The organism is Xanthobacter sp. DMC47, from assembly GCF_056313845.1.
The window spans coordinates 218,151-275,821 of record NZ_JBQUZM010000005.1; the positions used below are offsets into that span (position 1 = coordinate 218,151).

A 57,671-nucleotide genomic window follows, 5' to 3' on the forward strand; every position below is an offset into this window, starting at 1 on the left:
GCCCGTGGGCAGCCGGTCCGAGCGGAAATTGTACTTCCGGTCCTGATTGATGGACTGGAAATAGGCGCGGAACACGAAGGAGGAGCCATCCACCAGGAACACATGGTCGCCGGGCTTGAGGGGGCGGGGAGAGGGGGACATGGCGCGTCCTTCAAAGGTCCGGCGGCAGCGGCGATCAGGGGTCGGGATCGGGGGTCGCAAGATCGGGGGTCGATCGAGGCGCGCACGATGCCCGAGGGGGCGGCGGGGGACAAGTGCCGCGGCACCCCGCCGAACAGGCGCGCCGACGGGGCGGGAAAGCCCGCGAGCCCAATGGCCAAGCCGTGCCGCAGCGCACACTTCGCAGGCATCTGCATCACCAGATGAACAACGGAAGTGCAGACCCTAGGCACGCCCAATTTTTCATCAGTCGAAATTCAATTTCAGAATCAAAGGCGTAAGCATCCGGGCGCAGTTGGCCCATCACTTGCTTTTATCATCGCGGCGCAGTCGATGATGACCGCGCCCCATATTCGTCCCAACGATGGGACCCGCAGCAGAGCCGCTGACAGCCATGACCGGAAGGTCGTGAGCATGTCCGCGGCTTTTTTCGTTTCGGGTCTCCGCGTCCGCCTTTGCCGATCCAGGGGAAAAGAACATGAGCGACGCTTCCAAGACCGAGTCCGCCGCCGCCGAATCCGCCGCCGCATCGAACACCACGCCGGCCGCTGCTGCCCCCGGCGTCTCGCGCCGCTCGCTCCTGAAGGGCACGGCCGCCGCGCTCGGCACCGCCGCGCTGTTCGAGAGCATCCGCATGGCGTTCCCCGGCGGCGTGCCGGCGGCCTATGCGGCGGCGCCGGAGACCACCAAGGCGACGCTCGGCTACATCGCGCTCATGGATGCCTCGCCCCTCGTCATCGCCAAGGAGAAGGGCTTCTTCGCCAAGCACGGCGTGCCCGACGTGGAGGTGGTGAAGCAGGCCTCCTGGGGCGCCACCCGCGACAACCTCGTGCTCGGCGGCGAGAAGAACGGCATCGACGGCGCGCACATCCTCACGCCCATGCCCTACCTCATCTCCACGGGCAAGGTGACGCAGAACAACGTGCCGACCCCCATGTACATCCTCGCGCGCCTCAACCTCGACGCGCAGGCCATCTCCGTCTCCAACGAATACAAGGACCTCAAGGTCACGGCCGACGCCAGCGCCTTGAAAGAGGCTTTCGCCAAGAAGAAGGCCGAGGGCAAAGAAGTAAAGATCGCCATGACCTTTCCGGGCGGCACCCACGACCTGTGGATCCGCTACTGGCTGGCCTCCGCCGGCATCGACCCGGACAAGGACGTCTCCACCATCGTGGTGCCCCCGCCGCAGATGGTCGCCAACATGAAGGTCGGCAACATGGACGCCTTCTGCGTGGGCGAGCCGTGGAACGAGCAGCTGGTGAACCAGGGCATCGGATTCACCGCCTGCACCACCGGCGAGATCTGGAAGCAGCACCCCGAGAAGGCGCTCGGCATGCGTGCCGACTATGTGGACAAGAACCCCAACGCCACCCGCGCCATCCTGAAAGCCGTCATGGAAGCCCAGCAATGGTGCGACAAGATGGAGAACAAGAAGGAGATGTCCGAGATTGTCGGCAAAAGGCAGTGGTTCAACGTGCCCGTCTCCGACATCTACGGCCGTGCCATCGGCGACATCAATTACGGCAACGGCCGCGTGGTGAAGAATTCCGACCAGTACATGAAGTTCTGGATGGACCACGCCTCCTATCCCTTCCGCAGCCATGATGCCTGGTTCATCACCGAGGACATCCGCTGGGGCAAGTTCGAGCCCACGACGGACATCAACGCCCTCGTCGCCAAGGTGAACCGCGAGGAGATCTGGCGCGAGGCGGCCAAGGAGCTGGGCGTCGCCGCCAGCGACATTCCCGCCACCACCTCGCGCGGCAAGGAAACCTTCTTCGACGGCAAGGTCTTCGATCCCGCCGATCCGCAGGCCTACCTCAAGAGCCTCGGCATCAAGCGCGTCGACGCCTGAGCCCCTGCGCCCCCTCCCGTGCGGAGGGGGCCTCTTCCCGATATCCAGACCCGGAGCTTGTGCCCATGTCCGTCACCGCCTTGAAGGAGCCGCCCCGCGAGGTCCGACGCTCCGGGACAGCAGAAGTCGTCAAGATGAAACCCGTCGCCGCCCGCCGCCCCTCCCGCTGGCCGGGCTATGCCAAGTCCGTCGCCGCCACCGTCATTCCGCCGCTGGTGATGGTGGTGCTGCTCGGCCTCCTGTGGGAGATCCTGTGCTCCGGCGCGGGCGCCACGCTGCCGCCGCCCAGCCGCATCTGGACGGACTCAAAGGACCTCATCCTCGATCCCTTTTTCGTCGCCGGCCCGCAGGACATCGGCCTCGGCTGGCGCGTCATGGTCTCGCTCCAGCGCGTGGCGGTGGGCTTCGGCCTCGCGGCGGTGGCGGGCATCGCGCTCGGCGCCATCGTCGGCCAGTCGGTGTGGGCCATGCGGGGGCTCGATCCCATCTTCCAGGTGCTGCGCACGGTGCCGCCGCTGGCGTGGCTGCCCATCGCGCTCGCCGCGTTCCGGGACTCGAACCCCTCCGCCATCTTCGTGATCTTCATCACCGCCATCTGGCCGATCATCATCAATACGGCGGTCGGCATCCGGAACATCCCGCAGGATTACCGGAACGTCGCGCAGGTTCTGCGGCTGAACCCGCTCGAATTCTTCTGGAAGATCATGCTGCCGTCCGCGGCACCCTACATCTTCACCGGCCTTCGCATCGGCATCGGCCTCTCCTGGCTCGCCATCGTGGCGGCGGAGATGCTCACCGGCGGTGTCGGCATCGGCTTCTTCATCTGGGATGCGTGGAACTCCTCCCGCCTGCCCGACATCATCGTGGCCCTCGTCTACATCGGCGTCGTCGGCTTCGTGCTCGACCGCCTGGTGGCCGGCATCGGCGCCTTCGTCACCCGCGGCACGCAGGCTTCCTGAGCCCGCCCGACCCCATCTTCAAGGAGGCTTCGATGCCCGCCTATCTCGAGCTCAGCCAGATCGGCAAGACCTTCTCCCGCGGCGCCGCCACCACCGAGGTGCTGCGCGATGTCTCCCTCGACATCGCAAAGGGGGAATACATCTCCATCATCGGCCATTCCGGCTGCGGCAAGTCCACCTTGCTCAACATCGTCGCCGGCCTCACCCGGGCGACCACCGGCGGGGTCATCCTCGACGGGCGGGAGGTGAACGCCCCCGGCCCGGACCGCGCGGTCGTGTTCCAGAACCACTCGCTGCTGCCCTGGCTCACCGTCTACGACAACGTGCGCCTCGCGGTGGACAAGGTGTTCTCCGGCACCCGCTCGCGTGCCGAGCGGCATGACTGGACCCTGCACAATCTCGACCTCGTGCAGATGGGCCACGCCAAGGACAAGCGCCCGTCCGAAATCTCCGGCGGCATGAAGCAGCGCGTCGGCATCGCCCGGGCGCTGGCCATGGAGCCGAAGGTGCTGCTGCTGGACGAGCCGTTCGGGGCGCTGGACGCGCTCACCCGCGCCCACCTGCAGGACAGCGTGATGCAGATCCACGCCACGCTCGGCAACACCATCCTGATGATCACCCACGATGTGGACGAGGCGGTGCTGCTGTCCGACCGCATCGTGATGATGACCAACGGCCCCTCCGCCTATGTGGGCGAGGTGCTGGAGGTGAAGCTGCCCCGCCCGCGCAAGCGCCTCGAGCTGGTGACCAACCCCACCTACCTCAAGGCCCGCGAGGCGGTGCTGAAATTCCTCCACGAGCGCCACCGCTTCGTCGAGGCCGCCTAGCAGACGGCAGAAGCGCGGGCCTGCCCGCGCCGGCCGCAGACCGCCGACACCACGCGCCGAACCGGCGCGCGGGTCCGTGCGCCCTTCATCCAGGAATTTCGCCATGAGCCTGACCCCGCACCAGATCGAATTGATCCAGGATTCATTCCGCAAGGTGGTGCCCATCGCCGACACCGCTGCCACCGTCTTCTACGGCCGGCTGTTCGAGATCGCGCCCGAGGTGAAGCCCCTGTTCAAGGGCGACATGAGCCTCCAGGGCGCGAAGCTCATGGCGACGCTCGGCCTCGTCGTCGCCGGCCTCAGCGACCTGTCGAAGATCGTCCCGGCCGCCGAGAGCCTTGCCCGCAAGCATGTGGGCTATGGCGTGAAGGATGAGCATTACGCCCCCGTCGGCGCCGCGCTGATCTGGACGCTGGAGCGCGGCCTTGGCCCCGACTTCACCCCGGAGACGGAGGAAGCCTGGGCAAAGGCCTATGCGATCCTTTCTTCCGTGATGATCGCCGCCGCCGCCGAAGCGCCGGTTCCGGCCGAGTGAGGAGGCAGGCGTGAGCGAGCCCCTTCTCGTCATCGGCAACGGCATGGCCGCCGCGAAGCTCTGCGAGGAGCTGACCTCCCGCGCGCTCGGCCGCCACGCCGTGGCGGTGATCGGGGCGGAGCCCTGCCTCGCCTACAATCGCGTGCTGCTCTCCGAGGTGCTCGCCGGCCACATGGCCGCCGCCGAGGCGGAGATGAAGCCCGCCCAATGGTGGCGCGCGCGGGGCGTGACCCTGCAATATGGCACCCCCGCCGCCGCGCTCGACCGCGCCGCCCACGAAGTGGTGCTGGCCGACGGCCGCCGCCTGCCCTTCGGCAAGCTGGTGCTCGCCACCGGCTCCCACCCCATCCGCCTGCCCCTGCCGGGCATGGCGCTGCCCGGCGTCCACACCTTCCGCGACCTGAAGGACGTGGAGGCCCTGCTCTCCGCCGCCGCCGTTCCGGGCACCCGCGCCGTGGTCATCGGCGGCGGGCTCCTCGGCATCGAGGCCGCGGCGGGGCTCGCCGGCGCGGGCGTCGAGACCCGCCTCGTCCACCTCATGGACCGGCTGATGGAACGCCAGCTCGACGCCGCCGCCGGCGCCTTCCTGAAGCGCGCGGTGGAGGCGAAGGGCATCGAGGTGCTGCTTGGCGCCGCCAGCGAGGCCATCGAGGGCGAAAGCCATGTCACCGGCCTGCGCCTGAAGGATGGCCGCGTCCTCCCCGCCGACATTCTCGTGGTGGCGTGCGGTGTCACCCCCAATGCGGACCTCGCCCGTGGGGCGGGGCTGGAGGTGAAGCGCGGCATCGTGGTGGACGACACCCTCGCCTCGTCCGATCCCGACATCTTCGCCATCGGCGAATGCGCCGAGCATCGCGGCATGACCTACGGCCTTGTCGCCCCCGCCTATGAGCAGGCCGGCGTGCTCGCCCGGCGCCTCGCGGGTGAGGATGCGCACTATCAGGGCTCGGTGGTCTCCACCAATCTCAAGGTGTCGGGCGTGCCCGTCTTCTCGGCCGGCGACGTCACCGGAGGCGCGGGCACGGAGGACATCGTGCTCACCGATCGCGGCCTCGGCGTCTACCGCCGGCTCATCGTGAAGGACGGCCTGCTCGCCGGGGCCGTGCTGTTCGGCGACACGGCGGACGGCCTCTTCTACCTCGACCTCATCACCCGCCGCACCCCCATCGCCGCCATGCGCCCCGAGCTTGCGTTCGGCCGCGATGCGGTGGCCGCCGCAGCCTGACAAGAAGAAGAAAGGAAACCCCATGGGCGCCGATTTCACCCTCGACCAGAAGCGCTATCTGGAAGGCTTCGTCTCCGGCGCCAAGGCGGTGCAGATCGCCCGGAGCGCGCCCGCGCCCGCAGCCGCCTCCGTCGCGGAAATGACCGGCCCGGATGCCGCGAGCCATCGCGCCATGGCCCGCACGGAAGCGGCGGGAAAGAAGCTCACGCCCGAAGAGAAGGCCAAGCGCGAGGAACTGGGCCTCGACGCCTATGACCGCATGCGCGCCGCCGCCCGTGAGGGCACTTTTCCGAAGGGCCCGGACGTCCTGCGCTGGAAGTATCACGGCCTGTTCTATGTCGCCCCCGCGCAGGACAGCTTCATGTGCCGCATGCGCATTCCCGGCGGCATCCTCACCCACTGGCAGTTCCGCGGCGTCGCCGACATCGCCGAGCGCCATGGCGGCGGCTACACCGACATCACCACCCGCGCCAATCTCCAGATCCGCGAGATCCCCCCCACCGACGGCATCGCCGTGCTGGAGGGGCTGGTCTCCCTCGGCCTCACGGCCAAGGGCTCGGGCGCCGACAACATCCGCAATGTCACCGGCACCCCCACCGCCGGCATCGACACGCAGGAGCTCCTCGACACCCGCCCGCTGGCGAGCGCGTGGCACCATTACATCCTGAACAGCCGCGACATGTACGGCCTGCCGCGCAAGTTCAACGTGGCCTTCGACGGCGCCGGCACCATCGGCGCGCTGGAGGACACCAACGACATCGGCTTCCAGGCGGTGGAGGTGATCGACGGCTTCGGCATCACTCCCGGCGTGTGGCTGCGCCTCGTCTTGGGCGGCATCACCGGCCACAAGGATTTCGCCCGCGACACCGGCATCGTGGTGACCCCCGACGAGGCAGTGGACGTGACGGCGGCCATCGTGCGCGCCTTCATCGACACCGGCGACCGCACCGACCGCAAGAAGGCGCGGCTGAAATATGTGCTCGATTCCCTCGGCTTCGACAGCTTCCTGAAGCTGGTGGAGGAAAAGCTCGGCCGCCCCTTCACCCGCCTTGCCGCCGCGGCGGTGAAGCCGCGCGCGGAGCCGGACCGGCTGGCCCATCTGGGCGTGCATCCGCAGAAGCAGGCGGGGCGGAACTATGTGGGCGTCGCCACCCCCGTCGGCCGCATGAGCGCGGCGCAGATGCGCGGCCTCGCCGACATCTCGGCGCGCTTCGGCGATGGCGATATCCGCCTCACCGTCTGGCAGAACCTCCTCATCTCCGGCGTCGCCGATGCCGATATCGCCGCAGTCACGGACGCGGTGGAAGCCCTCGGCCTCACCACCAAAGCAACGCCGCTCCAGGCGGGCATCGTCGCCTGCACCGGGGCGAAGGGCTGCCGCTTCGCGGCGGCCGACACCAAGGGCACCGCGCGGGCCATTCTGGCTCATTGCGAAGAGCGGGTCGCCCTCGACGGGCCGGTGAACATCCATGTCACCGGCTGCCACAATTCCTGTGCCCAGCACTATATCGGCGATATCGGGCTGATCGGGGCGCGGGTGCCCGTCAATGACGACGGGGACACGGTGGACGGCTATCACATCCTCGTCGGCGGAGGCTTCGGCAGCGCGGCCGCCATCGCCCGCGAGCTTTACCAGTTCGTGCCGGCGGACGACGCCCCGGCCGTGGTGGAACGCCTGCTGAAAAGCTGGGTCGCCCACCGCGCCGCGGGCGAGACCTTCGCCGACTTCACCCGCCGCCTCGACCCCGACGCGCTGAAGGCGCTGGCGGCGGCGGCATGAACCGCCCGGCCTCTTCCATTCGGCCGCTGCGCGACGCTGTGCGCTGGGCCCCGGCTCGCATTCCGCTGACGCTCCATGCGTCCGGGGCGCGAGAGCGGGCTCGTGTCCCGGCCAACTGCAACGTAGCGCAGCGCAGTGGAAGGAGAGCCGGGACCCAGCGCAACATGCGCGCGCCTCTGGCGCGCACCGTTTCCGGACCACGCCCATGAGCCTCCAGTCCCGTCCCCCCATCGTCCCGGTCCTGCCCGACAGCGCGCCCTTCTCGGCGGAGCAGCGGGCGTGGCTGAACGGCTTCTTCGCCGCCATCCTCTCCACCGATGCCGGGCATGCGCCCATGGCCCTCTCGGCCGGCGATGCGGCGGCGCTGCTGCCGGACATCTCCGCTCCTGCCGCGGCCGAAGAGGACGACGGCGCGCCCTGGCACGACCCGTCCATGCCGCTCGCCGAGCGCATGGCGCTGGCCGAGGGCAAGGCCCTGCCCCGGCGCATGATGGCGGCCATGGCGCAGCAGGATTGCGGCCAGTGCGGCTATGTCTGCGAGACCTATGCCAAGGCGCTGGCGAGCGGCGCGGAATCGAAGCTCAACCTCTGCGCCCCCGGCGGCAAGGAGACGCTGCGGATGCTGAAGCAGCTGGCGGCGGAAACCTCCGCGCCGGCGGAGGCCACGCCGGTTGCCGAAGCCCCCGCCCCGGCCGTCGCGCACGCCGCGCCCGCCACCGGCACCCGCGAGAATCCCGGCGAAGTCACCTTCCTCTCCCGCACCCGCCTCAACAAGGCGGGCTCGGAGAAGGAGACGTGGCATGTGGAGTTCGACCTCGCCGGCTCCGGCATCGATTATGCCGCCGGCGACAGCTTCGGCGTGTTCCCGGTGAACGATCCCGGCCTCGTTGCGCAGGTGCTGGAGGCGCTGCACGCCCCCGCGGATTTCCCCATCGCGGGCCATACGCTCAGCGAGGTGCTGGCCCGCGAGGTGTGCCTGAAATCGGCGCCGGATGCGCTCTTCACCCTCATCTCCTATCTCGTCGGCGGGGAGCGCAAGGCCAAGGCCCGCGCGCTCGCCAACGGCGAGGACCCGGACGGCGACGCCGCCACCCTCGACGTGCTGGCGGCGCTCACGAAATTCCCCGGCATCAGGCCAGATCCGGAAGCCCTCATCGAGTGCCTGGAGCCGCTGCAGCCGCGCCTCTATTCCATTTCCTCCAGCCCCGTCGCCACGCCCGGACGGCTCACGCTGACCGTGGATGCGGTGCGCTACGATCTTGAAGGCCGCACGCGGCTCGGCGTCGCCTCCACCTTCCTCGGCGACCGCCTCGCGCCGGGCACGCGCATGAAGGCCTATATCCAGAAGGCGCACGGCTTCGCTCTGCCGCAGGATCTGGCGAAGGACGTCATCATGGTCGGCCCGGGCACCGGCATCGCCCCCTTCCGCTCCTTCCTGCAGGAGCGGCTGGCGACCAAGGCGCCGGGGCGCAACTGGCTGTTCTTCGGCCACCAGCGGCGCGAAACGGATTTCTTCTACGAGGACGAGCTTTCCGGCCTCCAGGCCGCTGGCTGCCTCACCCGCCTCGACACCGCCTGGTCCCGCGACGGGGACCGCAAGGTCTATGTGCAGGATCGCATCCGCGAGGCCGGCGCCGAGCTGTGGGGATGGCTGAAGGGGGGCGCGCATTTCTACGTCTGCGGCGATGCCAAGCGCATGGCCAGGGACGTGGAGAAGGCGGTCGCCGATGTCGCTGCCACCCATGGTGGCCTCACGGCGGAGGCGGCGGCGAAATTCGTCGCCGATCTCAGGACCGCCGGACGCTATCAGGCCGACGTGTACTGAGCTAGAAATGATGGCCAAGCCTCAGGCAGGACCGGCATGAACGCCCCCCTCACCTCGCCCCCTTCGGTGAAGACCACCTGCCCCTATTGCGGCGTCGGCTGCGGCGTGAAGGCGACGCCGGATGGTCTGGGCGGCGCGCTCATCGAGGGCGATGCCGACCACCCCGCCAATCTCGGCCGCCTCTGCTCCAAGGGCGCGGCGCTGGGGGAGACGCTGGGGCTCGGCACCCGCCTCCTCCATCCCATGGTCCGCGGGGCGGACGGCGTGCTGGCGCGAGCGAGCTGGGACGACGCGCTGGACCGCATCGCCGGAGACATGCGGGACATCATCGACCGGCACGGGCCGCAGGCGGTGGCCTTCTATCTCTCGGGCCAACTGCTGACCGAGGATTATTACGCCGCCAACAAGCTGGCCAAGGGCTTCCTCGGCACGGCGAACGTGGACACCAATTCCCGCCTGTGCATGTCCTCCTCCGTCGCCGGCCACAAGCGCGGCTTCGGCTCGGATACCGTGCCCGGCAGCTATGAGGATCTGGACGGGGCGGACCTCATCATCCTCACCGGCTCCAACACGGCTTGGTGCCATCCCGTCCTGTTCCGCCGCATGGAGGCGGCGCGCAAGGCGCGCGGCACGAAGCTCGTCGTCATCGATCCGCGCCGCACGGACACGGGCGCGGAGGCGGACCTGTTCCTGCCCCTCGCCCACGGCACCGACGCGCTGCTCTTCTCCGGCCTGCTGGTGCATCTGGCGGCAAGCACGGCTTTCGATGCCCCTTACGTTGAGGCGCACACCACGGGCTTTTCGGAGGCACTCGCCGCCGCCCGCGCCGTCGCCCCCGATGCGGCGGCCACCGCGCACGGCTGCGGGCTGGCGGTGGCGGACGTGGAGCGCTTCTTCGCGCTGTTCACGCAGACGGCGCGCACCGTCACCTGCTATTCGCAGGGGGTGAACCAGTCGGCCGTGGGCACCGACAAGGTGAATGCCGTCCTCAACTGCCATCTCGCCACTGGCCGCATCGGCCGGGAGGGGACGGGGCCGTTCTCCCTCACCGGCCAGCCCAATGCCATGGGCGGGCGCGAAGTGGGCGGGCTCGCCAACCAGCTTGCTGCCCACATGGGCTTCTCCCCCGCCGAGGTGGATCGCGTGCGCCGCTTCTGGGGCGCCCCCCACATGGCCGAGCACGAGGGGCTGAAGGCTGTGGACATGTTCGCCGCCATCGGCCGGGGCGAGATCAAGGCCCTGTGGGTGATGGGCACCAACCCCGCCGTAAGCCTGCCCGAGGCCGATGCCGTGCGTACGGCGCTGGAAGGGTTGGAGCTGTTCGTCCTCTCCGAGAATGTGGGGGCGAACGACACAGCCCACTCAAATCCGCACGTGATGCTGCCCGCCGCCGCCTGGGGCGAGAAGGACGGCACCGTCACCAATTCCGAACGCCGCATCTCCCGCCAGCGCCCCTTCCTGCCCCGCCCCGGCGAGGTGATGCCCGACTGGTGGGCGCTCAAGGGCGTGGCCGAGCGCCTCGGCTTCGGCGCCGCCTTCCAGTGGCGCGGGCCGGCGGACATCTTCCGCGAGCATGCGGCGCTCTCCGGCTTCGAGAATGGCGGCACCCGGGATTTCGACATCTCCGCCTTCGCTGGGCTCTCCGATGCGGCCTATGAGGACATCGCGCCGGTGCAATGGCCCGTCCCCGCAAGCCGGCCGGAGGGCACCCGTCGCCTGTTCGCGAAGGGCGGCTATTTCACCCCCGACCGGCGCGCAAGATTCGTGGCGCCGCGTCCCGTCGCGGCGGTTGAGGGCCAGGCCCCCTATCCCTTCCTGCTCAACACCGGCCGCATCCGCGACCAGTGGCACACCATGACCCGCACCGGGCTCGCGCCCCGCCTCGGCGCGCACATCCCGGCACCGTTCGTGGCGGTGCATCCGGACGATGCCGCGCCGCTGGGGCTCAAGACGGGGATGCTGGCCGAGGTGGCTAGCGCCCACGGCCGCGCCGTGCTGGAAGTGGTGGTGGATGCCGGCCAGCGGCAGGGCACGCTGTTCGCGCCCATCCACTGGAGCCACGCCAATTCCTCCGATGGTCGCGTCGGTGCGCTGGTCCATGCGGTGACCGATCCCATCTCCGGCCAGCCGGACGCCAAGGCGACGCCGGTCACGCTCGCGCCCTATGCCGCGCCGTTCGAGGGCTTCGTGCTGGCGCGTCGCCACATGGCGCTGCCGGAGGGCGTGTGGTGGGCGCGCGCGGCGCTGGAGGGCGGCTTCGGCTGGCGCATCGCCGGCCGCATGGCCCCTGAGGACTGGGCGCAATGGGTGAAGGCGGAAGGCCCCGCCGACGTCGCCGAGCTGAGCGACACGCCCTCGGGCCTCTACCGCGCCGCCGCCTTCGATGCGGACGGGCGGCTGGACTTCGCGCTGTTCATCGGTGCCGCCGGGAAACGCGTCGCCTGGGATGCGCTGAAGGGGCTGCTGGCGTCCGAGGTCTCGGCCGCCGACCGGCGCCTCGTGCTTTCCGGCCGCCGCGCCGGGGCGGGGGCGGAGTGCGGGCCTCTGGTGTGCGCCTGCTTCGGTGTGCCGAAGGACACCATCCTCGCCGCCATCCGGGACGGCGCCGCCGATGCGGCGGCGGTGGGCGCACGGCTCAAGGCGGGCACCAATTGCGGCTCCTGCCTGCCGGAAATCCGCAAACTGATTCTGGAGGCGAAGGCGCCGGCGTGAGGCGCCTCGCGCCCCGGACGCATGCAGCGAAAGCGGAATGCGAGCCGGCGCCCAGGCAAGGGACCGCCTAAGGCGCTTCCGACCCCGCCCCTCTCAGGATTTGACCCGCTGCGCGGGACCTCTTGCGCTGGACCCCGGATCAGCGCTCCGGCTTTCGCCGTCGCTTGTCCGGGGAGCCGCGCCCCTCACCGCCGTCGTCCTCCGGCTTGACCGGAGGACCCATGGCGCCGTTCGCCCCTGCGTGCAGATACCGCCTTAAACGGAGGGATGGGCCCTCCGGTCAAGCCGGAGGGCGACGGGTGAACAGCCGGCGGCGACGGGGGATCGCCTCGGGGCGAGGGAAAAAACCCTCAGCCTTCCTTGCCTTCGGCCTTGGCGCGCTCGATGCCTTCGAGGATCAGCTTCTGCGCCTCGGCGGCGTCGCGCCAGCCGACGATCTTCACCCACTTGTTGGGCTCCAGATCCTTGTAGTGCTCGAAGAAGTGCTCGATCTGCTTGAGGGTGATCTCGGGCAGGTCGCTGTAGTTCTGCACCTTGTCGTAGCGCTTGGTGAGCTTGGAGGAGGGCACGGCGATGATCTTCTCATCCATGCCGGCCTCGTCTTCCATCAGCAGCACGCCGACGGGGCGCACCGAGATGATTGCGCCGGCCACGATGGCGCGGGTGTTGGCCACCAGCACGTCGCAGGGGTCGCCGTCGCCGGAGAGGGTGTGCGGGATGAAGCCGTAGTTTCCGGGATACCGCATGGCGGTATAAAGGAAGCGATCCACGAAGAGGGTGCCCGCGGCCTTGTCCATCTCGTACTTGATCGGCTCCCCGCCGATCGGGACTTCGATCAGCACGTTCACGTCGTGGGGCGGGTTCTTGCCGATCGGGATCGCGTCGATGCGCATGGGATGCTCGCTCTTGCCACTGGCTGCGGGACTGAAGATCCGCTCCGACCAAAGTCGAACCCGCACGGCACAAGGCTTTGCGGGCATTGCGGACCGGACGGGCTTTTGCCTGTCCGGGCGCTACCGCTGCCAAGCGAAGGCGGTCTTGTCCAGCGTTTTCGAGCCGAACTGCTCGGTCGAGGATGCGACCGGTTGCCCCCCCAACGCCTGATAGAAGCCCACGGCGCCTTCGTTTTCCGCCAGCGCCCACACCACGAGACCACCGAGCCGGGCGATGGCGAGATCGCGACGCGCCGCCGCGAACAGCCGCTGGCCGAAGCCGAGGCCCTGGTATTGCGGATGGAGGTATATTTCGTAGATCTCGCCGCCATAGGGCAGCGCCTTGGCGCGGTTGCCGCCGTAATTGACGTAGCCGGCGATGTCCTCGCCCACCAGCAGCACGGAGAGGCGGCTGCCACGGCGGATGGCGGCATCCCACCAGCGCGGGCCGCGCCGCTCCACCATGCGCTCCAGCTCGATGCCGGGGATGATGCCGCGATAGGCGGTACGCCAGGCGTCGTCATGGACCGCCGCGATCGCCTTGGCGTCGGCGGGCTTGGCCCTGCGGATCTCGATCAGGCCGGTGGTCATGCCCTGATGGAAGCAAACCCTGCGGCTTCCATCAAGGGGCATGACGCAGGAGGTCCCCAACCGGCGAGGGATGACGCCGCGCGCCGTGCCGCGCGCGGGCCGAAACCGCGCGCGATCAAAGGCGGTTAGGCCGGCTCAGGCGGTAATCTCGGGGACGCGCGTGACATTCATCACAAAGCGGCGCTGCTCTCCCGCGGGGATGTGGAGAAGGCCGGGCTTCTCCACGAACGGGCGGGTATCGCCTTCCGGCGTCGCATAGCCGGACCACGGTTCGATGCAGAGATAGGGCGCGCCGGGCTTGGTCCAGATGCCGAGGTCCGGCATGCCGGGAAAGGTGATGTCCAGCCCCGGCCGGCCCGGCACGCCATACTGCAGCCGGTGCGAGTTGAGGCCGAGGAAGATCAGCGCATCGCGCTCGAACATGGCATCGTCCGGCGTGAGCACGCCGTCGGCGGCAGGGCTCGGCTCGCTGGCGCGGGACAGGAGGCCGTTGACCGGGCGATGGATGGGCGCAGGCTCGGGATGCTCGAAGATCACCCGGTGCTCGGCGCGGGTGCCGCCATAGGGCAGCGGCCAGAGAAAGGCCGGGTGGTAGCCGAAGCTTGCCGGCAGCGCGCGGGGGCCGGGATTGGTCACCACCGCCTCCATGGCGAGCGTCGCGCCTTCCAGCGCGAAGGTGACCTCCAGCGCGAAATCGAACGGGTATTCGGCGCGCGTGGCATCGCTCGGCAGAAGGCGGAAGGTGGCCCGGTCCGGCGCCTCTGCCACCACCTCGAACTCCGAAAACCGCGCGAAGCCGTGCCGGCGCATGGGGTGGCCTTTGCCCTCATGCACGAGGGTGAGGTCCGGCAGCTCGCCGACGATGGGGAACAGGAGCGGCGCGCGGCCGGCCCAGAAGGCCGGATCGCCGTGCCACAGCAAGGCGCGGCCCTCGGCATCGGCGAGCGCCCGCAGCTCGGCGCCCAGCGACGAAATCTCCGCCGACAGCCCGTCCGAGCGCAGCGATACGGTCCTGCTCATGGTGTCCCCCGGTTACGTCCCCGCTTCACCTGTAGCACCGCAAGCGGCCGGAGGGCAGGGACCGGGGCGGACGCTCACACCCGCTCGATATACCGCGTCACCACATCCACCACATGCCGGCGCCGCGCGGCGCGCTCGTCGGCGGTGGCGAGGTCGCGGCCGAAGGCGGTGGAGAGGGTGGGGTTGTTGGAAAAGTAGAAATAGCTGATGGCCGAGATGGTGAGGTAGAGGTGCAGCGGATCGATGCCCTCCCGCAGCGTGCCGTCGGCCGCGCCCCGCGCGAGGATGGCCTCCAGCCGCGCGATGAGGGAAATCTGCATCTCGCGCAGGCGCAGGGAACGGCGCAGGTATTCGCCGCCGAGCAGGTTCTCGCTGTTCAAGAGCGGGATGAGGTGGGGGTGCTGGGCGGGATAGTCGAACTTGAATTCGGCAAGGCAGGTGATGGCCGCGAGCGGCGCCATGGCCTCTAGCGCCAGCTCCGCCTCGGCGACGCGCATATCGGTGTAGACGCGCTCGAGGACCGCCAGATAGAGGTCTTCCTTGCTGCCGAAATAATAATAGATCATGCGCTTGTTGGCGCCGGCCTCCTCGGCCACCACGTCCACCCGCGCCCCGGCGAGGCCCTTGGCGGCAAATTCCGCCTCGGCCGCTTCGAGGATGTTCAGCCGCGTCTTGTCCGCATCCCGCGTCGCCGCCTCGCGCTGCGGGGCGGCGGTGGAAGCGCGGGCCGCCTTGCGGGCGGGAGGGGATGCGGGCATCGAAAGATCCGGAACAGGCGGCGTGACAGGAGCGGTCCGCTCAAGCGCTGAGTCTTGCGCCGAGCCCGCGCGGCGAACGTTGCGACACGGCGAGCCGCTGTTCAAGTCCGATCGATTGCGGATGGAACAGGGCGGCATCCATGGGTTTGAGATCCGGCGCGATGTCCGGGCGGAAATCCATGTGCGCGAGCACGTCGCGCTCCATGTCGATGCCGGGGGCGATCTCGATCAGCTCCAGCCGGCCGGAGGCGCCGCGCCGGAATACTGCGCGCTCGGTGACGTAAAGCGCCTCCTGCCCGATGCCGGCCGCATAGGCGCCGCTGTAGGTGAGCTGCTGCAGGCGTTCCACGAACTTGCGGTCCCGGCCCTCCCTACGGATCACGGTCCTGCCGTCCGGCCAGGCCATGTCGAGCCCGCCCGAGGTGAAGGTGCCGGAGAACACCACCTTCTTCGCGTTCTGCGAGATGTTGATGAAGCCGCCGGGCCCGATGATGCGGTCGGAGAAGCGCGAGACGTTCACCGAGCCCTCCGCATCCACCTCCGCGAAGGAGAGGAAGGCGATGTCGAGCCCGCCGCCGTCGTAGAAATCGAACTGGTAGGGCTGGTCGATCATGGCGTGGAAGTTGCGGCTGGCGCCCACCTCGTTGCCGCTCGCCGGCGCGCCGCCGATGAGGCCCTGCTCGTTGGTGAGGGTGATGGCATCGAGGCACCCTTCTTCCGCCGCCACGGTGGCGATGCCGGTGGAGATGCCGGAGCCGAGATTGCACACCGCGCCTTCATACAGCTCCAGCGCCGCGCGCCGTGCGATGACCTTGCGCGGATCGAACGGCAAAGGCGCGATGGCCGAAAGCGGGATCTTCAGCTCGCCGGCATAGGCGGGGTTGTAGTCCGACACATAAGTCTGCATCTGGGCGGGATCGACCACCACCACATCCACCAGAATGCCGGGGATCTTCACCACCTTCGGGTTCAGCGTGCCGCGCCGGGCGAGGCGCTTGACCTGCACGATGACGGTGCCGCCGGCCCGCTTGGTGGCCTGCGCCATGGAGATCATCTCGCCGAAGATGGCCTCCTGCTCCATGGAGATGTTGCCGTCCTCGTCCGCCGTGGTGCCGCGCAGGAAGGCGATGTTGGGCACGAACGGCTTGTAGAAGAGCCATTCCCGCCCGGCGAGCTGCACCACCTCCACCAGGTCTTCCGTCGCCGACGGGCTCTGGCGCCCGCCGCCGAGGCGCGGGTCGATGAAGGTGTTAAGGCCCACATGCGTCACGAGGCCGGGCCGGCCGGAGGCCATCTCGCGGGTGAGCTGGGAGAGGGCGCCCTGCGGCAGGGTATAGGCCTCGACGCGGTCTTCCAGCGCCATCTTCTCCACCGGCGGGGAATCCACCAGCGTGCCGCAGACGACGCGCTTCAGGAGGCCGTCATGGGCGAGGTGGCCGACGCCCCGCGTCTTGCGGTCGCCAAGACCCACGGGATGCACGGTGGTGAGGTTGCGCGGTGCGCCTTCCTTCAGGAAGCGCTCGGCCACGGCGGCGATCAGCGTGTCCGGCACCGCATGGCCGCCGCCCGAGCCGCCGATGAGGATGGTGTCGCCACTCTCCACCAGCCGCGCGGCTTCCTCCGCGCTCAGAACGCGCATCGCCATGCCCAACCTCCCTGCCATTCCACCCGTGCCGCGGGACCGCCGGCCGTTCCGGCGCGGGGCTCCGTCTTGCTTAACTCACTAGTTAGTTATATGTCTGGACGCGTCCATCGTCAATTCGCCCCGTGCCGCGCGGGCGCGCCCTCGTGCGCGCCTCAAGGCGGACGCGCAGCCAAGCCATCGGATCGTCCATGAGCAATTTCGAGACGCAGGAAGTGCTCAGCGTCCATCACTGGACCGACACGCTCTTCAGCTTCCGCACCACCCGCAGCCCGGCGCTGCGCTTCATCAACGGCCAGTTCACCATGATCGGGCTGGAGGTGGAGGGCCGCCCGCTGGTGCGCGCCTATTCCATCGTCTCGCCGAACTATGACGAGGAGCTGGAATTCTTCTCCATCAAGGTCCAGAACGGCCCCCTCACCTCGCGCCTCCAGCATCTGAAGGTGGGTGACCGCATCCTGGTGGGGAAGAAGCCCACCGGCACCCTCATCCACGACAATCTGCTGCCCGGCCGCACGCTCTACCTGCTCGGCACCGGCACGGGGCTCGCGCCGTTCCTCAGCATCATCCGCGATCCCGACACCTATGCCCGCTTCGACAAGGTGGTGCTGGCCCACGGCTGCCGCACGGTGGCCGAGCTGGCCTATTCCGACTATCTGACGAAGGAGCTGCCCGAAGACCCCTTCCTCGGCGAGGAGGTGCGCGAACGGCTCATCTATTATCCCACCGTGACGCGCGAGCCCTTCCGCAACCAGGGCCGGCTCACGGATCTCATGACCTCCGGCAAGTTCTTCACCGACATCGGCCTGCCGCCCCTCGACAAGGCGCACGACCGGGTGATGCTCTGCGGCAGCCCCGCCATGATCGCCGACATCCGCGGCCTGCTCGACGCGCAAGGCTTCGCCGAGGGCAGCATGTCCGAGCCGGGGCATTACGTGATCGAGAAGGCGTTCGTGGAGAAGTAGGAGGGCTTCCTGTCTCGGCCTCCTCTTCACCAGCCGTCATGGCCGGGCTTGTCCCCGAAGTCGGCTGGTGAGTGGCCCGTCGGTCGAGAGAGGGCGGCGCTGGTCGTTCCTGCCGATCCTAGCCCTGTCACGCTTCTTGCTTGGCCACCCGCATGGCCATGAAATTCTACATGACGCCCGGGTCGTGCTCCACGGGCATCCACATCCTGCTCGAGACGCTGGAACTGCCGTTCGAGGCGTGGATCATCAACATCCCCGCCGGCGACCATTTGCGTCCCGACTATCTCAAGATCAACCCGCGCGGCACCATCCCGACACTGGTGCCGGACGGCGGCGAGCCCTTGTGCGACTTCAGGTCCATCGCCCTCTGGCTCGCCCACACCTATCCGCGCGGCAAGCTCCTGCCGGAGGATCCGGCGTTGGCTGCGCAGGCTGAGGAGCTGATGAATTTCGCCATCGGCCAGCTCCACGGCGAGGGCTTCACCCGCGTGTTCGTGGCCGAGCGCTATGTCGCGCCGGAGGATTCGGGACGTCTGAAAGACGACGTGACGTCCCACGGACGGGAGATCGTGACGCAGGGGTTCGACATCGTGGAGCGCCGCCTGCCGGAAGAGGGCTTCGCCGTGGGCGACCGCTTCTCCATCGCCGACGCGGCGCTGTTCTACAACGAGTTCTGGGCCGACCGCGTCGGCATCCCTCTGCCCCCGAAGGTGAAGGCCCACTACCAGCGCCTGCGCGCCCGCCCCGTGGTGCGGCAGGTGCTGGCCGAGGAGGGCTACCGGACTTGAACCGGAGCGCCGTCGTCCCACTGTCAGAAATCCGTCGTATCTGAGCCTCGCCGAAAGTCCCACACAGCCTTTCGACACCCGGCACCTGCCCTCGTGGCCGGCGCACGGGCGTGCTGTGCGTTGCGGGTGAGGAGGCGGAGGCATGGAGAAGACCCTGATCGTCGAGGCGCTCGGCGAGGGCGGGTTGCTGCTCCCCGCGCGGCTGGAGCGCGCGCTCGCCGCCAATGACCGCGCCAAGCTGCGCATGACCGCTTTGCAGGACGCCGCCGCCCAGGCCCGTTCCCCCGCAGCGCCCCTTCGCTCGCTGGAGGCGGAAGCACGCGCGGCAGGCCTCTCGGGCGACGGGCTCGATGCGGTGGTCGCCAGCGCCCGCCTGCTCGACGGCGGCGCGTATCAGGTCAGCGGTGCCGGCCGCCTCACCCAGGCCATCCTAGACGACATCGCCGCCATGGCCGATCCGCTGGCGGCCGCGGGCGATGCGGGGGCGGACACGTTCGCCGCGCGTCTCGCGGCCCTGCGCACGGCGTTCGCTGCGGGCACGGACGACATCCTCCCCGAGGCCGACCTCGTGCGCCTCACCAGCGCCCGGCGCGGCGGGGCGGACAGCGCGCATCTCCTCGTCATGGATTTGCACAAGGCGCTGAACCGGCTCTCCGCCGCCCTCTCGGCGGAGACGGTGGCCGGCGCGCGGACGCTGGGCATCGCGGAGGCGGACAAGCCGCGCATCGCCGCCTTCATGGCCGGGCTTGGCGAGACGCGCGGGCTGATCTTCGGCCATCCCGGCCTCGACACCACGGCGAGCCGCAGCGGGGCGCGCCTCGTGATCCAGAACGACATCGGCACCACGGATGCCCATGTCATCATCATCGCCGTGGAAGACCTCGCGGCCACCGTCACCTACACGGACGTCCACCGCTCCCGCGCGAAATTCTTCATCTCCTTGTTCTCGGATGCCGGAGCCGAGTGGACGCCGCTCGCCGAGCGCACGGCGGCGGGCATCGCGGGCGGCGCGGCCTTCCACCTCGTCACCGGGCGCTTCACGGCGAAGGACACCGAAGCGCTGGACCGCTTCCTCGCCGCCGTGGGCCGCAACATCGTCTTCCTCATCGACTGGAACAAGGTGCGCAAGGCGCTCCAGACTTTCGTGGACAAGCCCACCGCCATCGCTTTGCTGCGCGCCGCCGCGCGCGGCGCCATCGGCCATCGCGGCTTTCTGGAGATGGGCGGGCCGGAGCTGGTGTTCGATGCCGTGCGCCGCAGCGCCGAGGGACGGGTGCCCTATGGCGCGCGGCTCGACCGGGTGCTGGGGCGCGAGGGGGCGGCGCGCTTCCTTGCCGAGGTGCTGCGCCTCGCCAGCGAGGGATTGGCCGCCGGCCGCTCGGCCCGTCTCATCCGCGACGAGGTGCGGGCGGAACTCGCCCACAGCTTCGGCTCGGTGGAGGAGGAGATGCTGGCCGTGGTTCTGCGCCAGCTCGGCATCGCCCGCATGCTGGCCGGCGATGTGGCCGGCGTGCTGGACGGCCCGGCAGACCTTTCCGATGCCGCCCGCGATGCGCTTCGCAGCCGCGCCAAGCGCCTGGAGGAGAAGGCCGACCGGCAGATCGTCGGTGCCCGCGAGCGGGCAAGCGGCCCGTTCGGGCAGGGCGGCCGCTTCCTGCCCGTGGCGGATGCCGCCGAACAGGCGGTGGACGCCTTCGAGGAGGCCGCCTTCCTCGCCAGCGCCGCGCGGCTGAAGCCGGGCCTCGCCGCCCCGCCCCTGCGCGATCTCGCCGCCGGCGCGGTCATCTGCTGCTCCGATCTCGTGCGCGCGGTCGCCGCCGCCAGCGAGGGCTCGGCCGGCCGGCGGGAGGACGTGACCGACACGCTGGAAGCCATCGACGCCGTGACCGAGGGTGAGCGCCGGGCCGACGCCGCCCATCGCAGGGTGCAAGAGGCCGTGCTGGCGCCCAGCACGCCTGAGCATTCCGTCGACGCCGGAGCGCTGGTCGCCACCCTGGAACTCGCCCGCGCCATCGAGGGCGCCACCGACGAACTGGCCCGCGCCGCCCTCGCGCTGCGCGCCTCGGTGCTGGAGGAGATGGCCCCGTGACGCACGAAACCAGGCACGCCGACCCCATCGCCTTCATCGGCCCCGGCGGCACGTCCGCGCCCCTCACCGCCCGTGATTTCGGCTCCAAGGCCGCCCAGCTCTGGCGTATGAACGCGCTGGGGCTCGACGTGCCGCCGGCCTTCGTGCTCTCCACCTCGCTCTGCGGCGAACGCCGCGCGGGCGAGGTGCGGCGCCTGCTGGATGACGGCCTCGGCTTTCTTGAAGCGGCCACCGGCCGGCGCTTCGGCGACCGCCGCCGCCCGCTCCTCGTCTCGGTGCGCTCCGGCGCGGAAAAGTCCATGCCGGGCATGCTGGAAACCGTGCTGGACGTGGGCATGACCGCCGAGACCGCACGCGGTCTCATGCGCCTCCACGGCAACCCGCGCCTCGCCTTCGATTGCCATCGCCGCTTCATCGAGGGCTGGTGCGAGGTGGTGGCGGGCCTGCCCCGCGCGCCGTTCGAGCAGGTGCAGCGCGATCTCATCGCCGCCGAGCAGGCGGGCGGCGAGCAGGCGCTGGACCCAGAGGCGCTGGAGCGCCTCGCCGCGCGCTATCTCGACCTTGCCCGCGACGGCTACGGCGCGACCGTGCCTGCCGACCCGCGCGACCAGCTCGCCGAGGCGGTGGAGGCGGTGTTCCACTCCTGGGCCGCCCCGAAAGCCGCCGAATATCGCCGGCTGAACCATCTGGAGCATCTGGCCGGCACGGCGGTGACGGTGCAGGCCATGGTGTTCGGCAATGCCGGTGTGCGCTCGGGCTCGGGCGTTGCCTTCTCGCGCAATCCGGCGAGCGGGGCGCCGGGCCTTTATGCCGATTTGCTGTTCGATGCGCAGGGCGAGGACGTGGTCTCCGGCCGCCGCCAGCCGGTGGGGCTCGACCGCCTGGGCGCGGTGCTGCCCGATGTCGCCTCCGCGCTGGCCGAGGGCGTCGCGGCGCTGGAGCGGCACTATCGCGACGTGCAGGACGTGGAATTCACCTTCGAGGAAGGTCGCCTCTATTTCCTTCAGACCCGCGCCGCCAAGCGCACCCCGCGCGCCGCGCTGAGGATCGCGGTGGACATGGTGGCGGAAGGCGCCATCACCCCGGCCGAGGGGTTGGCGCTGCTGGAGGGGGTGGACCTCTCCGCCGTCGCCGCCACCCGCTTCTCCGGCGAGGCGGAGCCGGTGGCGCACGGCGTTCCCGCCTCGCCCGGCACGGTGAGCGGCCGGGTGGCGTTCGACGAAGAGGGCGTGCGCCGCCTCGCCGCGGCGGGCGACCCGGTGGTGCTGCTGCGGCCGGATGTGGCGACCGACGATATCGCCGCGCTGGCGCTGGCGGCGGGCATCCTCACCAGCGTCGGCGGCCGCACCGCCCATGCGGCCGTGGTGGCGCGCCAATTAGGCCGGGCCTGCGTGGTCGGCTGCGCCGCGCTGGTCATCGACGGTGCCGCCCGCCGTGCCCGTCTGGGGGTCGAGACGCTGGGTGAGGGGGACTGGCTGTCGCTGGATGGAGAAGCCGGCAGCGTCTTTCTGGGCCGGCGCACGGTGGTCTCGGAAGAGCCGGAGGCGGAGCTTGCCGCGGTGGCCGGCTGGCGGGTGGCTGCGCCGGCGTGAGGGTTCAGCGATCCATCAGCGGGCCTCATGGATCGCAGATCAAACTCTCATTAGGCCGCGTGGATTGTGCGGGGTAGCCTGTGCCCGATTCCGGACAGGCATGAGCACATCCGCGGCATGACGACCTACACCGCATGAGTACGCACACGGCTCCTTCCCAGACGACGGGCCCGCAGGCGGCGGGCGCGCCGATCTCCACCGCCCGCTACGTGGCGGGGGCGCTGTTCGGGCTGGCGAGCGTCACCATCTGGGCGGGGTGGATGTCCATCACCCGGCTGGGCGTCACCTCCTCCCTCGGCGTGTTCGATGTCACCATGCTGCGCTACGCCACCGCCGGCCTCGTGCTGCTGCCGGTGCTGCTGCGCCACGGGCTGGGGCTCGACAAGGCGAAGCCCTGGCAGCTTCTGGTGATGATCATCGGGGCCGGCGCGCCCTATGCGGTGGTGGCCGGCTTCGGACTGCGCACCACGCCGGCCGGGGAGGCGGGGGTGCTCATTCCCGGCGTCATGCCCCTGTTCGTGGCGCTGATCTCGGCCGTGGCCCTGCGCGAGCGGTTCAGCATCCAGCGGAAGGTGGGCTATGCGCTGATTCTGGCGAGCGTGGCGCTGATTGCCGGCGTGGGGGCGGTGGCCACCGGGCTCGGCTCGGGCATCGGCCACCTTCTATGCATGGCCGGCGCCTTCATGTGGGCCTGCTACGCGGTGGCGCTGCGCAAGAGCGGGCTCGGCGCGCTCCATGCAGTGGCGGTGGTGTCGGTGGGCTCGGCGGTGCTCTATCTGCCGCTCTACGGCGTGCTGCACGGGTTCACGGCGTTCGATGCGCCGCTGCGCGATGTGGTCTTCCAGGCCGTCTATCAGGGCGTCTTCGCCACCGTGATCTCGCTGTTCCTGTTCGCCCGCTCGGTGGCGCTGCTCGGCGCTTCGGCGGGCGCCGCCTTTGGCGCCTGCGTGCCGGTGATGGCGGCGCTCATGGCCATCCCCATCCTCGGCGAGGTTCCCTCCGGCACGGACTGGCTGGGCATCTTCGCCGCCACCATCGGGGTTTATCTGGCGAGCGGGGGGCCCCTCCCCCGCCGCGGCTGAGCGGCGGGGGCAAAAGCGTCCTCAGTTCGCCGCGTGCTGGTGCACCAGCGGGCAGCCGCCCTCGGCGAGGGGACGGAAGGCCTCGTCGCCGGGAATGGTGCGGATGAGCTTGAGATAGTCCCACGGATACTTCTGCTCGGCCGGCGTCTTCACCTGCAGCAGATAGAGATCATGGACCATGCGCCCATCCTCGCGGATGCGCCCGCCGTGGGAGAAGAAGTCGTCCACCGGCGTCGCCTTCATCTGCGCGGCGACGGTGGCGGTGTCCGTGGTGCCGGCGGCCTTCACCGCCTTCAGATAATGCAGGATCGCCGAATAGGTGCCGGCCTGCCCCATGGTGGGCATGGCCTTGTGCTTGTCGTAGAAGCGCTTGGACCAGGCGCGGGTCTCGTCATTCAGGTCCCAGTAGAAGCCCTGGGTGAGGATGAGCCCCTGCGCCGTCGGAAGGCCGATGGCGTGGATGTCGGTGATGTGCAGGTAGAGCCCGGCGAGCTTGATGCCCGACTGGGGAATGCCGAACTCGTTGGCCTGCTTGATGGCGTTCACCGTGTCGCTGCCGGCGTTGGCGAAGGCGATGAGCTTGGCGCCCGAGCCCTGCCCCTGCAGCAGGAAGGAAGAGAAGTCGGCGGTGCCCTGCGGGTGCTTCACGCTGCCCACCACCTTGCCGCCGCCCTTTTCCACCGCCTTGGCCGTGTCGCGCTCCAGCGCCGTGCCGAAGGCATAGTCGGCAGTGATGAAGAACCACGGCCCGTCCTTGGCGAGCGACGCGCCCGTGCCGGCGGCCAGCGCATAGGTGTCGTAGGTCCAGTGGATGCCGGTGGGCGCGCAGGCCTTGCCGGTGAAATCGGACGAACCGCCGGTGGAGGCGAGCACCAGCTTGTTCTTGCTGCGGCCGATCTCCTGCACCGCCAGCAGGACGGAGGAGGTGGGGATGTCGGCGATCACGTCCACCCCGTCCTCGTCGATCCAGCGGGTGACGATGGCGGAGCCCACGTCCGGCTTGTTCTGGTGGTCGCCGGCGATGATCTCGATGGGCCGGCCGAGCACGCTGCCGCCGAAATCCTCCACCGCCATCCTCGCCGCGATGACCGAGCCGGGGCCGGCCATGTCGGCATAGATGCCCGACTGGTCGTTGAGCACGCCGATACGCAGGGGCTTCGGGTCGGCCGCAACGGCGGGGGAGAGGGAGAACAGGGCCGCCGCGAGGGCGGCGAGGGAGAAGCTGAGGCGCATCAAAAGGGCTCCGCGCGGGATGGGGCAATTCGAGCGCGGAGTATCACCACAAAATCGAGTGGTTCAATCGATTATCGGAAGAGGACGGGGTATTCTTTAGTTGTACGTTCAAAATATGTTGTATCGTCATCGCCCGGTTCATCCGGGCGATCCACCCATCCGCACGGGCGCTGCCCGCGCACCCATCCCGGCCACACCGTGGATCGCCCGGATGAACCGGGCGATGACGGTGCTGGGCTAGGGGCGCCTACCCTCAGGGCTTGAACGCCGCGCAGGCGATGCGGGCGCCGGCGCCGCCGATGGGCTGGGTGATGAAGTCGTCGGGGCTGGCGTGGATCACCAGCGCGAAGCCGCCCGGCTGGCCGAGGCCATCCTTGTCGGTGAGGCCGGTGGTGCTCGACACCTCGGCATTCACCGAGCCATCGGCGTTGGCGTAGATGTTGGGCAGGTCGCCCTGATCAGGGCCATTGGGGTTGAGGAGGCCGTGGGCCTTGTCGTGATGGTTCACGTGGCCCTTGGAATCCAGGAACTTGGCGGTGTCGGAGCAGTTGGCCACCTGATGGAAGTGGATGCCATGCCAGCCGGCCGGCAGCGCGCCGGGCGACAACGCCAGCCGGACGATGGTGACGCGCTCGGTGCCCGTGGCGGTGGCGGAGCCGATGGTCTTACCTTCGTTGTTGATGATGTCGGCCTTCACCACCGTCGCGGCGGGCGCGGCCGCAGGGGCGGGAGTCTGGGCGAAGGCCGGAGCGGCGACGAGGGCGCCGGCGAGAATCGGAGCTGCGAGAAGGGGAAGCTGGGTCCAGGCGGGGCGGCGGGCGGCACTGGTGAACGGACGCATGATCGTTCCTCCTCGGGCCGGACGACGCGCCGGCCTGCGCGGGGAGCCTACATCAACGCGGCGGTGAACTCGACCGCGCCGCAGTCCGCCCGTCCTTGCCCATCGCTCCCGCGCCCGGAACGTTCCGAGTTTTGATTGGAATATTTCCAGCAAAGCTTCCGCCCCTGTCGTCGGGGCGGTGGCGGCCAAAGCTGGCGGTGGCCACCATTTGATGTAATGATGCCGGATGCACTGTTTTCGCGAACAGGCGCGGGCCGCGATGACTTTTCATCGCCTTCGCAGGGATTGCCGTAGCGTCTTGCGGGAAGCCTCGTGGCTGCTTAGATAGATCAAGAACGTATCTGTTCTGCCGGATCATTTGTTTTGATCGAGAATAGTTCAAATATTGAGGCCCCCATGACCACCACCGAACTTGATCGCCCCGCGGCCCGCCCCGAAACCCGCGCGCAAGCCCTGAAGGCCCTCACCGGCGCCGCCCACGGCCGGCTCGATGCGGCGATCATGGCGGGGCGACCGTTCGAGAGCCGGGAGCGCTACGGCCGGTTCCTCACGGTGCAGTATCTGTTCCATCGCGACATCGCCGCGCTCTACGACAGCCCGGCCCTCGGCACGCTGCTGCCCGACCTTCCCGGCCGCCGGCGCCTCGCCGATATCGCCGCCGACCTCGCCGACCTTGGCCTTTCCGCTCCGGCGCCCCTCGCGCCCCCCGCCCTGGCGATCGACGCGCCGCTGCCCGAAGCGCTCGGCTGGCTCTATGTGGCGGAAGGCTCGAACCTCGGCGCCGCCTTCCTGCTGAAGGCCGCCGCAGCGCTCGGCCTCGACGAGGGATTTGGCGCCCGGCATCTGGCCGCCGCGCCCGAGGGGCGGGGGCTGCACTGGAAGACCTTCGTCGCCGCGCTCGATGCCGTGCCCCTTTCGGCCGACGAGGAGGCGCGCGCCGCTCACGGTGCGGAAGCCGCCTTCACCCGCGTCGCCACCTATGTGAGCGACGTTTTCGCCTGAAAGCCTGGCGCCAGCCCGACTGCGCGCATCCGCCCTCCCCCCGCCCGGACGGACCATGGCTCGTCTGGGCGCGGCGTCGCACGGGCGCGGCCCTCTCCTGCCTTCAGCATCCCGGCAGTGCTGGCCCAGCACAGGATTCGCCCGGCATCCCGGCGATGACCCGTGGCCGGCGATGGGAGGGGCGCACGCCAGCGAATCCAAGCAGCGGCCCGCCTCCCCCATCCACATTGACAGCCCCGCCTCCTCCATATTAACTAACCAGTTACATAAGGAAGAACGCCCGCCGCAAGGCCCCGCCAAGACACACCGAGAGAAACGCCCGAGACGCGCCCCAGATCGCGCCCCAAGGAGGCCCTCCATGAAGTATGGGGATTTCCCGAAGATCACCTCGTTCCACGGCGTCGCCGGCTTCCGGGCGCATCTCGCCGAGCTGGGCGCGGACATGCCCTGCGACGACATCGTGGCCCACGGCCCCGACCAGCCGCTCGGCGCTCCCTTGACCGTGGACGGGATGAAAATCGGCAACCGCTTCGCCATCCACCCCATGGAGGGCTGGGACGGCACGCGGGAGGGCGCGCCCACGGAGAACACCATCCGCCGCTGGCGGCGCTTCGGCGAGAGCGGCGCGAAGCTCATCTATGGCGGCGAGGCGGTGGCGGTGCGCCATGACGGGCGCGCCAACCCGCTCCAGCTGGTGATGACCGAGGCGACGCAACCCGCCATCGCCGGCCTGCGGGAGACGGTCATCGCGGCCCACAGGGAGGCCACCGGCAACGACGACGACCTCGTCATCGGCCTCCAGCTCACCCACTCGGGCCGCTTCTGCAAGCCGAACGACAATCGCAAGTTCGAGCAGATGATCCTCTACCGCCACCCGGTGCTCGACCGGAAATTCGGCATCCCGGACCAGTATCCGGTGATGTCGGACGACGACATCTGGCGGCTGATCGACGATTACATCATCGCCGCGAAGCGCGCGCAGGCGTGCGGTTTCGATTTCGTGGATCTCAAGCACTGCCACGGCTATCTCGGCCACGAATTCCTCTCCGCCCGCAGCCGGCCCGGCGCGTTCGGCGGACCCTTGGAGAACCGCACCCGCTTCCTGCGGGAGCTCGCGAGCGGCATCCGCGCCGCCTGCCCGGGGCTGAAGTTTGGCGTGCGCCTCTCGGCCATCGATCTCATCGCCTACCGGCCGGACCCGGCGGCGAGCGTGCCCGGCATCCTCGGCCCCGGCGTGCCGGAGAACGCGGCGGGCGCCCTGCCCTACGTCTACGGCTTCGGCACCGATGCGGGCGACCCCACCGCCTATGACCTCAATGAGACCTTCGAGGTGTTCGAGGTGCTGCGGGCGCTCGACATCCACCTCGTCAACGTCACCCTCGGCAGCCCCTATTACAATCCCCACGTCACGCGCCCGGCGAGCTATCCGCCCTCCGACGGCTACCAGCCGCCGGAAGACCCGCTCATGGGCGTGATGCGCCATCTGGAGGTGGTGCGCGCGCTGAAGGAACGCTTCCCGGACTTCACGCTGATCGGCTCCGGCTACACCTATCTGCAGGAGTTCTTGCCGAACGTGGCGCAGGCGGTGGTGCGGCAGGGCTGGACGGACCTCGTCGGCCTCGGCCGCATGGTGCTCTCCTATCCCGACCTGCCCCTCGACGTGCTCCACGGCCGGCCGTTCCAGAAGAAGAAGGTGTGCCGGACCTTCTCCGACTGCACCTCCGCCCCGCGCAACGGCATCGTCTCCGGCTGCTATCCGCTGGATGCGTTCTACAAGAAATCGGAAGAATTCAAGCAGCTCGCGGCGGTGAAGAAGGCGGCGAAGACCGCTTAAAGCGCTCTAGCCCGCGCGGCGCCTGAGCGAAGACCGCTTAAAAACCCTCGGGAGGACACCATGGCGGAGATCGCACCGGGGGCACGGATCGCCTTTCTCGGCACCGGCATCATGGGCGGTCACATGGCGCGGCGACTGGCGGAGGCGGGCTTCAACGTCGCCGCCTGGAACCGCAGCCGGGTGAAGACGGAGCCGCTGCTCGCCTCCGGCGTCACCCTCGCCGACACGCCCGAGCAGGCGCTCGCGGGGGCGGAGGCGGCGGTGGTGATGCTCTCCACCGGCGCGGTGATCGACGAGGTGCTGTTCTCCGGCGCCACACTCGATGCGCTCAAGCCCGGTGCCGCGCTGGTGGTGATGAGCTCCATCCCCGTCGAGACCTGCCGGGCGCAGGCGGAAGCGACCGCCGCGCGCGGCATCCGTTACGTGGACGCGCCCGTCTCCGGCGGCGAGGTGGGGGCGCGGGAGGGCACCCTCGCCATCCTCGCCGGCGGGGACGACGCCACCATCGCGGACCTTGCTCCCCTCTTCGCCCCCATGGGCCGGGCGACGCGCATCGGGCCGGTGGGGACGGGGCAGCTCGCCAAGCTCGCCAACCAGATCATCGTCGGCGCGGCCATGGCCGGTGTTGCGGAGGCCTTCGCCTTCGCCGCCAAGGGCGGGGCGGACCTTAAGAACCTGCGCACGGCGCTGATGGGCGGCTTCGGTGATTCCAAGGTGCTGAACCTCCACGGCGCGCGCATGGCGGCGCGGGATTTCGTGCCCGGCTCCCCGGCGCAATATCAATTGAAGGATCTGAAGACGGCGCAGGCGCTGGCGGGGGAGATGGGGCTCAGCCTCACCTTGCTCGACACCCTCGCCGGCCTGTTCACGGACATGATGGCCCATGGCGGCACGGACCGCGATGTCTCCGCCATTTTCGAGGAGGTGGAGCGCCGCTCCGCCCGCGTACGCGAGGGAGGGGAAGCATGAGCGACACCGATGGCGCCATCCGCGTGACGCGCGAGGGGCAAGTGGCGCGCCTCGTCATCGACCGGCCGCGCAAGCACAATGCCATCACCCCCGCCATGGCCCGCGACCTCGCGGCGGCCTGCGCGGCGCTGGATGCCGACGATGCGGTGCGCGTGGTGCTGCTGACCGGCGGCGGGGAGAAGGCGTTTTCCGCCGGCTCGGACATGAATGCCCTCGGCGAGATCACCGACCTCTGGGCCTTCCGCAACCGCATCGAATATGCCGCCGTGGTGCGCGACATGCGGAAGCCCGTCATCGCCGCGCTGCGCGGCTGGGTGCTGGGCGGGGGGCTGGAGATCGCGCTCGGGGCGGACATCCGCATCGCCGGCACGTCCGCCAAATTCGGCGCGCCGGAGGTGACGCGCGGCTGGGTGGGCGGCGGCGGCGCCTCCCAGATGCTGCCGCGCCTCGTGGGCTACGGGCAGGCCATGCGCCTGCTGCTCTCCGGCGACACCATCGATGCGGCGCGCGCGCTCGCCATCGGCCTCGTGGAGGAGGTGGTGGACGACGACGCCCTCGACGCCCACGCCACGGCGCTGGCCCAGCGCATCGCCACCTTCAGCCCCCTCGCCACCCAGGCCGTCAAAGCCGCCACCCGCGCCGCCCTCTCCATGCCGCTGGAGGCCGGCATCCGCCACGAGAACGAACTGCACGTGATCTGCATGAGCGACCGGGGCCGGCAGGAGGGGATCACCGCGTTTCAGGAGGGGCGGGAGGGGCGGTTTTGAGGGGCGCCTCGACAACCATCGTGATTATAAAAGTCTGCCCCGTTCACCGACCAGGACCAGCCACCTGGCAGCGGCTCAACCGAATCCGCGGAATTACAGCCCCATGTCTTTAACGTATTGCGTCGCTTTTTCGAGAACATATTTCTTCAAATGCGCCTCTGAGAGGGTATTTTGAGCCTGCTTAATCTCACCCACAACGCCAACGCCACTCGTTCGCCAAGTTGGTTCAAGGCATATGTACTCACCATCACCCAAATCGATTTGTATATCAGGTTGCAACGAACTTCCCGGAAGCGATTTTTTTTCGCTTATTACATTCAATGATGGAGCGTCTTCTGAAAGACAAACCGCTATTAATTGACCAAGAGCCTTATTTAGCGGCTTATCATCCTTGGATGCTGCAACCTGAATACGAAGGAATTCGTCAACGGTTTCCTTACTTAATTGTCGCGCACCAGCATATGGAGATGTCTCGATTCCAACTTGATCCAATATTGATTTGTACAATCTGCAGGATTTCATGGCTTGTTTCGACTGCTCGAGATTTGTAGCAGGTTGCTTCAGCCGGGCCTTCAACGTTTCATCCCCGAAAGAACGAACAGCTGCTAGCGAAACGTTCGGAGGCAACCCAAAAAGTCGAACATCAATTGCTCGCAGTAGGTGAGCTAATTGCCCGCGCCTACTTTTCCAATCCACCACATACAGCGCGTCTTGATCTGGGCGATCGATCATCTCTCCGACTTTGTCTATGTCTATTTTACTTTTAATGCCCTGCGTGAGCGCATCTGCGGTGGCATTGAGCATCTTTACGTCATCGCCGGGCAAAACGATCCAAAGGTGGGACACTGATTTTTTCTTGAGAATTGACCAAGTTTCGTCTCTATTTCGATCGGAAATCGCCGTGATTTTTGAATAAAAATCGGAAATTGTATCGCACTGAGGAATAACCTCCAAAGCCTTTGCCCGCGTTATACCAAACGCCTCCAAGCCATCACCTGTTAGAGTGCGACTAGTATTATCAGCAAGATCAAAATACCGGTCCTTTCCAATTCCTTTGAAATGGAACTGACCATTCGAATCGGCGTCAGCCATCGAATCTCGCCCGACTGACCACGCTGTAGTGGAGATATGATTGGCACTTTCAGGCTTAGTGATCGGCCATCACCTCCCGGCTCACGAAAAGTATTGAGAAGTTCGCCAAACACCTCCTCGACCATCGCGAGCTCGCCAGCCGTTGGATTATCCCGCCTATCTATCAATACAATTCTACTCTTATCGTCTCCTGGAATTGCGCCATTTTTTACGAATTCTGGAAGATCGGAAAGAGGACTTTCTTTGGGGAAGCTAGTGACCCTAACACCCTCAAAAAATCGCGGAAGAGTTTGTAGAAACGTCGTCTTTCCTGAACCGGACAGACCGTATATCACTTCGATGACACCTCCTCCGCCATCGTGCGTGCGACGAAGCAGAGCGTCAATCCGAAGAGCGGCATCGTCAACACGCTCTACAACTTCGCTAGGGTCCACCTCCGCCTTCGCGGCCCGCTCCGCAAGAAATTCCCACCGGCGGGGCAATTCGAGCCGACGAAGTGGATTTTGGCGTTCAGTCATAGTCGACCCGAGCAGAAATTAGCACACTAAAAACTGCCCGAGTCTGCTTCCAAAGACAAGCCTAAGTCGCTGTCCATAGGCCAACGCCCCACCGCCCCAAAATCCGCCTCCACCCGCCCCGTCCGGCCCTCCAGCCGCACCGGCATCGTCGCCTGCCGGTGGTGATGATGTGCCTGCGCGCAGGGGCGCGCACAAGGGCTGCGTGCCGGCAGCCTTGAGCGCGTCGCCGCCCCCTCCCCTCACGGCTTCAGATTGAGCACCACCGTCGCGTCCGGCGTCTTGGTGGAGGGGAAGATGTACCAGTAGCTGCCGTTGAGCTGCCGCTCGGAATTGAAGGATGCGAACTTGAAGCCGTTCTTGCCGAGGCCCGGGAAGGTGAAGCTGCCGCCCGCCGCGGGGGTGAGCTTCACGGCGTAGCACTTGGCATCATAACAATAGACGCCGCGCTCGCCGGTGGCGTTGAACTGGAAACGGCTGGTGTTCTGGTTGTTTTCCTTCTGCCTGGCGTTGCCCTGCCAGACCCAGCGGCCTTCGTAATAGGGGCGGCTGAAGTCGATGGTGGGCGCCGCCGGGGCGGGGCCGCCGGGCTTCAGCCGGAAGACGATGGTGGCGTCCGGCGCGCCATTGGAGGGGAAGGCGTACCAATAGCCGCCCGTCAGCTGCGCCTCGGAACTTGCAGGATCGAACCTGAAGCCGTTCTTGCCTGTCCCCGGGAAGGCGATGCCGCCGTCCGCCGTGGTGGTGGGCTTCACATTGTAGCAACGGGTGTCATAGCAATAGACCGCCCGATCCGCCGTGGCGTTGAACTGCAGGCGGCTGGTGTTCTGGTTGTTCTCCTTCAGCCTGGCGTTGCCCTGCCAGGCCCAGCGGCCCTCATAATAGGGGCGGCTGAAATCGATGGATTGCGCCGCCGCCCCCGCGCCAAAGGCGGCGACAAGAGCGGTCGCGACCGCGCACACGACAAGCCCCCGGATCGACGCGATCACGATATCCCCCTCGTTCAGCGCAGACTGCTTTTGCCCCCACGGCGGCCGTCCGCTTCCCCATCGGTAGCATCGCCTGCGGTCAAGCGGCAACTGCGCTTTTGACGGCCGCACCTTTCGGCGTTGCACTTTTCGGCTTGGCCTACGCGATCCCCAGCGCCACCCTCGCCGCCGCTCCGAAATCCGCTTCCACCCGCCCTGCCCGCTCCAGCCGCACCGGCGTCGTCGCCGTGCCGGTCGTCACGATCTGTCCGGCGCGCAAGGGCGCACACAAAGGCTGGGCGTTGGCGAGGTGCTGGACGGCCTTGAGCGGGTCGCCGAGGATGCGGGCGCCGCTGCCGGTCTCGATGGTCCTGCCGTCGATGGTGAGCGTGACGGGGCCGGCGCGGTCGAGGGCGCGCCAGTCGGCCACCGGGGTGCCGGGGATGAAGGCGCCGTTGCCCATGCTGTCGGCAAGGCGCAGGGCGCCGGGGGCCTCCGGGGGCACGCGGCCATCGGCAATCTCGAAGGCGGGGATGAGCGCGGCCACCGCGTCGGCGATCTCCTCCAGCGTGTAGGGCGCCGCGCGCGGGGGCAGGTCCCGCCCCAGCAGGAAAGCGAATTCGCATTCCAGCAGCGGCGCGATGAAGCGGGAAAGCGGAACCTCCGCAGGCGACGGAAACACCCAGCCGGAAAGCAGCGGGCCGGCCACGGGGCGCGTGCCGCCATAGGCCGCGCGGTCCTCGTCCTTCAGCGCCGTGACCTTCCAGCCGCATATCTCCTCACCGGAGAGGCGGACGATCTCGGCCTGCGCCTGATAGGCCTCCTCCGGCGTCGCGGGCAGGCGGGCGTCAGCTGGCAGTTCCGCGAGCCGCGCCTCCTGCCGCGCCGCGTGGAGCAGGCCGGCGAGGCGGGTGGCGTCTTCGGGGCTCACGGGGTCGCCTGCGGGACGAGGCCGAAATAGGCCATCATCAGGTCGCGCTGGCCATCCAGCATGTGCTTCCCCTGGTGGATGGCGCAGCCGCGCGCGGCGGCGGCGTGGAGGAGGGCCGTCGTCTCGGGCTTCATCAGCACCTCGGCGACGAGGGTGGAGGGGTCCGCCTTCTCCACGTCGAAGGAGAAGGGATCCTCCGGCTCGAGGCCCAGCGGCGTCGCATTCACCGCAAGGTCATGGCCGGAGGGGTCGCGCGTGCCGAAGGCCACGTCGATCTGCGGGTAGGCCGCCTTCACCCGCGCGAGCAGTGCCTGCCCGATGGCCGGCGTGCGATCAAAGATCGTGAGGCGCGCCATGCCCGCCCCCGCCAGCGCGAAGGCAATGGCGCTCGCCGCCCCGCCGGCGCCGGCGATGTAGACGGATTTGCCCTGCGGCCCCCACCCCGCCTTGGCGAGGCCGGCGACGAAGCCGTGGCCATCCAGCATGGTGCCGGTGAAGCTGCCATCCGCCTCCCGCCGCACGGTGTTCACCGCGCCCACTTTATCCCCGTCCCCCACCAGCCGGTCTACAATGCCCGCCACCCGCGCCTTGTGCGGCGCCGTGACGATGAAGCCATCCAGATTGGCGATGGCCTTGAGGCCCGCCATCGCGGTTTCGAGTTCGTCGGGGCGGATGTGGATGGGCACGCAGACGGCGTCGATGCCGTGCTCGGCGAAATAGGCATTGAACACGAGCGGCGTGCGCACATGGCCGACGGGATCGCCGATGATGGCATAGAGGCGGGCGGTGCCGGCGACCATGGGGGCTCCTCTTGGTAACTATCCGGTTAGGTGGTTTTGCGCGTGCGGGTCTGGCCGGGCTGGCGACGGCTCGGCCCCCGCGCGCGGCGGGGGCCTCGGCATCATTCGACTGACCCGCTCCCGAACGGCACCGATACCCCTGGTGAAAGGGGGCCTGACAGCACCGATATCGCTGTCAGTTCGGGAGGAAATCGTTGGTGTAGAACTTCGCGCCCTGGGCGGGATCGAGGTCCACGCCCGAGTATTTGGTGAGAATATCCAAGGTTCCGGAGATATCCTTGGGGTCCGTCCACAGGGGCGGCTTCTTCTCGGTGAGCGCCGTGTGGAGGAGCGGCAGGGTAACAGACCAGCTGGCGAGCAGGGTCTCACGTTTACCGGCCTTGGGGTTCACTTTCAGCATGGCGTCAACCGCGGCTTCGGGATTCGACTTGGCCTCGGCGATGGACTTCTGGAGCGCCCGCAGGAAACGCTTGGCGAGGTCCGGATTCTTCTCCAGAAGATCGGGCCGCACGATGACGGAGCCGTTCACGGTGTTCACGCCGAAATCGGCGAAAAGCATGGCGTAGACAGGCTTTCCGGTGGCTTCCTCGATCAGCGGCTTCTGGTCGTTGATGTTGCCGAGGAGGAAGTCCGCCTGGCCGGAAATCACGGCGTTGCGCTTGGTGGCGGCATCGCCGGTGATGACCTTGACCTGGTTATCCTGGATGCCGTTGACCTTCAGAAGGGCCGGCCACAGCTGGGAAAAACTGTCGCCCGGCGTATAGACGACAGTCTTGCCGATCATATCCTTTGGGGTGCGGATGTTCTTGTCCGCGAAACCCTGGACGGCCATGGGGCTTTTCTGCAGCATGATGCCCACGGCCTTGATGGGCGCGCCCTTTACTGCCGCCTTGACCATGGTGCCGAAATCCGCATAGCCGAACGTCGCGGAGCCCGCTGCCACGGCCTGAACGGTCGCACCGGAGCCGCGCCCCTCCTCCACGGACAGCTCGATGCCCTCTGCAGGGAAGTATCCCTTCTCGATGCCGAGATAGAATGGCGCGTGCTCGCCGTAATTGTACCAGTTCAGAAGCAGCGTCACCTTGTCCGCCGCGGCCGCAGAGAGCGTGCTGCACAGCAATGCTCCGGCAATAGCCAGAGACCACGCACCTATTTTCTTACCGAGGGCCATCCTGTCCTCCCGCTCCATCCGACCCACGTCTTGGCGGGCCTTGTTTATTGTGTCCGTCCAGCCACCTTGGCGGATGGCCGAGCCGGGGCCGCCCCAGCCTCGCGGAAGGGGATCGGCATGGATTATCTAACCATATAGTTACGTCCGCCGCATGACCTGTCAAATGCCCTCCAAACCGCCCGGAGCCTCCGGAAAAAGATACCTGCGAAATTTGACACGGATCTCAAGTTTTGAGAGGCTAGCGACCGCTCGCCCCTGATCCGGGCGGGTTTGCGGGACCAGCCGGAGGCGCGCAACGTGAGCGGGGCAGCCAAGGCGGCCGGGCAATCGAGGGCGGAAGAGCCAGACCTCGCAGGGATCTTTGCGACCCAGCGACATGCCGCGCGGCACCAGCCCGCCCCCTCGGCCGCCGTCCGGCGACAGGCCCTGACGACCCTCGAAACGATGGTCCGCATCCATCTTCCCGCCATCGCCGGCGCCATCTCCCAGGACTTCGGAGGGCGGGCAATCGCCGAGACGGAGCTGCTGGAAGCGGTGCCGTTGCTCAATGCCATCCATCACGCCCGGCGCCACCTCGCGCGCTGGATGCGGCCGGAGCGGCGGCCGGTAGGGTGGCAGTTCCTCCCGTCCCGCGCCTATGTCCGGCACGAGCCGCTGGGGGTCGTCGGGATCCTGTCGCCCTGGAACTATCCCCTGCTCCTCACGCTCGCGCCGCTCGTGGATGCGCTCGCCGCCGGCAACCGGGCTCTGCTGAAGCCGTCCGAGCTGACGCCCAGCTTCTCCGCATTGCTGGCGCGCCTTGTGGGGGAGGCCTTTCCCGCCGATCGCGTCGCGGTCGTCACCGGGGGGCCGGAGATCGCGGCGGCCTTCTGCGCTTTGCCGTTCGACCATATCCTCTTCACCGGCTCCGGCGGTGTCGCCCGGAAGGTGCTGGCCGCAGCGGCAGAGAACCTCACGCCCGTGACGCTGGAGCTGGGCGGCAAGTCCCCGGCCATCGTCTGCCCTGATTATGCCGTTGCCGCCGCCGCGCGCAGCATCGCGCTCGGCAAGTTCCTGAACGCGGGACAGACGTGCGTGGCGCCGGACTATGTGCTCGCTCCCCGCGACAAGGCCAAAGACCTCGCCGAGGCCATCCTCGCAGAGGTCGAACGCGCCTGGCCGGCCATCACCGACAATGCCGACTACACCGCCGTCATCGACCGGCGCCACTTCCAGCGGCTTGCCGCAGCGGTCGAGGAGGCGCGGGTGGGCGGGGCACGCACCTTCGTCCACGGGATCGAGGGGGAGGCCGGGCGCTTTCCGCCCACCATCGTGCTCGATGCGCTGCCGGACAGCTTACTGCTGCGGGAGGAAATCTTCGGGCCGGTGCTGCCCATCGTGCCGTACCGGACCCTCGACGACGCCCTGGCGTTCGTCGCCGCGCGGGAGCGACCGCTGGCGCTCTATTGCTTCACCCACGACCGCGCCATGCGCGAAAAGGTGCTCGACGGCGCCACGTCAGGCGGCGTGACGGTGAACGGCACGCTGCTTCACGTGGCGCAGGAGGGACTGCCCTTCGGCGGGATCGGACCGAGCGGCATGGGCGCCTATCACGGCCACGACGGCTTCCTGCGGCTCAGCCATGCGCGCGCGGTGCATGTCGCCGGGCCGGTGAATGTGCTGGAATGGCTGGGACCGCCCTATGGCCGCTTCGCCCGTTTCGTCGCCGACGTCCTGATTGGACGACGGAAGGCCTGAGCGGCACCCGGGGCGGCAGGGAGAGCCGATGGCGAAGAGACCCGCCCCATCCGACAAACCCACGGCGCCGACGCGCTACAGCCCCTCCGCGCGGCGGGAGATCACCCGTGCCGCCAACATGGCGCGCATCGAGGCGGCAGCATGGACCATCTTCGCCACGGTGGGGCTGGACGGCGCGACCATCCGCGACATCGTCGAGGCGAGTGGGGTCTCGGCGGGCAGCTTCTACAATTACTACCGGACGCGGGAGGCGGTGTTCGACATGCTGGTGGCCCGCCTGCTCGGCCGGGTGCGCGACTGCACCCGCGAGGCCCGCGCACAGGCTGATACGATCGAAGACATGCTGCGTCTGAGTTACCGCGCTTTTCTTGAAATGTTGCAGTCGGTTGAGGGCGCAGCACGCTTCAGCGAACTCAACCAGCACCACATCCGCGCCCGCCTCTATTCCATGGCGGACATGCGGGGGATTCTGCAGGACCTCGAAGCGGACATCATCCGCGTCATGCCCGGCGCAACGCTGCCCGTGCGCGACCTTAAGCTCATCGCCTCCATCATCGTTGCCACCGGAACGGAGGCCCTGTTCCTCACCTTCGGCGACGCCGATTTCGACTCGGCCCGGACCGCCGATTTCGTCACCCGCCTGATGACGCGGGGCATCGACGGCTGGGGCGCGGAGGCGGTGCGGCCCGACCTTCCGCTCACGCCTCGTCCTGGCCGCGCTCGTCCTGGCCGCGACGGCGGCGGACCTTGAAATCCGCCTTCAGCTCGGCGCGGCTGTAATGGTTGTTGCCTTCCACGAGCTGGGTCAGCATGGCGAGGAAGGCGGAGCGATACTCCGGATCGAGCGGCTCCAGCAGACGCTGCTGGGCGCGGACCATGGCGGCATACATCTCACCCACCAGCGCGCGGCCCTGCTCGGTAAGGAACGCATTCATGGCGCGCCGGTCCGTCTCCGACCGCTCGCGGCGGACAAGACCGCGCTCGGAGAGCCGTTCCAGCACGTCCGCCACGTTGGTCCGGTCGATGCCCACCTCGACGCCGATGGTGCGCTGGTCGCTGCCGGAATGCTGAAGCAACGTGGTCATCAGCCCATATTGCACGGGCGTGATGTTGAAGGCCTTGCACTCCTCCAGGAAGATGGCGGAGTGAATCTGGTGCAGCCGGCGGACGAGATAGCCGGGCCGCTCCCAGAGCGGCATGGTCGGTGAGGAAGTGTCGGGCGAGGAAGCACCGGGCGCGGAAGGCATCTCCCGGGGCACGGCATCCGCATGAACCGATGAAGCCGCCCTCTTCTCCGCACTTGCCGGCTCATGCTCGGGGGGCTGTGCGGTCTGCTGCGCCCCCTTCCGCCGGCGTCCCGCATCCCGGCCGTGGGCGGCGGTTGCGTCCAAAGCGCCGGAAGCCGGCATGTCCTTCCCCTTCAAGGCCTCACCTTCCATCTTCCTCGAGCGACGGCGCGACGGCACGAGCCAGTATCTTGCCTTGGCCGCAACGGATGGGAGCACAACCAGCGCCGCCCCGGCAAGCGCCAGTGCCCCCTGCGACATGCCGGCCGCAAGAGCCTTCCCGCCAAGGGCACGTTTCGTGCAGTATACCGCATTGTATCACCCGCTGATACGGACTTTCGAGCGAGCCAGGAGCACTAGAAGCGAAACCAGAAAAGGATCAACCCCATGTTTGGATTGTCTGCCCCGGCCCTCCTTGCATCAATTCTAGGCTGTATGCTGACTATCTTACCGGCACACGCCGCGGATGTGATCCGCGTTCGGCTGGACTGGACGCCCTGGGGCGTCCACGCGCCCTTCCACCTCGCCGCGAAGAAGGGGGTGTTCGCCGCCAATGGGCTCGATGTGGAGCTGGTCGACGGGAACGGCTCCGTGTCCACCGTGCAGATCGTCGGCAATGGCGAGTACGACGTGGGCCATGCCGCGCTCGCACCCATGGCCATTGCCCGCGCCAAGGGCCTGCCGGTCAAGGCCATTGCCGGCTTTGTGCGCCAGAACGACATCGGCCTCCTCGTTCCGAAGGACAGCGGCATCACCGGCCCGGCCGATCTGAAAGGCAAGAAGCTCGCATTCACCGCGGGATCGCTCGAAGCCCCCTTCATCGATCGCTTCCTCGCCGCCGGCGGCCTGAAGCGATCGGACGTGGAATTGGTGGCGGTGGATGCGTCCGCGAAGGGCGGCACCTACATGGCCGGGCGTTCGGACGGGGTCTTCTCCACCGTGCCCTTCATCCTGCCGGTGGTGAACGCGCAGCGCCCGTCCAACACCATCAACTTCACGACCTACGGCCTGAACTTTCCGAGCTTCGGCCTGTTCGCCACCGAGAAGAGCATCGCCGCCAAGGCCGACGCCCTGCGCCGCTTCTCGAGCATCGTCGCCGGCATGTGGACCTACATCATGAACGGGCACGAGGACGAGGCCGTCGCCGCCATCATCGAGGCGCGGCCCAACGCCAAGCTCAATCCGGCGATCCTGCGCCAGCAGATCGACGTGCTGAAGGGCTTCGTCGCCACCCCCGCCACCAAGGACAAGCCCATGGGCATCATGGCGGAGGCCGACTGGCGGCAGGCGCTCGACGTGCTCGCCGATGGCGGCCTCGTCCCGGCCGGCCAGGCCGCCCCGGACTATTTCACCAACACTCTGATCGACACCGCACTTTCGGCGCAGGTCGCATCGGGAAAATAGGCGCAATCCCGCGGCCGGCCGCCGGCCGCGGGATGTCTCAGAAGAGCGAGGCCGCGCCCGGGCAGACGGGAGCGGGCATCTCGCTGGCAAGGCCTGCGGCCGCCGCCAGCAAGGCCATGTCGCCGTTCCATTTCCCCACCAGCTGCACGGCGAGCGGGCCACCATTCTCCGCAAGGCCTACCGGAACCGCGAGCGCGGGGTGGCCCGACAGGTCGAACAGGGACAGGGCCGAAGTCCATTCCGCGCGCAGCGGCCCCACGGCCTCGCCATCGATCACCAAGGGAGTGGAGAGGTCAAAGTCCGCCGCCACCAGCGGGGCGGAAAGGCAGGGGGTGAGGATGAAGTCGTATTGCGAGAACTTCGCCTGCACGCCCCGGAACAGCTGGGCGCGGGCCGCCTGCGCCCGCATGAGGTCGAGCGCACTGAAGCTCCGTGCCACCTCGATCCCGGCCCGCAGCGCCGGCGACAGACGCGCGAAATCCCCTGCGGAGGTCGAGGCGAAACGCAGCGCCCAGTTGGTTTGCTGCAGCGTGCTCCAGATGGGATCTGGCGCGGCGAGGGCGTAGTCCTCTTCCACCACCTCCGCACCGAGCCGCTCCAGCGCGCGCTCGGCCATCCGGGTCGCCGCCTCGACCTCGCGGGACACGCGGGAATTGCCGGCGCGCATCCACAGGAGCACACGGGCGCCCGCAAGTGCGCCTGCGGCCGGCGCGAGCGGCGGCGCCCGCAGGCTCCAGGGGTCAGCCGGCGACGGCCCCGCGACTATGGGCAGGGTCGCCGCGATGTCGGCCACGCTGCGGGCGATCAGCCCGAGATGGATGAAGCTGCCGAAGGCATCCGGCACCCGCTCGTGGGGCACGAGGCCGAGGGTGGGCTTGAAACCATAGGTCCCCGTGGCCGCAGCCGGCAAACGACTGGAGCAGCCGGCATCGGTGGCGAGCGTCACGGATGTCACCCCGAGCGCGACGCTCGTCCCGGCGCCGGAAGAGGAGCCGCCGCAGGTAAGGTCCGGTGCGAAGGGATTGAGCGTCAACCCGTTGAGCGGCGAAGAGCCCAGCGGAGAATGGGCAAATTCCGTGGTCGTCGTCTTGCCGAGGATGATGGCCCCCGCCGCCCTCAGCCGGGCCACGGCCGCGATATCCGACGCCGCAGGCGCGGCATCCGCGAACAACAGCGAGCCCCAGCGCGTGGGCAGGCCGGCACAGTCCAGGATGTCCTTCACCGCGACCGGAACGCCGGCGAGCGGCCCCGGCGTGTCTCCAGCCGCGAGGCGGGCGTCCATGTCCGCCGCGGCGGCACGGGCACCCGCGCCGTCGAGGACGGCGAAGCAGTTGACCCCCGCCTGCGCCGCCTCAGCGCGTGCGAGCGCCGCCTCGACCGTCTCCGTCACCCGCCGCGTACCCGCAGAATGCGCCGCTGCGAGGCGCACGACTTCGCTTTCTGTCCCGATGCCGTCCATGCTCACACCGGGATGCAGAGCGCGTTGTCGATGAGCAGGCTGTCGTAGATGCAGACGCGCGAAGCGAGCTTGAGCCCACCCTCCTCCCGCACGAAGCGGTCGATGTAGCGGCCCACCTGGTGGATGGTCGCATCCGGCCGGTCGAACAGCACCTGGAACACCACATAGTTCGCGGTGGCGTCGATGCTGCCGTCTGGCGCCTCGGCGACCTTCAGGTTGCCTACCATGTGCCTGAGATAGCGCGGCGCGAACATGGCGGTCTTCTCCAGCGCAAAGGCGCGGTCGCGGATCATGCCGCGGTTCTCGCAATAGATGAGGCCCACGGGGAGCTTCCGGTCGTAGTTCTCACGCGAGATGATGTTGTAGAAACCGTTGACGGTGAACATCTCGGCCCAGTCCGCGAGGCGCTGCTGGTCGAGGGCCGAGGCATAGGCCTCGTTGAAGGCCTCCACCTCCGCCTTCAGCAGCAAGGCATCGATGAGATCGTCGCGGGAGGGCGCGGTTGCGCTTGAAGGGTTCAGCATGTTCGCACCTCCTCAGGCGATGCCCATGGCGTCGCGCCAGTGGCGGTACATGGCGCGGATGGCCGCTTCCGAAATGAGGGTGTCGGCGGTGCCCGCCTCGGTGCCGGGATCAAGCTTCACCAGATGCTCGCCGCCGGGCACACCCAGCATGCCATCCTGCACGAACTTGATGGCCTCGTTGTCCTCCAGCCCGAGAAAACCCGCCGGGCCCATGAGGTTGCCCTGCCGCAGGCGATGGCGGGTCATCTCCTCGTCGTCGCCCTCGAAGCCGAACATGGTCCATTTCATGATGAACTCGTTCGGACCCGTGGGCACGATGTGGCGGATGCCCAGGGTGTTCATCTCACGCTGCACGATGAGGTTCGGCCAGATGGTGGCCATGGTGACGGACCACGGGCTGTCGAATTCGTCGATGAAGTCCATGAAACGCGGCTCCTCGAGGGTCATCCCCTCCTTGTAGGCGCGCATTTCCTTCTTCTTGTCGGCGTCGATGTGGGTGGTGTCCGACTTCGCCGAGGCCATCACCCCATGGCGGCCGGACGGATCGGCCAGCATCAGCGACTTGTTGCCCGCGACCAGCAGGCCGAACGTGACCAGGAAGGTATGCAGCAGGGTCGCGTGGTACGGGTCCTTGAGGTTCTCGTGATAGAGCTTCCAATTGCCCGGCAGGCTATGGCGATAATGGCCGAGCAGCTTGGGCTTGCGGCCGTCGAACGTCGCCTCGAACTCGCGCAGCACCTCGGGGCCGAGATAGTCGGGGAAGCTCTCCATGTCTTCGACATAAGAGGCGAAGACGACACCGCGATGGGTGGTGACGTTGAGCTGCTTGAGACCGTGGTCCGCCGGCTTGAAGTCCTTCGGCATCCCACCCTTGCCGTCCACCCCGCGGCGGAAGGGGACGCCCACGAGATTGCCCTTCAGGTCATAGGACCACTGGTGATAGGGGCAGACGAACTCCTTGGCATTGCCGGACAAATCGCGGCAGAACTCGGCCGCGCGATGGGCGCAGCGGTTCTCGAACACGTGGATCGTCCCATCTTCAGCGCGGGCCACCACGACGGGGGTGGGGCCGACATTGGAGCGGATGAAGTCGCCGGGATTCTCGATCTCGCATTCCAGCGCGACGAAATTCCAGGTGCGCCCGTGGAAGATGCGCTCCACCTCGCGCTGGTAGACGGTTTCGTCCGTGTAGACCCAGTCCGGAATGATGGAGAGGCCTTCGTCGGGCCACACGTATTTCCTGGCGAACTGGGCGTCGGGGCTCGCGCTCATGTCGTCCTCCTCAGGATCGATCGGCGGTGGTTCAAAATCGCCCGGCGCAAGAAGACGCGCGCCGTGGGCGGCAAGGTCGAAGGGAGCTTCGGAGGCCAACTCCGCGCGGGCGGCGCGGATGGCGGCGGCATCGGACAAGGCGATCACGGCGGTGACCCGCCCGTCCGCGAGGGTGCGATAGACGGCGCCAGCCGCCCCGTCGGTGCCACTCAAGGCCACGCCGTCGCCAGTGCCGGGCACGCCCAGCATCTGGATGTTGAGGCCGAACTGGTCGGTCCAGAACCACGGCGCCTTCTCGGTGCGGGGGCTCTCGTCGCCGGCAATGCTGCGGCCGGCGGCGGCGCCCTGCTCCTCGGCATTCTGCCAGCTTTCGAGCCGGCCCCGCCGCCCGTTGAGCGGCGCATGATGGAGCGCGCAGTCGCCGGCGGCCCAGATGCCGTCAATGGTGGTGCGGCCGGCAGCATCGACCACGATGCCGCCCGCAACCTCGCAGCCGGCCATGGCTGCAAGCTCGGTCTCCGGCACGAGGCCGACGCCCACCAGAACGGTGTCGGCGACGATCTCGCCCGCCGTCGTCGCGAGCGTCAGAGCGCCGTCGCGCGCGCTGATGGCCTCGACCGCGACATGGCGACGGACCTCGACGCCATGGGCCTGCGCGAGGCGTCGGAAAGCGGCGCCGAGGGCCGGCGGCAGGAGGCGGGACATCAGTTCGCCCTCGCGCTCCAGCAGCACGACCTTCAGGCCCCGCGACCGGGCGGCGGAGGCCAACTCCAGCCCGATGAAGCCGCCGCCGACCACCGCAACGGTGCGGGCGGACGAGAGGGAGGCGGCGATGGCGCCGGCATCCTCCAGCGTGCGCAGGTGGTGCACGCCGGGCAGATCATCGCCCGGAACGCCGAGGCGGCGGGCCGTGCCGCCGGTGGCGATCAGGAGGGCACCGTAGGGAATTTGCGTGCCATCCGAGAGGGTTGCGATACGCGCCGCAGCTTCGGCGCCGGTCACGCGCAGGCCCGGATGAAAGGTCACGCCCAGCGCCGCCACGTCGGCGGGCGGCAGGCGGCAGGCGGACACCGGGTCGAAGGCATCGCCCAGCGCGTCCTTGGAGAGCGGAGGCCGCTCATAGGGCAGATGCGGCTCGGCGCCGACGAGGTGGATGGGAGCGGAAAAGCCGGCCGCCCGCGCCCCGCGGATGGCGGCAGCGGCGGCCTGGCCGGCCCCGGCGATCACAAGCGGGAGCGATTTTTCTTTCGGTATTTCCGTGGCTTGATCCGCATCCACCGCGCCGGCATCAGAGGGGCTGTCGCTGGCGGTGTCGAGGTCCACGAACACCGCGCCGCCCTCCACCTTGGCGGCATAGGTGGCGAGATCCTGGGTAAGGGGGGCGCACAAAGCGCGGCCGGTGCGGATGTCGAAGACGCCTTGATGGAGCGGGCACTCGATGGTGCCGTCCTCCACGTAGCCATCTTTCAGGAAGGCGAGCGCGTGGGTGCAGATGCCGTGGGTGGCGTGAACCTCATTTCCCACGCGGAACAGTGCGATAGGAATGCCGTCCACCTCGACCCCGGTGACGCCGCCGTCGCGCAGCGCGTCGAGTTCCGCCACCTTCCTGAAGCCCATCGCGTCCTCCCACCGTTTCCGGCGAATTTAATCAGTATACTTTCTATTTTCGGGCGACAAGCCACCCGGTCTTCAAACGTTCGACATCAGCTCGGGCGGCGATCCACCCAGGTTTTCACCCGTCCAAACCACGCTTTCAGCACCACTTTGAAAAGGCCGGCTGCCGAGAGACCCGTCGCAGCGGTCGGCGCCTCCCCCTTCAGGGCGGCGGCGAGATTGGTGGCGAACACCCCTGTCAGGTGCGAGACCAGATTCTGCACAAGCGCGCCCCGTGAAAACTGGGCGAGGGGACCGGAGATGCGGTAGCGCAGGGCAAGGTCGATGGCGCTCCCGGCGCCGGCCGGCTTCAGGGCGAAGGTGATCTCGCCATGGGCTCTCGAGCCGGAGCCGCCATCCCGGCCGGAGCCGTTGACGAGGCCGGTGCGCGCCGCATTGTCGAAGGTCACCGTCGCATCGCCGCCGAAGGCCGCCTTGATGGGGCCGAAGGTGACCACCATGCGGCCCTCCAGCCGCTCCCCGTCGAAGGCGGTCACCTCGGCGCCGGGGAGGCAGCGGGCGATGAGATGAATGTCCTTCAGCGCCGGCCACACGGCGTCGGGCGGGGCATCCACGGTGAGGCTCTGGCGGATCTCGCTGCCGCCCGCTCCGACGGACGCAGCGGGGGCCGGTGCGGCCTTGGCAACGGCCGCCGCCACCGGCGTGGGCGCGGTCGCCGCAGCGATGCCGACCGCCTCCGCCTGCGCCGCTGGCGCCTTGCCGGCAGAGACGGCGCAGACGGCGTTCACGATGCCCACATAGCCGGTGCAGCGGCAGAGATTGCCGCTCAGCTCCTCGCGCACGGTGCGTTCGGATGTCTCCCCGAGACGGCTCACGATGTCGCGGGAGGAGATGAGCATGCCCGGCGTGCAGAAGCCGCACTGGAGGGCGTGGTGGGCGGAGAAGGCCTCGCGCAATTCGCCCATCAGCGCATCGCCATCGAACCCCTCGATGGTCCGGATGTCCGCCCCGTCGCAGGCGGCGGCCGACGCGATGCAGGAGCGCTGGGGCTTGCCGTCGATGAGCACGGTGCAGGCGCCGCACACCCCCTGCTCGCAGCCGAGGTGCGTGCCGGTGAGGTTCAGTTCCTCGCGCAGGAAATCGGCGAGATGCGTGCGCGGCTCCACCTGTCGGGAGAGGCGCTGGCCGTTGACGGTGAGGGTGATGGCGTTCATGCGAGCCCCGCATCGGTGAAGGCGCGGTCCACGGCCACCTGATGAAGAGCGCGGAACGCCTCCGGGTGGCCGGCCAGCGCGGCTTCGATTTCGTCATTGGCGGCGGCGCGCGCCCCCGCGATATCCCCGGCCTTCAGCCGCTCCCCGGCCCCGGCCAGCACCAGCGGCGGCGCCTCCACGGCGCCCGCCACCACGCGGGCATGGCCGCGTCCGGCATCCACCGCCACGGCGCCGATGGCCTGGGCGAATTCGCCGGTCTTGCGGCACACCTTGTGGTAGCCCGTCTTCGCCTCGGCGGAGAGCACCGGCACGCGGATGGCGGTGATGATCTCGTCCGCGCCGAGCACGGTGGTGTAAGCCGCCAGCATGAAGTCGGCCACGGCGCAGGCCCGCGTGCCGCTGCGCCCGCGAATGAGGAGCGTTGCGTCCAGCACGGTCATGGTGCTGATCCAGTCCGCCGCCGGGTCAGCATGGGCGATGCTGCCGCCGATGGTGCCGCGATTACGCACGGCCCGATAGGCGATGCCATGGGCGACGCGGCGCATCAGTCCGCTGGTCACGTCCGGCACCACGCCGTCCTCGATCTCCGCGTGGGTCCAGCCCGCGCCGATGTCGAGATGGGTCGCGCTGCCTTCCAGCGTGCGCAATTCGCCGACGCGCCGCAGGTCCACCAGGGCGGCCGGCCGGGCGAGGCGCAGATTCAGCATCGGTCCCAGCGAGCAGCCGCCGGACACGGGCTTGGCCCCCTCGCCCGCCAGCACGGAGAGGGCCTGATCGAGGGAGGTCGCGAGGGTGAGGTCGAAGGCGGCGGGTTTCATGCGGCGCTCCGTCCATTGTTGGCGCGCCGCGCCTCGGCGAGCGCCGCGAGCACGCGCTCGGGCGTCGCGGGAATCTCGCACAGGGTGGCGCCGAGATCCTTCAGCGCATCGTTGATGGCGTTCACGATGGCGCCGGCCGGGGCGATCGCCCCGCCCTCCCCCACGCCCTTGATGCCATGAGCGGAGAAGGGCGAAGGCGTCTCGGTGTGGGCGATGCGCACCTTGGGCAGTTCGGTCGGTCCCGGCAGCAGATAGTCCACGAGGGTGGAGGCGAGGGGCTGGCCCTCGGAATCGTAGGTGCTTTCCTCAAACAGCGCGGTGCCGATGCCCTGGGCGACGCCGCCATAGGCCTGCCCTTCGACGATCATCGGGTTCACCATGCGCCCGCAATCCTCCACCACCACATAGTCGAGGATTTCGGTGGCGCCGGTCTTCACGTCCACGGCCACAAGGGCGGCATGGGTGGCATAGGAGAAGAGGCCCGTGTCCACGTCCGGCTTGTAGCCCTCGGTCACTTCAAGGCCGCCCGTGTCCACGCCGTCGGGCAGCACCTCGGGGGTGCGATACCAGGCGCGGGCGATCTCGGCGAAGGAGATGGAGCCGGTCGGCCCGTGGATGGCGCCGCCCTCGAACCGCACCTGCTCGGCCGAACACTGCATGAGGTGGGCGGCCAGCGCCTTCACCTTCTCCGCCAGCTTCTGCGCCGCCTTGGAGACCGCGCCGCCGGCCATGACGATGCCGCGCGAGGCATAGGCGCCGGTGGAGAAGGGCGTGGTGGCGGTGTCGCCCAGCGTCACGCGGATCTGCGCGATGGGCAGGGTGAGGATTTCGCTCGCCACCTGCGCCAGCGTCGTCTCAAGACCCTGGCCGATGGTGTGGATGCCGGCCTTCACATCGGCGCTTCCGTCCGGATTGAGGCGGATGGTGGCCTGTTCATAGCCCGGCACCAAAGGCGTACCCCAGGAGGCGAACACCTTGGTGCCGTGGGCCGACTGCTCGGTGTAGGTGGAGAAGCCGACGCCGATGACCCGGCCGTCCTGTTCCCCCATCTTCTGCCGGGCGCGGATGGCCTCGAAGCCGATCATCTCCCGGGCGGTGGCCAGCGAGGCGGGATAGTCGCCGCTGTCGTAGAATTTCTTGGTGATGTTCAGGTAGGGCATGGCCGAGGCGGGCACGAGGTTTTCCGCCCGCACATCAACGGCCTCGCGGCCCACGGCGGCGGCGACCGCATCGATGGTCAGCTCCATGGCGAAGCACACGCCGGGTCGCGCCACGCCGCGATAGGGCGCGAAGGGCGGCTTGTTGGTGGCCACCGAATAGGTCTTGCAGCGATAGTGGGGCCAGATGTACGGCCCCGGCAGATTGCCGCCGGCCTGCGCCGCCTCGAGGCACGCCGTGAAGGGCCAGACCGAATAGGCGCCAACGTTCACCGCCACTTCCGCGTCGAGTGCGAGCAGCTTGCCGCGTTCGTCCGCATAGGCGGTGATGACATATTCATGCTCGCGGGCATTGGCGCCGGCGGTGAGATGCTCGCGCCGGTCCTCGATCCAGCGGAAGGGGCGCTTGAGGGTCATCGCCAGCCACGCCACCAGTATTTCCTCCGGCTGGAGCAGGCATTTGTAGCCGAAGCCGCCGCCCACGTCTGGCGGGGCGATGCGGATCTGGGCTTCCGGCAGGCCCAGGGTCTCGGCGAGGCCGGCGCGGATCATGTGCGGCACCTGGGTGGAGGTGTTCACCACCAACGTGTCGCCCTGGAAATCCCACCACGCCACCAGCCCCTTGCCCTCCATGGGGTGCATGCACTGGCGGCCAGTCCGGAAGCGCTTCTCCACCTTCACGGCGGCGGTGCGGGCGACCTCCTCGATGCCGCCGGAATCGAAGCTGGTTTCGAGGAAGAGGTTGTCGCCCCACGCCTCGTGCAACAACGCGGCGCCGGTGGCGCGGCCGCTGTCGCAATCGACGATGGCAGGCAATTCCTCATAGTCGAAGAGGGTGGCCTCGCAGAGGTCTTCCGCCTCGGCGCGGGTGGGCGCATAGGCCATGGCCACGATGTCGCCGACGAAGCGCACCTTCTCCCGGGCCAGCGGCGGATGGGCGGAGAGCTTGTAGCCGGGGATGGTGGAGCGGGTGATGATGTCAGCGACGCCCGCGCAGTCGGCCGAGGTGAACACCGCGCCCTCATGCCCCTGCGGCTTGGTCACCGAAAGGATGCGCGCGTGGGCCACCGGGCTGCGCAGGAAAGCCACATCGCTCATGCCGGGCATGCGGATATCGCCGGCGAAGCGGCCGCGGCCCATCAGGTGGCGCGCATCCTCCTTGCGGCGGACGCGGGCGCCGATGCCTTCGCCGCTGACGGCGGGATGGGTCTCATGGTCCACGGACATGGCGTCCCTCTCTCCTGGCACTGGTGGGGCGGCAGAGGCCGCCGCCCCGCGTTGTTCATAGCGCGGTGGGTCCGCTTACGGCCATTTGGGGGCAGAGAAGCGGAAGCTGTCGAGACGATAGTCGGCGACGCGCATCCAGGAATTGGATTCGTTCAGGAATGTCTTCCACGGCTCGTAGATCTTCTTGAAATCCGGGTTGGAGGCGGCGACTTCCGCGAAGGTCTCCAGCGTCGCCTTGTAGACGGCCTCCATCACCGGCTGCGGGAAGGCACGCAGCTCGACGCCGGCGGCGAGCAGGCGACGCAGGGCCTCGGGGTTCTTGGTGTCGTAGTTCGCGAGCATCATCAGGTTCTGCTCGGTGGCGGCGGTCTCGAAGGCGGCCTTGAAGGCGGGCGGCAGCGCGTCCCAGGCCTCCTTGTTGGTCAGCGTGGTGATCTGGGCGCTGCCCTCCCACCAGCCCGGCGTGTAGTAATACTTCGCCACCTTGTTGAAGCCGAGCTTCTCGTCGTCATAGGGGCCGATCCACTCGGCCGCATCGATGGTGCCGCGCTCCAGCGAGGGATAGATGTCGCCGGGCGCGATCTGCTGCGGCACCACGCCGAGCTTGCTCAGGATGCGCCCGCCGAGGCCGGCGATGCGCATCTTCAGGCCCTGCAGATCCTCAAGGCCCTTGATCTCCTTGCGATACCAGCCGCCCATCTGCACGCCGGTATTGCCACAGGGGAAGGAGACCATGTTCTCCTTGCCGAACAGCTCCTGGATCAGCGCCTTGCCGCCGCCGTAGTAATACCAGGCATTCTGCTGGCGGGCGTTGGTGCCGAAGGCGATGCCGCCGTCGAAGGCATAGGCCGGATTCTTGCCGGTGAAGAAGGCGGTGAGGGTGTGGGAGCATTCCACCGTCTTGTTCTTGGTCGCGTCGAACACCTGCGTCGCGCCGACGATCTCGCCGCCGGCAAACGGCATCACCTCGAACTTGCCCTCGGTCAGCTCGCCGATGCGCTGGCACATGGCCACCGCCGAGCCGTAGATGGTGTCGAGGCTCTTCGGCCAGCTCGTGGCCATGCGCCACTTCACCGTCGGCTGGCTCTGGGCGATGGCCGGCGCGGCCACGAGGGTGGCGGCGGAGCCGGCGGCGATGTTCGTCAGGAAGGTCCGTCTCTTCATTTTCATTCCCCTTTGTTTTTGACTGGTCGGCATCTGTCGGCAAACGGGGGTCAGAGCCCGGCTCCGGGCTTCGGCAGATCATCGAGGCCGGGCATGGCGGGCAGGCCGAGGCCGCTCGCGGGGGCATCGAGGCTGTCGAGCTGGCGCTGGGCGGCGGCGGGATCGGAGGCGGGGGCCGACGACTTGTAGTGCATCACGAGGCCGGGGAAGACGGCGATGATGCTCACCATCACCAGCTGGATCACCACGAAGGGAATGGCGCCCCAATAGATCTGCGCCGAGGTGACGGGCTCCATGCGCTTGCCGGTGAGGCGGTCGAGATAGGCCGTCTTCGGCGCCACCGAGCGCAGATAGAAGAGCGCGAAGCCAAACGGCGGGTGCATGAAGGAGGTCTGCATGTTCACCCCCAGCATCACGCCGAGCCAGATGAGGTCGATGCCCAGCTTGTCCGCCGCCGGCGCCAGCAGCGGCACGACGATGAAGGCCAGCTCGAAGAAATCGAGGAAGAAGGCGAGGACGAAGATCAGCGCGTTGATGAACAGCAGGAAGCCCATCTGCCCGCCCGGCAGGCTGGTGAGCAGGTGCTCCACCCACAGGTGGCCGTTGATGCCGTAGAAGGTGAGCGAGAACACCCGCGCGCCGACCACGATGAAGATGGCGAAGGCGGAGAGCTTGGCCGTCGTCTGCGTCGCCTGGGTGAGGATGGAGAGGGAGAAGCGCGCGGGGTTCTTCTCCAGCCGGCGCTTGAGCGCGGCGAGCACCATGGCGCCCAGCGCACCCATGGCGCCGCCTTCCGTGGGCGTCGCGACGCCGAGGAAGATGGTGCCGAGCACGAGGAAGATGAGCAGCAGCGGCGGCACCATGACGAAGGTGACGCGCTCGGCCATGCGCGAGACCAGAGGCAGGCCGGTGAAGCGCTCCACGCCACCGGCGATGAAGGCATAGAGCGCGCCGGCGGCGATGATGTCCGCCACGAGCCCGACCGTCGGATGCCCGCTCTCGCGCAGCAGCACATAGGCCGCGCCGAACGCCGCCGTGAGCACGGCGGAAAGGACGAGCCGCCGGGCGCCGAGGAAGCGGTTCAGCAGGGCGCAGACGAGGGCCACCACCACCGCCATGCAGATGGCGAGGATCGCATAGTCCGCCCCCGCCTTGATGCCGGTCTCCCGCATCAGCAGGGTGGCGACGGCGGCGGAATAGGCGACCAGCACACCGAGCTGCCACACGCCGCGCGCGCCGGACGGCTCGCAGCAGGTCAGCGCCTCGCGCGGCAGGCCGGGCGCCGACTTCGGCGAGACGATGGTGACCGCGAACACGAACAGCGCGTAGAGGCCGGAGAGGATGAGGCCGGGCAGGAAGGCGCCCTCATACATGTCGCCCACCGAACGGCCGAGCTGGTCCGCCATCACGATCAGCACGAGCGAGGGCGGGATGATCTGCGCCAGCGTGCCGGAGGCGGCGATGACGCCGGCGGCGAGGCGCCGGTCGTAGCCGTAGCGCAGCATGATGGGCAGCGAGATGAGGCCCATGGAGATGACCGAGGCCGCCACCACGCCCGTCGTCGCGGCCAGCAGCGCGCCGACGAAGATCACCGCATAGGCGAGGCCCCCGCGCACGGTACCGAACAACTGGCCGATGGTCTCCAGCAGGTCTTCCGCCATGCCGGAGCGCTCCAGCACCAGCCCCATGAAGGTGAAGAAGGGGATGGCGAGCAGCACCTCGTTGGCCATGGTGCCGAACACCCGCTCCGGCAGCGCCTGGAGGAGCGGCCAGGACAACGTAATCGCGTCCGGCGCGTAGGGCGAAAGCTCCACGGCGATGAAGAAGAACAGCAGCCCGTTGGCGGCCAGCGCGAAGGCGACGGGATAGCCCAGCAGCATGAACACGACGAGCGTCGCGAACATGATGGGGGCGAGGTTGTGGGCAATGAACTCGATCATCGGAGCGGCCTCAGGCGCGGCGGGCGAAGGTGCGGGTGGATGTCGGGGCCGGCGTCATGGCCGCATGCCGCCTTCCGAGATGCGGGGGTCCACCTTCGCGAGTTCATGGAGGATGCGTTCCGCCTCGGCCTCGTGCAGGTCGGCGCCCGCCGCCTCGGCGAGGTCACCGCGCATGATGGCGATGCGCTTGATGAGTTCGCTGACGCCCTGCAGCAGCAGCAGCGCAAAGCCGACGAGGATCAGCGCCTTGGCCGGCCACAGGATGAGCCCGCCCGCGTTGGTGGACGTCTCGCCCGACTTCAGCGAGTCGAACACGAACGGCACCGAGAGCCACACCATGAGCGCGGAGAACACCATCAGGAACAGGACGATGCAGATGATCTCGATGATGTTGGTCACGCGCCGGCTGAGGCGCGAGGCCACGATGTCGATGCGGATGTGCTCGTTGAGCTGGAGCGTCCACGGCGCGCAGAGCATGAAGACCGCGCCGAACAGATACCATTGCAGTTCAAGCCAGGCGTTGGACGACACGCCGAACATCTTGCGGACCACCGCATTGGCGGCCGAAACGAGGATGGCCACGAAAATGGCCCAGCAGGCCACCCGGCCGACAAAGACATTGAGCGCATCGATGGAGCGCGAGAACGACAATAGGGCTTTCATGCCTCTACTCCCGGGGCAGGGGGACGTGAGTGGCGTATGACTTTGTAACTTGAAAAAGAACTGTTCTAAACTAGGCGGCATCCGCCTGATACTTGGGGTGCGTGGCCTCGAAGCAATCGAGGGCCATGCAGTTCTCGTAGATGCCCATCACCAGCGGATAGGGCGTCACGTCGCAATTGAAGCGCTGGGCGTTGAACACCTGCGGCACGAGGCAGATGTCCGCCATGCCGGGCGCATCGCCCAGCACGAACCGGCCGCTGAGGCCACGGTCCGCCAGCATCGCCTCGAGGCTGCGGAAGCCCTCGGCGATCCAATGGGCATACCAGGCGTTGCGCGCGGTCTCGTCATGGCCGAGGCGATCGAGATGCTTGAGCACCCGCACGTTGTTCAGCGGATGGATGTCGCAACAGATGGCCTGGCTGAAGGCGCGCACATAGGCCCGCTCGATGGGGTCCTTCGGCAGCAGCGCGGGCTCGGGCTGCGTCTCCTCCAGATATTCCATGATGGCGAGCGACTGGGTCAGCACCAGGCTGCCGTCCACCAGGGCCGGCACCAGCCCCTGCGGGTTGAGGCGCACGAAGGCGTCCGCCCTGTGCTCCATCTTCGGCAGGCTGATCGGGCGCGGCGTCGCGGCGAGCCCCTTGAAGGCGAGCGCGATGCGCACCCTGTAGGACGCGGACGACCGGAAGAAACCGTAGAGTTCCATTTGCGCACTCTGGAGGTTTTGTTTTTCTTCACACGCATGGAACGGCGACGGCACGGAGTCATCGCCGGAGAGCGGGCGGCAAAACGCCCGCAGATGTCGGCCGCCCGAAAGCCCCAGCCGGCTGAAGCTTTCAGCCGACGGAAGCTTTCAGCCGGCGGCCTTGGCGAGGATTTCGTCGGGCGTGGAGGACACCACCTTGGCGTAGCGCGGCACGAACTTGCCGCCGACAATGTGGCGGATGAACGAGGGCTTGATCTCCTCGGCCAGGATCTTGCGGATCTTGGCGTGCTCCTCGATGTCCTTCCACTCGGCGATCAAGTAGAAACGCAGCGGATTTTCTTCATCGCGCAGCAGAACGCCGTCCTTCACCTGCGCCCACGACTTGTGCATGGGGTTTCCATCCGAATAGTCGAAATCCTCGAACTCGCGGATGAACTCCTCCTCCACGCCAGGATTGATGGTGAAGTCGTAGATGTGAAGGTAGTTGCCCTTGGTGGCGAGGGGCTCCTGAGCCATTCCTGTCTCCCTTCTTCCCCTGGAGACGACAAGCCCGACCGCAGCGCGATCCGACGGCGCGTGCTCCAGCGTTTGCTCCAGCGACGCCCGCCTGCGGCGGACTCCATTAATAGGAGTACACTGATTAATTCGGCCGTCAATGCGCCACGTCAGATTTCTACACAATGCCGTCGATATGGGCTGAATGCTGGGAAATCGCGCAGATTCCTGCCGCTTCGGTGATCGGCAAAAATCAATAAAAGAGGTGATACTGATTAATTATGCCGATTTCGATGGTGCAGCGCAGCGCGCGGCAAAGCCGCACCGGGCCAGCCGATACGGCGCACGACGGCGTCTGCGGCACGCAATGCACGGCCGCCCGTTCGCCTTTGCGGCGGCGCGAAAGGTGCTTCAGGGGGATGTCACGGGCCGCCTCAGACGGCCTGTGACACCCCCTCTTCAAGCGCCGGCAATTCGATGGTGAAGACCGCGCCGCCGTCCCCGTTCTCGACGGAGAGCGTGCCGCCGTGGTCGCGGATGATGCCGAAGCTGACCGAGAGGCCGAGCCCCGTGCCCTTGCCGGGCGGCTTGGTGGTGAAGAAGGGCTGGAAGATGCGCTCCATCACGTCCTCGGAGATGCCGCCGCCATTGTCCGCCACGCGGATGCGGAGCACGCGACCGGCCTTGCCCGGCTCGCAGCCGACGGACAGGCGGATCAGGCCGGGAAGGTCATCGCCGGTGCGGGCGCGGCGCTCGACGATGGCGTCGCGGGCGTTCTGGATCAGGTTGATGATGACCTGCTCCAGCTGGTCCTGCCGGCACAGCACCTTGGGGATGTCCGCCCCCCGGACGGTCTCGACCTCGATATTGTCGAGCCGCAGGTGCGCACCCACCACCTGGAGCGCGCCGTCCACCGCATCGAGCGGGCCGGAGGGCTGGAGATGCTCGTCGCTCTTGCGGCCGAAGATGCGCATGTGGTCGATGATCCGGCTCATGCGCACCGTCTGCTGCACGATGCGGTCGAGCTTGGAGACCAGATGCTCCGGCGGCAGACCCATCTTCATGCCGGTGAGGGCGTTGGAGGCGGCGAGGCGGATGACCCCGAGCGGCTGGTTGATCTCATGGGCGAGCCCGGTCGCCACCTCGCCGAGGGAGGCGAGCTTGGACATCTGGTAGAGCTTGTTCTCCTCCATCCGGCGCTGGGTCTGGTCCACGGCGACGACCACCACCTCCTGCCCGCCGGAGCCGCCCCGGTCCATGCCCTGGAGGGGCGCCACGACGATCTCCGCCTCGACGTCGGCCTCGCCATCGGAGAGGCGCTCGTTGATGTGTCGCGACTCGCTCAGGTCCGCGACGAGGGTGCGGAAGCGCCGGCTCTCCAGATAGGCGCGCATGAGGCAGCCGAGCCCGCCGTGCGGCGGCGATCCGATCTCGGTGGCGCCGTCGGGCGTGACGTGCATCACCGAGACGCCGGGCACCCGGCTGATGGCGTCGAGCACGTTGGCCTCGCGCTGGCGGGCGAGCGCCTGCACCTCCTGCGCCTCCAGTCTCTTCTGCAGGTTGAGGTAGCTGCCGCCGACCGCCGCGACCACCAGCAGCGCGAGGGAGAGGCCGGCCGCCGTGCTCCAGATGGCCGCCTTGAAGTCCGCCGTCTGGCCCCGCACGAAATCCGTGGAATAGGCGACGGCGACGAGGATGGGATACTTGCCCGAGCGCACGGTGTAGCCCACCCGTTCGACGCCATCGACGGTGCTCGCCTGGTGATAGACGTCCCCGCCCTTCTGCATGGCGGCGGTGAATGCCGGAGACTTGGAGACGTCGTCGCCGAAGCTGGTCTTGCTCGTGGCGCGGGCGCGGGCGATGCCGTCGGTGCCCATGAGGGCGATCAGCTCGCCATCCTCGATGCGCAGCTGCTTGTAGAAGTCGATGAAGTCGCTGATGGCGTAGGACGCAACCACCACGCCGGCAAACTCCCCCTTGGCATCGGTCAGCGGCCGGGTGAGCTGGATGGTGTATTTCTTGGAGACGCGACCGAGCACCGGCTTGCTGATGAAGAGCTGTCCCTTCGCCGGGTCCTTGCCCATGTGCACGCGGATGTGCTCGCGATCGGAGAGGTCCACCTTCTCCGGCCCCGGCGGGGCGAGGCTGGACGCGACCATGATGCCGTTCCTGTCGGTGACGGCGAGCTGGACGACCGAGGCCGGGACGTTGAAGTCCTTGAGCTGCTCGTAGATCTGGTAGGGCGCGGCGGCAATATCATGGCCGCTGGCGAAGTTCTGCAGCAACGCGTCGATGGGTTCCACCGCCTGCTCGAAGCTGCGCATGAGCAGGGTCGCCATGCGATGGGCGGCGATTTCGGCCTTCTCCATTTCCGCCTGGCTGTGGAGCTGGAACAGCACCAGCGCGGCGGCCAGCGGGATGACGCCGACGAGCAGCACCAGCCCCGCCAGCATCAGGGTAACCCGGTTGAAGCCCCAGCGCGGCGGCCTGAGAGAAGCAGGATCACGGGCGCGCATCGGCGACGCCTCCGAACTCGACCAGTGCCTCGCACAGGCGGTCAAAGGCCAGCGGTTTCGGGAAGCAGCGCAGCACCCCCTTCTGGCGCGCACGCTCCATGTCGGCCTCGGCGGCATGCCCCGTCATCATCAGGAAACGCAGATCGCGGTCGGGGAACCGCCCGTTCACCGCCTCCACCAGCGCCACCCCGTCCATGTCCGGCATCCGCATGTCGGTGAGCACGACGCGGATCCCGGGATCGCGGGCGAGCAGCTCAAGGGCCTCGGCCCCGCGCCCGACGGCGTACGTGGACAGCCCGCGAAACGCCAGCGCCTCGACCAGCTCGTCGAGGTATTCGGGCTCGTCGTCGACGATGAGAACGTGAGTCATCTGCCGTCGGACCCATTCGGACGGTATCGAAAGGCGGCTTCGTCTGCCGCGCGGCACTCCACGCTTGGCCTTCCCGTTCGTCAAGGCGAACCTGTTCCATTTTGGTGCGGGTTCTGGCGAGCCCCGGGTTGCAAGACGGAAATGGCAATGAAATACGATTGATTAGATTTTCCCCATCCCGCGGCTCCCGCACGATATCAGCACCAGAAAAAGGTCGTCCATGTCAGAGGCACGCGATCCGGCAAGTCTGGGCGCCGGGCGCGGACAGCTTCGGCGGGTTCTTATACTTGACGATGATGATACCTTTAGGGAAGTCCTATCAAAATATCTCACAGCCGCCGGCCATATCGTCACCCACACGTCCCATCCGGAGGATTTGACCCCGGCTCGCCTCTGCCGGCTCGACATCCTCCTTCTCGACCTGAACATGCCCGATATCGACGGCGTGGACGTGCTGCGCAATCTCTGTCGCTGCGCGCTCGCCCCCCAGGTGGTGCTCATCAGCGAAAGTGACGAGGATGTGATGGAGGCGGCGGCCGAAGCCGGACGGATGAGCAGCATCCGCGTCCTCGGCACCCTCCACAAGCCGTTCGACCCGAAGCAGCTACTGGGCCTCATCGCCGCCGATCCGGGCGAGGTCGATGGC

At 68.2% G+C, this 57,671-nt stretch carries 48 protein-coding genes (2 of these 48 cut by a window edge); 21 read left to right on the forward strand and 27 right to left on the reverse strand.

Annotation, left to right across the window (positions count from 1 at the left end; all coding sequences use genetic code 11):
* Positions 1-141, reverse strand: the 5' end (the start) of a protein-coding gene (gene polA, locus ACT54R_RS21220; protein WP_476329658.1) for a DNA polymerase I. Its footprint begins 2,856 nt before the window's first position; the window shows 141 of its 2,997 coding nt (coding positions 1-141); it begins with the start codon at positions 139-141; its stop codon lies off the left edge, out of view.
* Between the two features lie 496 nt (positions 142-637).
* Here polA and ACT54R_RS21225 point away from each other — a divergent pair, with 496 nt between their 5' ends.
* The 8 genes from ACT54R_RS21225 (at position 638) to ACT54R_RS21260 (ending at position 11,877) form a co-directional block, all read left to right on the forward strand.
* Positions 638-2,014: a CmpA/NrtA family ABC transporter substrate-binding protein gene (locus tag ACT54R_RS21225; RefSeq protein WP_476329661.1), complete on the forward strand. Its 1,377-nt coding sequence runs from the start codon at positions 638-640 to the stop codon at positions 2,012-2,014.
* Between the two features lie 65 nt (positions 2,015-2,079).
* A complete protein-coding gene (gene ntrB, locus ACT54R_RS21230) occupies positions 2,080-2,973 on the forward strand; it encodes a nitrate ABC transporter permease (protein ID WP_476329664.1) in 894 nt (297 codons plus the stop codon).
* A gap of 32 nt (positions 2,974-3,005) precedes the next feature.
* Positions 3,006-3,800 (forward strand): ABC transporter ATP-binding protein, encoded by a 795-nt coding sequence (locus ACT54R_RS21235; RefSeq protein WP_476329666.1) that lies wholly within the window; start codon positions 3,006-3,008, stop codon positions 3,798-3,800.
* Positions 3,801-3,909: 109 nt separating this feature from the next.
* On the forward strand, positions 3,910-4,335 hold the full coding sequence (locus ACT54R_RS21240) for a globin family protein (protein ID WP_168457712.1): 426 nt from the start codon (positions 3,910-3,912) through the stop codon (positions 4,333-4,335).
* A 10-nt stretch (positions 4,336-4,345) separates the two neighbouring features.
* Entirely contained in the window at positions 4,346-5,560 is a 1,215-nt protein-coding gene (locus tag ACT54R_RS21245; protein WP_476329669.1) for an NAD(P)/FAD-dependent oxidoreductase, read from the forward strand.
* A gap of 22 nt (positions 5,561-5,582) precedes the next feature.
* Positions 5,583-7,340: a NirA family protein gene (locus ACT54R_RS21250; protein WP_476329672.1), complete on the forward strand. Its 1,758-nt coding sequence runs from the start codon at positions 5,583-5,585 to the stop codon at positions 7,338-7,340.
* Between the two features lie 205 nt (positions 7,341-7,545).
* Positions 7,546-9,165 (forward strand): sulfite reductase subunit alpha, encoded by a 1,620-nt coding sequence (locus tag ACT54R_RS21255; protein WP_476329675.1) that lies wholly within the window; start codon positions 7,546-7,548, stop codon positions 9,163-9,165.
* 36 nt (positions 9,166-9,201) lie between these two features.
* Entirely contained in the window at positions 9,202-11,877 is a 2,676-nt protein-coding gene (locus ACT54R_RS21260) for a molybdopterin-dependent oxidoreductase (protein ID WP_476329678.1), read from the forward strand.
* A gap of 350 nt (positions 11,878-12,227) precedes the next feature.
* Here the strand turns inward: ACT54R_RS21260 and ppa are convergent, their stop codons facing one another.
* The 5 genes from ppa to ACT54R_RS21285 form a co-directional block, all read right to left on the reverse strand.
* Positions 12,228-12,770: an inorganic diphosphatase gene (gene ppa / locus ACT54R_RS21265; protein WP_476329681.1), complete on the reverse strand. Its 543-nt coding sequence runs from the start codon at positions 12,768-12,770 to the stop codon at positions 12,228-12,230.
* Positions 12,771-12,890: 120 nt separating this feature from the next.
* Positions 12,891-13,400: a GNAT family N-acetyltransferase gene (locus ACT54R_RS21270; protein ID WP_168457484.1), complete on the reverse strand. Its 510-nt coding sequence runs from the start codon at positions 13,398-13,400 to the stop codon at positions 12,891-12,893.
* Positions 13,401-13,535: 135 nt separating this feature from the next.
* Positions 13,536-14,420 (reverse strand): aldose 1-epimerase family protein, encoded by an 885-nt coding sequence (locus ACT54R_RS21275; RefSeq protein WP_476329685.1) that lies wholly within the window; start codon positions 14,418-14,420, stop codon positions 13,536-13,538.
* A gap of 74 nt (positions 14,421-14,494) precedes the next feature.
* Entirely contained in the window at positions 14,495-15,178 is a 684-nt protein-coding gene (locus tag ACT54R_RS21280) for a TetR family transcriptional regulator (protein WP_168457482.1), read from the reverse strand.
* Positions 15,179-15,218: 40 nt separating this feature from the next.
* The gene (locus ACT54R_RS21285; RefSeq protein WP_476329688.1) at positions 15,219-16,823 is read right to left on the reverse strand and encodes an acyl CoA:acetate/3-ketoacid CoA transferase; all 1,605 of its coding nucleotides are present in this window, start codon (positions 16,821-16,823) and stop codon (positions 15,219-15,221) included.
* A gap of 188 nt (positions 16,824-17,011) precedes the next feature.
* Here ACT54R_RS21285 and ACT54R_RS21290 point away from each other — a divergent pair, with 188 nt between their 5' ends.
* The 5 genes from ACT54R_RS21290 (at position 17,012) to ACT54R_RS21310 (ending at position 23,336) form a co-directional block, all read left to right on the forward strand.
* Positions 17,012-17,785, forward strand: coding sequence for a ferredoxin--NADP reductase (locus ACT54R_RS21290; protein WP_168457481.1), 774 nt, complete (start codon positions 17,012-17,014; stop codon positions 17,783-17,785).
* Positions 17,786-17,943: 158 nt separating this feature from the next.
* Complete coding sequence (locus tag ACT54R_RS21295; protein WP_476330122.1) at positions 17,944-18,573, forward strand: glutathione S-transferase family protein; 630 nt, start codon at positions 17,944-17,946, stop codon at positions 18,571-18,573.
* A 142-nt stretch (positions 18,574-18,715) separates the two neighbouring features.
* Positions 18,716-20,662 (forward strand): hypothetical protein, encoded by a 1,947-nt coding sequence (locus ACT54R_RS21300; protein ID WP_476329691.1) that lies wholly within the window; start codon positions 18,716-18,718, stop codon positions 20,660-20,662.
* Positions 20,659-22,254 carry a PEP/pyruvate-binding domain-containing protein gene (locus ACT54R_RS21305; RefSeq protein WP_476329694.1) on the forward strand — a complete coding sequence of 532 codons (1,596 nt, stop codon included), beginning with the start codon at positions 20,659-20,661 and terminating at the stop codon, positions 22,252-22,254. Before ACT54R_RS21300 ends, ACT54R_RS21305 begins: the two co-directional genes overlap by 4 nt.
* Positions 22,255-22,388: 134 nt before the next feature.
* Positions 22,389-23,336 carry a DMT family transporter gene (locus ACT54R_RS21310; RefSeq protein ID WP_476329697.1) on the forward strand — a complete coding sequence of 316 codons (948 nt, stop codon included), beginning with the start codon at positions 22,389-22,391 and terminating at the stop codon, positions 23,334-23,336.
* 21 nt (positions 23,337-23,357) lie between these two features.
* On the opposite strand, the gene ACT54R_RS21315 is transcribed toward ACT54R_RS21310, so the two are convergent.
* Both ACT54R_RS21315 and ACT54R_RS21320 read right to left on the reverse strand, forming a co-directional pair.
* Positions 23,358-24,569 (reverse strand): ABC transporter substrate-binding protein, encoded by a 1,212-nt coding sequence (locus ACT54R_RS21315; RefSeq protein ID WP_476329701.1) that lies wholly within the window; start codon positions 24,567-24,569, stop codon positions 23,358-23,360.
* A gap of 253 nt (positions 24,570-24,822) precedes the next feature.
* Positions 24,823-25,410 carry a superoxide dismutase family protein gene (locus tag ACT54R_RS21320; RefSeq protein WP_476329705.1) on the reverse strand — a complete coding sequence of 196 codons (588 nt, stop codon included), beginning with the start codon at positions 25,408-25,410 and terminating at the stop codon, positions 24,823-24,825.
* A 396-nt stretch (positions 25,411-25,806) separates the two neighbouring features.
* Here ACT54R_RS21320 and ACT54R_RS21325 point away from each other — a divergent pair, with 396 nt between their 5' ends.
* The 4 genes from ACT54R_RS21325 to ACT54R_RS21340 all read left to right on the forward strand — a co-directional run bounded on the left by ACT54R_RS21325 (position 25,807) and on the right by ACT54R_RS21340 (position 29,982).
* Positions 25,807-26,412 carry a biliverdin-producing heme oxygenase gene (locus ACT54R_RS21325; RefSeq protein ID WP_476329708.1) on the forward strand — a complete coding sequence of 202 codons (606 nt, stop codon included), beginning with the start codon at positions 25,807-25,809 and terminating at the stop codon, positions 26,410-26,412.
* A 358-nt stretch (positions 26,413-26,770) separates the two neighbouring features.
* Complete coding sequence (locus tag ACT54R_RS21330) at positions 26,771-28,246, forward strand: oxidoreductase (RefSeq protein WP_476329711.1); 1,476 nt, start codon at positions 26,771-26,773, stop codon at positions 28,244-28,246.
* A gap of 60 nt (positions 28,247-28,306) precedes the next feature.
* Positions 28,307-29,215 carry an NAD(P)-dependent oxidoreductase gene (locus ACT54R_RS21335; protein WP_476329714.1) on the forward strand — a complete coding sequence of 303 codons (909 nt, stop codon included), beginning with the start codon at positions 28,307-28,309 and terminating at the stop codon, positions 29,213-29,215.
* Positions 29,212-29,982, forward strand: coding sequence for an enoyl-CoA hydratase/isomerase family protein (locus ACT54R_RS21340; RefSeq protein ID WP_476329718.1), 771 nt, complete (start codon positions 29,212-29,214; stop codon positions 29,980-29,982). The genes ACT54R_RS21335 and ACT54R_RS21340 overlap by 4 nt, the downstream gene beginning before the upstream one ends.
* A 93-nt stretch (positions 29,983-30,075) precedes the next feature.
* On the opposite strand, the gene ACT54R_RS21345 is transcribed toward ACT54R_RS21340, so the two are convergent.
* From ACT54R_RS21345 to ACT54R_RS21365, 5 genes are all read right to left on the reverse strand, one after another.
* Entirely contained in the window at positions 30,076-31,074 is a 999-nt protein-coding gene (locus tag ACT54R_RS21345) for a hypothetical protein (RefSeq protein ID WP_476329722.1), read from the reverse strand.
* 757 nt (positions 31,075-31,831) lie between these two features.
* On the reverse strand, positions 31,832-32,578 hold the full coding sequence (locus ACT54R_RS21350) for a hypothetical protein (RefSeq protein ID WP_476329726.1): 747 nt from the start codon (positions 32,576-32,578) through the stop codon (positions 31,832-31,834).
* A gap of 139 nt (positions 32,579-32,717) precedes the next feature.
* The gene (locus tag ACT54R_RS21355; RefSeq protein ID WP_476329729.1) at positions 32,718-33,488 is read right to left on the reverse strand and encodes a 2-keto-4-pentenoate hydratase; all 771 of its coding nucleotides are present in this window, start codon (positions 33,486-33,488) and stop codon (positions 32,718-32,720) included.
* On the reverse strand, positions 33,485-34,288 hold the full coding sequence (locus tag ACT54R_RS21360) for a shikimate dehydrogenase family protein (protein ID WP_476329733.1): 804 nt from the start codon (positions 34,286-34,288) through the stop codon (positions 33,485-33,487). The genes ACT54R_RS21355 and ACT54R_RS21360 overlap by 4 nt, the downstream gene beginning before the upstream one ends.
* Before the next feature lie 175 nt (positions 34,289-34,463).
* A complete protein-coding gene (locus tag ACT54R_RS21365) occupies positions 34,464-35,459 on the reverse strand; it encodes an ABC transporter substrate-binding protein (RefSeq protein ID WP_476329736.1) in 996 nt (331 codons plus the stop codon).
* 297 nt (positions 35,460-35,756) lie between these two features.
* Here ACT54R_RS21365 and ACT54R_RS21370 point away from each other — a divergent pair, with 297 nt between their 5' ends.
* Together ACT54R_RS21370 and ACT54R_RS21375 are read left to right on the forward strand one after the other, a co-directional pair.
* Complete coding sequence (locus ACT54R_RS21370) at positions 35,757-37,196, forward strand: coniferyl aldehyde dehydrogenase (RefSeq protein WP_476329739.1); 1,440 nt, start codon at positions 35,757-35,759, stop codon at positions 37,194-37,196.
* 28 nt (positions 37,197-37,224) lie between these two features.
* Entirely contained in the window at positions 37,225-37,947 is a 723-nt protein-coding gene (locus tag ACT54R_RS21375) for a TetR/AcrR family transcriptional regulator (RefSeq protein ID WP_476329742.1), read from the forward strand.
* Here the strand turns inward: ACT54R_RS21375 and ACT54R_RS21380 are convergent.
* On the reverse strand, positions 37,895-38,395 hold the full coding sequence (locus ACT54R_RS21380; RefSeq protein WP_168457708.1) for a MarR family transcriptional regulator: 501 nt from the start codon (positions 38,393-38,395) through the stop codon (positions 37,895-37,897). The two genes, ACT54R_RS21375 and ACT54R_RS21380, sit on opposite strands and share 53 nt — an antisense overlap.
* 555 nt (positions 38,396-38,950) lie before the next feature.
* Between ACT54R_RS21380 and ACT54R_RS21385 the strand changes: the two genes are divergently transcribed.
* Positions 38,951-39,886 carry an ABC transporter substrate-binding protein gene (locus tag ACT54R_RS21385; protein ID WP_476329746.1) on the forward strand — a complete coding sequence of 312 codons (936 nt, stop codon included), beginning with the start codon at positions 38,951-38,953 and terminating at the stop codon, positions 39,884-39,886.
* Positions 39,887-39,923: 37 nt separating this feature from the next.
* Here the strand turns inward: ACT54R_RS21385 and ACT54R_RS21390 are convergent, their stop codons facing one another.
* The 13 genes from ACT54R_RS21390 to ACT54R_RS21450 all read right to left on the reverse strand — a co-directional run bounded on the left by ACT54R_RS21390 (position 39,924) and on the right by ACT54R_RS21450 (position 57,025).
* Entirely contained in the window at positions 39,924-41,276 is a 1,353-nt protein-coding gene (locus ACT54R_RS21390) for an amidase (RefSeq protein WP_476329749.1), read from the reverse strand.
* 71 nt (positions 41,277-41,347) lie between these two features.
* Positions 41,348-41,869, reverse strand: a complete 522-nt coding sequence (locus ACT54R_RS21395; RefSeq protein WP_476329753.1) for an aromatic-ring-hydroxylating dioxygenase subunit beta — start codon at positions 41,867-41,869, stop codon at positions 41,348-41,350.
* Positions 41,870-41,881: 12 nt separating this feature from the next.
* The gene (locus ACT54R_RS21400; RefSeq protein ID WP_476329757.1) at positions 41,882-44,758 is read right to left on the reverse strand and encodes an FAD-dependent oxidoreductase; all 2,877 of its coding nucleotides are present in this window, start codon (positions 44,756-44,758) and stop codon (positions 41,882-41,884) included.
* Between the two features lie 86 nt (positions 44,759-44,844).
* Positions 44,845-45,969 carry a xanthine dehydrogenase family Fe-S subunit gene (locus ACT54R_RS21405; protein ID WP_476329760.1) on the reverse strand — a complete coding sequence of 375 codons (1,125 nt, stop codon included), beginning with the start codon at positions 45,967-45,969 and terminating at the stop codon, positions 44,845-44,847.
* On the reverse strand, positions 45,966-46,787 hold the full coding sequence (locus tag ACT54R_RS21410; RefSeq protein ID WP_476329763.1) for an FAD binding domain-containing protein: 822 nt from the start codon (positions 46,785-46,787) through the stop codon (positions 45,966-45,968). Before ACT54R_RS21410 ends, ACT54R_RS21405 begins: the two co-directional genes overlap by 4 nt.
* A complete protein-coding gene (locus tag ACT54R_RS21415; RefSeq protein WP_476329766.1) occupies positions 46,784-49,171 on the reverse strand; it encodes a xanthine dehydrogenase family protein molybdopterin-binding subunit in 2,388 nt (795 codons plus the stop codon). Before ACT54R_RS21415 ends, ACT54R_RS21410 begins: the two co-directional genes overlap by 4 nt.
* Positions 49,172-49,246: 75 nt before the next feature.
* Complete coding sequence (locus tag ACT54R_RS21420) at positions 49,247-50,335, reverse strand: TRAP transporter substrate-binding protein (RefSeq protein ID WP_168457457.1); 1,089 nt, start codon at positions 50,333-50,335, stop codon at positions 49,247-49,249.
* Positions 50,336-50,385: 50 nt separating this feature from the next.
* On the reverse strand, positions 50,386-52,275 hold the full coding sequence (locus ACT54R_RS21425) for a TRAP transporter large permease (RefSeq protein WP_168457456.1): 1,890 nt from the start codon (positions 52,273-52,275) through the stop codon (positions 50,386-50,388).
* Between the two features lie 54 nt (positions 52,276-52,329).
* On the reverse strand, positions 52,330-52,938 hold the full coding sequence (locus tag ACT54R_RS21430) for a TRAP transporter small permease subunit (RefSeq protein WP_476329772.1): 609 nt from the start codon (positions 52,936-52,938) through the stop codon (positions 52,330-52,332).
* A 70-nt stretch (positions 52,939-53,008) separates the two neighbouring features.
* Positions 53,009-53,644 carry a maleylacetoacetate isomerase gene (maiA, locus tag ACT54R_RS21435; RefSeq protein ID WP_476329775.1) on the reverse strand — a complete coding sequence of 212 codons (636 nt, stop codon included), beginning with the start codon at positions 53,642-53,644 and terminating at the stop codon, positions 53,009-53,011.
* A gap of 147 nt (positions 53,645-53,791) precedes the next feature.
* On the reverse strand, positions 53,792-54,160 hold the full coding sequence (locus tag ACT54R_RS21440; protein ID WP_024276908.1) for a hypothetical protein: 369 nt from the start codon (positions 54,158-54,160) through the stop codon (positions 53,792-53,794).
* Between the two features lie 413 nt (positions 54,161-54,573).
* Positions 54,574-56,655, reverse strand: a complete 2,082-nt coding sequence (locus ACT54R_RS21445; RefSeq protein ID WP_476329781.1) for an ATP-binding protein — start codon at positions 56,653-56,655, stop codon at positions 54,574-54,576.
* Positions 56,642-57,025, reverse strand: coding sequence for a response regulator (locus tag ACT54R_RS21450; protein WP_476329784.1), 384 nt, complete (start codon positions 57,023-57,025; stop codon positions 56,642-56,644). Before ACT54R_RS21450 ends, ACT54R_RS21445 begins: the two co-directional genes overlap by 14 nt.
* Before the next feature lie 220 nt (positions 57,026-57,245).
* Between ACT54R_RS21450 and ACT54R_RS21455 the strand changes: the two genes are divergently transcribed.
* Positions 57,246-57,671: the 5' end (the start) of an EAL domain-containing response regulator gene (locus ACT54R_RS21455; protein WP_476329787.1), read on the forward strand. It continues 825 nt past the right edge of the window; 426 of the gene's 1,251 nt are visible here — the first part of the coding sequence; it begins with the start codon at positions 57,246-57,248; its stop codon lies off the right edge, out of view.

Coding starts and splice junctions, on each gene's coding strand:
- ACT54R_RS21285 (WP_476329688.1), bottom strand. CDS start 16,823: ATGGCGATGCGCGTTCTGAGCGCGGAGGAAGCCGCGCGGCTGGTGGAG.
- ACT54R_RS21275 (WP_476329685.1), bottom strand. CDS start 14,420: ATGAGCAGGACCGTATCGCTGCGCTCGGACGGGCTGTCGGCGGAGATT.
- ACT54R_RS21440 (WP_024276908.1), bottom strand. CDS start 54,160: ATGGCTCAGGAGCCCCTCGCCACCAAGGGCAACTACCTTCACATCTAC.
- ACT54R_RS21320 (WP_476329705.1), bottom strand. CDS start 25,410: ATGCGTCCGTTCACCAGTGCCGCCCGCCGCCCCGCCTGGACCCAGCTT.
- ppa (WP_476329681.1), bottom strand. CDS start 12,770: ATGCGCATCGACGCGATCCCGATCGGCAAGAACCCGCCCCACGACGTG.
- ACT54R_RS21430 (WP_476329772.1), bottom strand. CDS start 52,938: ATGAAAGCCCTATTGTCGTTCTCGCGCTCCATCGATGCGCTCAATGTC.
- ACT54R_RS21270 (WP_168457484.1), bottom strand. CDS start 13,400: ATGACCACCGGCCTGATCGAGATCCGCAGGGCCAAGCCCGCCGACGCC.
- ACT54R_RS21290 (WP_168457481.1), top strand. CDS start 17,012: ATGAGCAATTTCGAGACGCAGGAAGTGCTCAGCGTCCATCACTGGACC.
- ACT54R_RS21340 (WP_476329718.1), top strand. CDS start 29,212: ATGAGCGACACCGATGGCGCCATCCGCGTGACGCGCGAGGGGCAAGTG.
- ACT54R_RS21395 (WP_476329753.1), bottom strand. CDS start 41,869: ATGCTGAACCCTTCAAGCGCAACCGCGCCCTCCCGCGACGATCTCATC.
- ACT54R_RS21360 (WP_476329733.1), bottom strand. CDS start 34,288: ATGGTCGCCGGCACCGCCCGCCTCTATGCCATCATCGGCGATCCCGTC.
- ACT54R_RS21310 (WP_476329697.1), top strand. CDS start 22,389: ATGAGTACGCACACGGCTCCTTCCCAGACGACGGGCCCGCAGGCGGCG.
- ACT54R_RS21375 (WP_476329742.1), top strand. CDS start 37,225: ATGGCGAAGAGACCCGCCCCATCCGACAAACCCACGGCGCCGACGCGC.
- ACT54R_RS21405 (WP_476329760.1), bottom strand. CDS start 45,969: ATGAACGCCATCACCCTCACCGTCAACGGCCAGCGCCTCTCCCGACAG.
- ACT54R_RS21225 (WP_476329661.1), top strand. CDS start 638: ATGAGCGACGCTTCCAAGACCGAGTCCGCCGCCGCCGAATCCGCCGCC.
- ACT54R_RS21250 (WP_476329672.1), top strand. CDS start 5,583: ATGGGCGCCGATTTCACCCTCGACCAGAAGCGCTATCTGGAAGGCTTC.
- ACT54R_RS21420 (WP_168457457.1), bottom strand. CDS start 50,335: ATGAAGAGACGGACCTTCCTGACGAACATCGCCGCCGGCTCCGCCGCC.
- ACT54R_RS21400 (WP_476329757.1), bottom strand. CDS start 44,758: ATGGGCTTCAGGAAGGTGGCGGAACTCGACGCGCTGCGCGACGGCGGC.
- ACT54R_RS21345 (WP_476329722.1), bottom strand. CDS start 31,074: ATGGCTGACGCCGATTCGAATGGTCAGTTCCATTTCAAAGGAATTGGA.
- ACT54R_RS21260 (WP_476329678.1), top strand. CDS start 9,202: ATGAACGCCCCCCTCACCTCGCCCCCTTCGGTGAAGACCACCTGCCCC.
- ACT54R_RS21280 (WP_168457482.1), bottom strand. CDS start 15,178: ATGCCCGCATCCCCTCCCGCCCGCAAGGCGGCCCGCGCTTCCACCGCC.
- ACT54R_RS21325 (WP_476329708.1), top strand. CDS start 25,807: ATGACCACCACCGAACTTGATCGCCCCGCGGCCCGCCCCGAAACCCGC.
- ACT54R_RS21315 (WP_476329701.1), bottom strand. CDS start 24,569: ATGCGCCTCAGCTTCTCCCTCGCCGCCCTCGCGGCGGCCCTGTTCTCC.
- ACT54R_RS21450 (WP_476329784.1), bottom strand. CDS start 57,025: ATGACTCACGTTCTCATCGTCGACGACGAGCCCGAATACCTCGACGAG.
- ACT54R_RS21300 (WP_476329691.1), top strand. CDS start 18,716: ATGGAGAAGACCCTGATCGTCGAGGCGCTCGGCGAGGGCGGGTTGCTG.
- maiA (WP_476329775.1), bottom strand. CDS start 53,644: ATGGAACTCTACGGTTTCTTCCGGTCGTCCGCGTCCTACAGGGTGCGC.
- ACT54R_RS21380 (WP_168457708.1), bottom strand. CDS start 38,395: ATGCCGCTCTGGGAGCGGCCCGGCTATCTCGTCCGCCGGCTGCACCAG.
- ACT54R_RS21410 (WP_476329763.1), bottom strand. CDS start 46,787: ATGAAACCCGCCGCCTTCGACCTCACCCTCGCGACCTCCCTCGATCAG.
- ACT54R_RS21445 (WP_476329781.1), bottom strand. CDS start 56,655: ATGCGCGCCCGTGATCCTGCTTCTCTCAGGCCGCCGCGCTGGGGCTTC.
- ACT54R_RS21425 (WP_168457456.1), bottom strand. CDS start 52,275: ATGATCGAGTTCATTGCCCACAACCTCGCCCCCATCATGTTCGCGACG.
- ACT54R_RS21330 (WP_476329711.1), top strand. CDS start 26,771: ATGAAGTATGGGGATTTCCCGAAGATCACCTCGTTCCACGGCGTCGCC.
- ACT54R_RS21295 (WP_476330122.1), top strand. CDS start 17,944: ATGAAATTCTACATGACGCCCGGGTCGTGCTCCACGGGCATCCACATC.
- ACT54R_RS21235 (WP_476329666.1), top strand. CDS start 3,006: ATGCCCGCCTATCTCGAGCTCAGCCAGATCGGCAAGACCTTCTCCCGC.
- ntrB (WP_476329664.1), top strand. CDS start 2,080: ATGTCCGTCACCGCCTTGAAGGAGCCGCCCCGCGAGGTCCGACGCTCC.
- ACT54R_RS21415 (WP_476329766.1), bottom strand. CDS start 49,171: ATGTCCGTGGACCATGAGACCCATCCCGCCGTCAGCGGCGAAGGCATC.
- ACT54R_RS21255 (WP_476329675.1), top strand. CDS start 7,546: ATGAGCCTCCAGTCCCGTCCCCCCATCGTCCCGGTCCTGCCCGACAGC.
- ACT54R_RS21365 (WP_476329736.1), bottom strand. CDS start 35,459: ATGGCCCTCGGTAAGAAAATAGGTGCGTGGTCTCTGGCTATTGCCGGA.
- ACT54R_RS21335 (WP_476329714.1), top strand. CDS start 28,307: ATGGCGGAGATCGCACCGGGGGCACGGATCGCCTTTCTCGGCACCGGC.